The organism is Donghicola sp. XS_ASV15, from assembly GCF_041224595.1.
Lineage (GTDB): Bacteria > Pseudomonadota > Alphaproteobacteria > Rhodobacterales > Rhodobacteraceae > Donghicola.
On sequence record NZ_JBGFGN010000162.1, the window covers coordinates 223,248 to 280,103 of the forward strand.

Annotated in this window: 54 protein-coding genes and 1 pseudogene (2 of these 55 running past the window's edge); 23 read left to right on the plus strand and 32 right to left on the minus strand. The window is 59.1% G+C overall.

Annotated elements, in window-relative coordinates; all coding sequences use genetic code 11:
- On the plus strand, positions 1–479 hold the 3' end of the coding sequence (gene pgi, locus AB9K37_RS17495; RefSeq protein ID WP_369841118.1) for a glucose-6-phosphate isomerase. The gene continues 1,120 nt to the left of window position 1, outside the view; the window shows 479 of its 1,599 coding nt (coding positions 1,121–1,599); its start codon lies beyond the left edge, outside the window; its stop codon occupies positions 477–479.
- A gap of 121 nt (positions 480–600) precedes the next feature.
- Here the strand turns inward: pgi and AB9K37_RS17500 are convergent, their stop codons facing one another.
- On the minus strand, positions 601–1,071 hold the full coding sequence (locus AB9K37_RS17500) for an acyl-CoA thioesterase (RefSeq protein ID WP_369841121.1): 471 nt from the start codon (positions 1,069–1,071) through the stop codon (positions 601–603).
- Between the two features lie 217 nt (positions 1,072–1,288).
- Between AB9K37_RS17500 and cysS the strand changes: the two genes are divergently transcribed.
- The 3 genes from cysS to AB9K37_RS17515 all read left to right on the plus strand — a co-directional run bounded on the left by cysS (position 1,289) and on the right by AB9K37_RS17515 (position 5,115).
- Positions 1,289–2,665 carry a cysteine--tRNA ligase gene (gene cysS / locus AB9K37_RS17505; protein ID WP_369841124.1) on the plus strand — a complete coding sequence of 459 codons (1,377 nt, stop codon included), beginning with the start codon at positions 1,289–1,291 and terminating at the stop codon, positions 2,663–2,665.
- Positions 2,666–2,755: 90 nt separating this feature from the next.
- Positions 2,756–4,375 (plus strand): citramalate synthase, encoded by a 1,620-nt coding sequence (cimA, locus tag AB9K37_RS17510; protein WP_369841127.1) that lies wholly within the window; start codon positions 2,756–2,758, stop codon positions 4,373–4,375.
- The gene (locus AB9K37_RS17515) at positions 4,375–5,115 is read left to right on the plus strand and encodes a squalene/phytoene synthase family protein (RefSeq protein ID WP_369841130.1); all 741 of its coding nucleotides are present in this window, start codon (positions 4,375–4,377) and stop codon (positions 5,113–5,115) included. The genes cimA and AB9K37_RS17515 overlap by 1 nt, the downstream gene beginning before the upstream one ends.
- A gap of 17 nt (positions 5,116–5,132) precedes the next feature.
- On the opposite strand, the gene AB9K37_RS17520 is transcribed toward AB9K37_RS17515, so the two are convergent.
- Positions 5,133–6,350, minus strand: a complete 1,218-nt coding sequence (locus AB9K37_RS17520) for an MFS transporter (protein WP_369841133.1) — start codon at positions 6,348–6,350, stop codon at positions 5,133–5,135.
- Positions 6,351–6,413: 63 nt separating this feature from the next.
- On the opposite strand from AB9K37_RS17520, the gene AB9K37_RS17525 reads away from it, so the two are divergent.
- The 3 genes from AB9K37_RS17525 (at position 6,414) to AB9K37_RS17535 (ending at position 8,479) form a co-directional block, all read left to right on the plus strand.
- Positions 6,414–7,043 carry a DNA-3-methyladenine glycosylase gene (locus AB9K37_RS17525; protein ID WP_369841135.1) on the plus strand — a complete coding sequence of 210 codons (630 nt, stop codon included), beginning with the start codon at positions 6,414–6,416 and terminating at the stop codon, positions 7,041–7,043.
- On the plus strand, positions 7,040–7,705 hold the full coding sequence (locus AB9K37_RS17530) for an alpha/beta hydrolase (protein WP_072706436.1): 666 nt from the start codon (positions 7,040–7,042) through the stop codon (positions 7,703–7,705). The genes AB9K37_RS17525 and AB9K37_RS17530 overlap by 4 nt, the downstream gene beginning before the upstream one ends.
- Before the next feature lie 189 nt (positions 7,706–7,894).
- Positions 7,895–8,479 (plus strand): HNH endonuclease, encoded by a 585-nt coding sequence (locus AB9K37_RS17535; protein ID WP_369841139.1) that lies wholly within the window; start codon positions 7,895–7,897, stop codon positions 8,477–8,479.
- Here AB9K37_RS17535 and rocF read toward each other — a convergent pair.
- From rocF to hemB, 3 genes are all read right to left on the minus strand, one after another.
- Positions 8,476–9,393, minus strand: coding sequence for an arginase (gene rocF / locus AB9K37_RS17540; protein WP_369841142.1), 918 nt, complete (start codon positions 9,391–9,393; stop codon positions 8,476–8,478). The two genes, AB9K37_RS17535 and rocF, sit on opposite strands and share 4 nt — an antisense overlap.
- Positions 9,394–9,592: 199 nt before the next feature.
- Positions 9,593–10,153: a YSC84-related protein gene (locus tag AB9K37_RS17545; RefSeq protein WP_369841145.1), complete on the minus strand. Its 561-nt coding sequence runs from the start codon at positions 10,151–10,153 to the stop codon at positions 9,593–9,595.
- 108 nt (positions 10,154–10,261) lie between these two features.
- Positions 10,262–11,260 carry a porphobilinogen synthase gene (hemB, locus tag AB9K37_RS17550; RefSeq protein WP_369841148.1) on the minus strand — a complete coding sequence of 333 codons (999 nt, stop codon included), beginning with the start codon at positions 11,258–11,260 and terminating at the stop codon, positions 10,262–10,264.
- A 117-nt stretch (positions 11,261–11,377) separates the two neighbouring features.
- Between hemB and AB9K37_RS17555 the strand changes: the two genes are divergently transcribed.
- Positions 11,378–11,902 carry a component of SufBCD complex gene (locus AB9K37_RS17555; RefSeq protein WP_369841151.1) on the plus strand — a complete coding sequence of 175 codons (525 nt, stop codon included), beginning with the start codon at positions 11,378–11,380 and terminating at the stop codon, positions 11,900–11,902.
- A 3-nt stretch (positions 11,903–11,905) separates the two neighbouring features.
- Positions 11,906–15,388, plus strand: coding sequence for a transcription-repair coupling factor (mfd, locus tag AB9K37_RS17560; protein WP_369841153.1), 3,483 nt, complete (start codon positions 11,906–11,908; stop codon positions 15,386–15,388).
- Positions 15,389–15,421: 33 nt separating this feature from the next.
- Here the strand turns inward: mfd and AB9K37_RS17565 are convergent, their stop codons facing one another.
- Genes AB9K37_RS17565 through AB9K37_RS17575 form a run of 3 tightly spaced genes read right to left on the minus strand, consistent with a single transcriptional unit; the run spans position 15,422 to position 18,803 of the window.
- Positions 15,422–16,645, minus strand: a complete 1,224-nt coding sequence (locus tag AB9K37_RS17565; protein ID WP_369841155.1) for a multidrug effflux MFS transporter — start codon at positions 16,643–16,645, stop codon at positions 15,422–15,424.
- A gap of 4 nt (positions 16,646–16,649) precedes the next feature.
- Positions 16,650–17,279, minus strand: a complete 630-nt coding sequence (locus AB9K37_RS17570) for a DsbA family oxidoreductase (RefSeq protein ID WP_369841158.1) — start codon at positions 17,277–17,279, stop codon at positions 16,650–16,652.
- Positions 17,280–17,297: 18 nt separating this feature from the next.
- Positions 17,298–18,803 (minus strand): class I adenylate-forming enzyme family protein, encoded by a 1,506-nt coding sequence (locus tag AB9K37_RS17575; RefSeq protein ID WP_369841161.1) that lies wholly within the window; start codon positions 18,801–18,803, stop codon positions 17,298–17,300.
- Between the two features lie 64 nt (positions 18,804–18,867).
- Between AB9K37_RS17575 and AB9K37_RS17580 the strand changes: the two genes are divergently transcribed.
- Positions 18,868–19,491, plus strand: coding sequence for a helix-turn-helix domain-containing protein (locus AB9K37_RS17580; protein ID WP_369841163.1), 624 nt, complete (start codon positions 18,868–18,870; stop codon positions 19,489–19,491).
- A 3-nt stretch (positions 19,492–19,494) separates the two neighbouring features.
- Here AB9K37_RS17580 and AB9K37_RS17585 read toward each other — a convergent pair whose 3' ends face one another.
- The 3 genes from AB9K37_RS17585 to AB9K37_RS17595 form a co-directional block, all read right to left on the minus strand.
- Complete coding sequence (locus AB9K37_RS17585) at positions 19,495–19,950, minus strand: low molecular weight phosphatase family protein (RefSeq protein ID WP_369841166.1); 456 nt, start codon at positions 19,948–19,950, stop codon at positions 19,495–19,497.
- A 68-nt stretch (positions 19,951–20,018) separates the two neighbouring features.
- A complete protein-coding gene (locus tag AB9K37_RS17590; protein WP_369841169.1) occupies positions 20,019–20,132 on the minus strand; it encodes an entericidin, EcnA/B family in 114 nt (37 codons plus the stop codon).
- A gap of 11 nt (positions 20,133–20,143) precedes the next feature.
- Positions 20,144–21,925, minus strand: coding sequence for an extracellular solute-binding protein (locus AB9K37_RS17595; protein WP_369841472.1), 1,782 nt, complete (start codon positions 21,923–21,925; stop codon positions 20,144–20,146).
- A 385-nt stretch (positions 21,926–22,310) separates the two neighbouring features.
- Here AB9K37_RS17595 and AB9K37_RS17600 point away from each other — a divergent pair, with 385 nt between their 5' ends.
- Complete coding sequence (locus tag AB9K37_RS17600) at positions 22,311–23,084, plus strand: 3-hydroxybutyrate dehydrogenase (protein WP_072706450.1); 774 nt, start codon at positions 22,311–22,313, stop codon at positions 23,082–23,084.
- Between the two features lie 143 nt (positions 23,085–23,227).
- A complete protein-coding gene (locus AB9K37_RS17605; RefSeq protein ID WP_369841474.1) occupies positions 23,228–24,259 on the plus strand; it encodes a patatin-like phospholipase family protein in 1,032 nt (343 codons plus the stop codon).
- Here the strand turns inward: AB9K37_RS17605 and AB9K37_RS17610 are convergent.
- The 4 genes from AB9K37_RS17610 to AB9K37_RS17625 form a co-directional block, all read right to left on the minus strand.
- Positions 24,245–24,988 carry a DUF502 domain-containing protein gene (locus AB9K37_RS17610; protein WP_369841172.1) on the minus strand — a complete coding sequence of 248 codons (744 nt, stop codon included), beginning with the start codon at positions 24,986–24,988 and terminating at the stop codon, positions 24,245–24,247. The two genes, AB9K37_RS17605 and AB9K37_RS17610, sit on opposite strands and share 15 nt — an antisense overlap.
- 93 nt (positions 24,989–25,081) lie before the next feature.
- Positions 25,082–25,987: a pseudouridine-5'-phosphate glycosidase gene (locus tag AB9K37_RS17615; protein ID WP_369841175.1), complete on the minus strand. Its 906-nt coding sequence runs from the start codon at positions 25,985–25,987 to the stop codon at positions 25,082–25,084.
- On the minus strand, positions 25,980–26,876 hold the full coding sequence (locus AB9K37_RS17620) for a PfkB family carbohydrate kinase (RefSeq protein ID WP_369841178.1): 897 nt from the start codon (positions 26,874–26,876) through the stop codon (positions 25,980–25,982). Before AB9K37_RS17620 ends, AB9K37_RS17615 begins: the two co-directional genes overlap by 8 nt.
- 42 nt (positions 26,877–26,918) lie before the next feature.
- Positions 26,919–27,725, minus strand: coding sequence for a DUF4198 domain-containing protein (locus AB9K37_RS17625; RefSeq protein ID WP_369841180.1), 807 nt, complete (start codon positions 27,723–27,725; stop codon positions 26,919–26,921).
- Between AB9K37_RS17625 and AB9K37_RS17630 the strand changes: the two genes are divergently transcribed.
- The 3 genes from AB9K37_RS17630 (at position 27,715) to tsf (ending at position 30,781) form a co-directional block, all read left to right on the plus strand.
- Positions 27,715–28,866, plus strand: coding sequence for a HupE/UreJ family protein (locus AB9K37_RS17630; RefSeq protein ID WP_369841182.1), 1,152 nt, complete (start codon positions 27,715–27,717; stop codon positions 28,864–28,866). The genes AB9K37_RS17625 and AB9K37_RS17630 overlap by 11 nt on opposite strands.
- 190 nt (positions 28,867–29,056) lie before the next feature.
- A complete protein-coding gene (gene rpsB, locus AB9K37_RS17635) occupies positions 29,057–29,815 on the plus strand; it encodes a 30S ribosomal protein S2 (RefSeq protein WP_072706457.1) in 759 nt (252 codons plus the stop codon).
- Between the two features lie 90 nt (positions 29,816–29,905).
- Positions 29,906–30,781 carry a translation elongation factor Ts gene (tsf, locus tag AB9K37_RS17640; protein WP_293707837.1) on the plus strand — a complete coding sequence of 292 codons (876 nt, stop codon included), beginning with the start codon at positions 29,906–29,908 and terminating at the stop codon, positions 30,779–30,781.
- A 416-nt stretch (positions 30,782–31,197) separates the two neighbouring features.
- Here the strand turns inward: tsf and AB9K37_RS17645 are convergent, their stop codons facing one another.
- From AB9K37_RS17645 to AB9K37_RS17695, 11 genes are all read right to left on the minus strand, one after another.
- On the minus strand, positions 31,198–31,956 hold the full coding sequence (locus AB9K37_RS17645; RefSeq protein ID WP_369841185.1) for a LuxR family transcriptional regulator: 759 nt from the start codon (positions 31,954–31,956) through the stop codon (positions 31,198–31,200).
- Between the two features lie 559 nt (positions 31,957–32,515).
- Positions 32,516–33,205 (minus strand): phosphate regulon transcriptional regulator PhoB, encoded by a 690-nt coding sequence (gene phoB, locus AB9K37_RS17650; RefSeq protein ID WP_369841188.1) that lies wholly within the window; start codon positions 33,203–33,205, stop codon positions 32,516–32,518.
- A gap of 11 nt (positions 33,206–33,216) precedes the next feature.
- Positions 33,217–33,951 carry a phosphate signaling complex protein PhoU gene (gene phoU / locus AB9K37_RS17655; RefSeq protein WP_369841191.1) on the minus strand — a complete coding sequence of 245 codons (735 nt, stop codon included), beginning with the start codon at positions 33,949–33,951 and terminating at the stop codon, positions 33,217–33,219.
- A gap of 11 nt (positions 33,952–33,962) precedes the next feature.
- Complete coding sequence (gene pstB / locus AB9K37_RS17660; RefSeq protein ID WP_369841194.1) at positions 33,963–34,760, minus strand: phosphate ABC transporter ATP-binding protein PstB; 798 nt, start codon at positions 34,758–34,760, stop codon at positions 33,963–33,965.
- Between the two features lie 16 nt (positions 34,761–34,776).
- A complete protein-coding gene (gene pstA / locus AB9K37_RS17665) occupies positions 34,777–36,117 on the minus strand; it encodes a phosphate ABC transporter permease PstA (protein WP_369841197.1) in 1,341 nt (446 codons plus the stop codon).
- On the minus strand, positions 36,117–37,589 hold the full coding sequence (gene pstC, locus AB9K37_RS17670) for a phosphate ABC transporter permease subunit PstC (protein WP_369841200.1): 1,473 nt from the start codon (positions 37,587–37,589) through the stop codon (positions 36,117–36,119). Before pstC ends, pstA begins: the two co-directional genes overlap by 1 nt.
- Positions 37,590–37,686: 97 nt before the next feature.
- Positions 37,687–38,715 (minus strand): substrate-binding domain-containing protein, encoded by a 1,029-nt coding sequence (locus AB9K37_RS17675; protein ID WP_369841203.1) that lies wholly within the window; start codon positions 38,713–38,715, stop codon positions 37,687–37,689.
- 231 nt (positions 38,716–38,946) lie between these two features.
- The gene (locus AB9K37_RS17680; RefSeq protein WP_369841206.1) at positions 38,947–39,987 is read right to left on the minus strand and encodes a sensor histidine kinase; all 1,041 of its coding nucleotides are present in this window, start codon (positions 39,985–39,987) and stop codon (positions 38,947–38,949) included.
- A gap of 125 nt (positions 39,988–40,112) precedes the next feature.
- Positions 40,113–40,637: a gamma carbonic anhydrase family protein gene (locus AB9K37_RS17685; protein WP_369841209.1), complete on the minus strand. Its 525-nt coding sequence runs from the start codon at positions 40,635–40,637 to the stop codon at positions 40,113–40,115.
- Complete coding sequence (gene gmk / locus AB9K37_RS17690) at positions 40,634–41,284, minus strand: guanylate kinase (RefSeq protein ID WP_369841212.1); 651 nt, start codon at positions 41,282–41,284, stop codon at positions 40,634–40,636. The genes AB9K37_RS17685 and gmk overlap by 4 nt, the downstream gene beginning before the upstream one ends.
- Positions 41,284–42,171, minus strand: a complete 888-nt coding sequence (locus tag AB9K37_RS17695) for a YicC/YloC family endoribonuclease (protein ID WP_369841215.1) — start codon at positions 42,169–42,171, stop codon at positions 41,284–41,286. Before AB9K37_RS17695 ends, gmk begins: the two co-directional genes overlap by 1 nt.
- A 213-nt stretch (positions 42,172–42,384) precedes the next feature.
- Between AB9K37_RS17695 and AB9K37_RS17700 the strand changes: the two genes are divergently transcribed.
- Positions 42,385–42,975 carry a PAS domain-containing protein gene (locus tag AB9K37_RS17700; RefSeq protein WP_369841218.1) on the plus strand — a complete coding sequence of 197 codons (591 nt, stop codon included), beginning with the start codon at positions 42,385–42,387 and terminating at the stop codon, positions 42,973–42,975.
- A gap of 13 nt (positions 42,976–42,988) precedes the next feature.
- Here the strand turns inward: AB9K37_RS17700 and AB9K37_RS17705 are convergent, their stop codons facing one another.
- Entirely contained in the window at positions 42,989–44,362 is a 1,374-nt protein-coding gene (locus AB9K37_RS17705) for a class II 3-deoxy-7-phosphoheptulonate synthase (RefSeq protein ID WP_293707810.1), read from the minus strand.
- A gap of 172 nt (positions 44,363–44,534) precedes the next feature.
- On the opposite strand from AB9K37_RS17705, the gene AB9K37_RS17710 reads away from it, so the two are divergent.
- Positions 44,535–45,560, plus strand: a complete 1,026-nt coding sequence (locus AB9K37_RS17710; protein ID WP_369841221.1) for a GlxA family transcriptional regulator — start codon at positions 44,535–44,537, stop codon at positions 45,558–45,560.
- 3 nt (positions 45,561–45,563) lie between these two features.
- Here AB9K37_RS17710 and AB9K37_RS17715 read toward each other — a convergent pair whose 3' ends face one another.
- Positions 45,564–46,628 carry a PQQ-dependent sugar dehydrogenase gene (locus tag AB9K37_RS17715; protein WP_369841223.1) on the minus strand — a complete coding sequence of 355 codons (1,065 nt, stop codon included), beginning with the start codon at positions 46,626–46,628 and terminating at the stop codon, positions 45,564–45,566.
- 163 nt (positions 46,629–46,791) lie between these two features.
- Between AB9K37_RS17715 and AB9K37_RS17720 the strand changes: the two genes are divergently transcribed.
- The 5 genes and pseudogenes from AB9K37_RS17720 to AB9K37_RS17740 all read left to right on the plus strand — a co-directional run bounded on the left by AB9K37_RS17720 (position 46,792) and on the right by AB9K37_RS17740 (position 51,990).
- Entirely contained in the window at positions 46,792–47,988 is a 1,197-nt protein-coding gene (locus AB9K37_RS17720; protein WP_369841226.1) for an ABC transporter substrate-binding protein, read from the plus strand.
- A gap of 98 nt (positions 47,989–48,086) precedes the next feature.
- The gene (locus AB9K37_RS17725; protein WP_303962728.1) at positions 48,087–48,869 is read left to right on the plus strand and encodes an ABC transporter ATP-binding protein; all 783 of its coding nucleotides are present in this window, start codon (positions 48,087–48,089) and stop codon (positions 48,867–48,869) included.
- A gap of 124 nt (positions 48,870–48,993) precedes the next feature.
- The gene (locus AB9K37_RS17730) at positions 48,994–49,677 is read left to right on the plus strand and encodes an ABC transporter ATP-binding protein (protein ID WP_369841477.1); all 684 of its coding nucleotides are present in this window, start codon (positions 48,994–48,996) and stop codon (positions 49,675–49,677) included.
- Between the two features lie 2 nt (positions 49,678–49,679).
- The gene (locus AB9K37_RS17735) at positions 49,680–50,690 is read left to right on the plus strand and encodes a branched-chain amino acid ABC transporter permease (protein WP_369841229.1); all 1,011 of its coding nucleotides are present in this window, start codon (positions 49,680–49,682) and stop codon (positions 50,688–50,690) included.
- Positions 50,687–51,990, plus strand: a pseudogene (locus tag AB9K37_RS17740) (branched-chain amino acid ABC transporter permease). Before AB9K37_RS17735 ends, AB9K37_RS17740 begins: the two are co-directional and overlap by 4 nt.
- Positions 51,991–52,042: 52 nt before the next feature.
- Here AB9K37_RS17740 and AB9K37_RS17745 read toward each other — a convergent pair.
- Positions 52,043–53,581, minus strand: coding sequence for a helicase HerA-like domain-containing protein (locus tag AB9K37_RS17745; RefSeq protein ID WP_369841231.1), 1,539 nt, complete (start codon positions 53,579–53,581; stop codon positions 52,043–52,045).
- Positions 53,582–54,005: 424 nt separating this feature from the next.
- On the opposite strand from AB9K37_RS17745, the gene AB9K37_RS17750 reads away from it, so the two are divergent.
- A complete protein-coding gene (locus AB9K37_RS17750) occupies positions 54,006–54,584 on the plus strand; it encodes an invasion associated locus B family protein (protein ID WP_369841233.1) in 579 nt (192 codons plus the stop codon).
- Between the two features lie 74 nt (positions 54,585–54,658).
- On the opposite strand, the gene AB9K37_RS17755 is transcribed toward AB9K37_RS17750, so the two are convergent.
- The 3 genes in view from AB9K37_RS17755 to lpxD are tightly spaced (at most 33 nt apart) and all read right to left on the minus strand, a layout consistent with a single transcriptional unit that may run on beyond the window.
- Entirely contained in the window at positions 54,659–55,867 is a 1,209-nt protein-coding gene (locus AB9K37_RS17755) for a beta-ketoacyl synthase (RefSeq protein WP_369841235.1), read from the minus strand.
- Entirely contained in the window at positions 55,864–56,121 is a 258-nt protein-coding gene (locus AB9K37_RS17760; protein ID WP_369841237.1) for an acyl carrier protein, read from the minus strand. Before AB9K37_RS17760 ends, AB9K37_RS17755 begins: the two co-directional genes overlap by 4 nt.
- Positions 56,122–56,154: 33 nt before the next feature.
- Positions 56,155–56,856, minus strand: the 3' portion of a protein-coding gene (gene lpxD / locus AB9K37_RS17765; RefSeq protein ID WP_369841240.1) for a UDP-3-O-(3-hydroxymyristoyl)glucosamine N-acyltransferase. It continues 393 nt past the right edge of the window; the window shows 702 of its 1,095 coding nt (coding positions 394–1,095); its start codon lies off the right edge, out of view; its stop codon occupies positions 56,155–56,157.

Below are 56,856 nucleotides of genomic sequence, written 5' to 3' on the forward strand. Positions count from 1 at the left end.
AGCTGATCCATCAGGGCACCCAAGTGGTCCCCGTGGAATTCATGGTCGCCGCCAAAGGCCACGAAGAGGATCTGGCGCACCACCACAAACTTCTGGTCGCCAACTGCTTCGCTCAATCCGAAGCGCTGCTGCGCGGCCGCTCGTTGGATGAATGCCGCGAACGGATGGCTGCCAAAGGTCTGACCGGTGACGAGCTGGAGCGCCAAGCACGTCACCGCGTCTTCTCGGGCAACCGCCCGTCGACCACGTTGATCTACCCTAAAATGACGCCCTACGTCCTTGGTCAGATCATCGCGCTCTACGAGCACCGCGTGTTCGTCGAAGGCACGATCCTCGGCATCAACTCCTACGACCAGTGGGGCGTTGAACTGGGCAAAGAACTGGCGCTGGCCCTCGACCCGATCCTTTCGGGCGAACAAGACGGCGCGGGCAAAGACGGCTCGACCCTCGGTCTGGTCAAATACGTCCAGAACGCCTAATCGAAGACAAAAAGGCGCGTCCACAACCGGCGCGCCTTTCTTCTTTCATCTTTGCGAAAATACCCTCGGGGGTGAATTGGCGCCCGAGCGCCAAGAGGGGGCAGACAGCCCCCATCCGCCCTCAGCCAGCATCGGCTCGATCAATCTCTACAAACCGCTGCTTCACATCTTCGGGCAACGCCATCTTGCCTGACCCATCCGGCTGCATCATCACAATCACTGCCCGCGCAGACACTCGAAGATCGCCGCAGAACACCCCGTATTCATGAGTAAAACTCGTGTTTCGGAACGACACCGTTCGCGCGGTCAGCACATAGTCCTCGTTTAACGACATTTCCTTGTGGTACTCGATGCTCAGCGCCTTCAGAACCATGCGCGGATCGCCGTCCTGATAGTGGCAAATGCCCCAATCCTTGAAATAGTGGATGCGGATATTTTCGAGCCACTTCAGATAGGCCGCATTGTTTACATGCTGCAAAGCATCCAGATCGCCGAAATGCACACGATCCGCGATCCCGATGGGCCAGTCATCGGGAACATTTTGAGCCCGCAGAACCTCGCGCGGCAGAGGGGTGTGATAGATCAATGTCATGGTCAAAGTGGTAAAACCCAAAGCGCCCGCTCGCAATATGCTTGGCAGGGGATGTGACGCGTGGTAATTCCGCCCCATGAAACAGAGCGCATTCATTACTATTATTTGTTCGATCTGCTGAGACACTGTCCGGCGGGCCGTTTCGCGCTTTCTTCCGAAAACCCGTAATGCTATCCCCGCCGCGACCCGATACGACACCTTGGGGCGAGGACCAGGCATGACCCAGATTACACTTCACAATACGATGTCGCGGCAGCGGGAGATTTTCCAGCCGATCGACCCTCAGAACGTGCGGATGTATGTCTGTGGACCGACCGTCTACGACCGCGCCCATCTTGGGAACGCGCGGCCTGTGGTGGTCTTTGACCTGCTGTTCCGCCTGCTGCGTCACGTGTATGGCGCCGATCATGTGACCTACGTGCGGAACTTCACTGACGTCGATGACAAGATCAACGCCCGCGCCGCTGAAACCGGTCGCGATATCCGCGAGATCACCGACGAAACCATTCAGTGGTTCCTTGATGACATGGGCGCCTTGGGAGCGATGGAGCCGACGCAGGCCCCCCGCGCAACCGAGTATATTGGCGAAATGATCTCCATGATCGAAGGGCTGATTTCCCGCGGCCACGCTTATGCCGCCGAAGGGCACGTTCTGTTTGCAGTGGACAGCTGGAAAGAGGGCTATGGCAAGCTGTCGGGCCGTTCGGTCGATGACATGATCGCCGGTGCCCGCGTGGAAGTGGCGCCCTACAAACGCAACCCGATGGATTTTGTGCTGTGGAAGCCCTCTGGCGATGATCTGCCCGGCTGGGACAGCCCTTGGGGCCGCGGTCGTCCGGGCTGGCACATCGAATGTTCGGCCATGAGCGATGCGCTTCTTGGAGCGTCCTTTGACATCCACGGCGGCGGCAACGACCTGATGTTCCCGCACCACGAGAACGAAATCGCGCAAAGCTGCTGCGCGAACCCCGATGGCGGCTTTGCCAAGGTCTGGCTACACAACGAAATGCTTCAGGTCGAAGGCAAGAAGATGTCCAAATCCTTGGGCAACTTCTTTACCGTGCAGGACCTGTTCCAGCAGGGCTGGCCGGGCGAAGTGATCCGCTTGGTCTTCCTGCAGACCCACTATCGCAAGCCGATGGACTGGACCGAAGCCAAAGCGCAGGCCGCCCGCGACACGCTGAAGAAGTGGCGCAAGATGACCGATGGCGTTGTTGCTGGTGACGTTTCCCCTGCGGTTGTCGAGGCCGTGGCGAGCGACCTGAACAGCGCGGGGGCGGTTACCGAGTTGCACAAACTGGCGAGCGCTGGTGATGCGGGCGCTTTGCTCGCGTCGGCTCAGTTCTTGGGGCTGCTGACGCCCGAAATGGGCGCTTGGGCGGATGAACCCGAAGCAGGAGCGGACCTGCTTGCGCCTTTGGCCGAGAAGCTGGCGGCGGTGCGTGCAAAAGCGATGGAGACCAAGGATTTCAGCGAAGTGGATCGGTTGAAGACCGCGCTACTGGATGCCGGTGTCGAAGTGCGCATGTCGAAAGCTGGTGTTGAACTCTCGCCCAAGGACGGGTTCGATGCGGCCAAGTTGGAAGGCCTGTAACGCAATGCGCCTGTGGCAGCTGACGGACGGGGGGCTGTCTGCCCCCCGCGCCCCCCGAGGGTATTTTGACCAAGAAAGAGGAGTGGTGGTGTGATGAAAGAGAAATTGTACCTCTATGACACCACGTTGCGGGATGGGCAGCAGACGCAGGGTGTGCAGTTTTCGACGCCCGAGAAGCACCAGATCGCAGATGCTTTGGACCGCTTGGGGGTGGATTACATTGAGGGCGGATGGCCCGGTGCAAACCCGACGGACTCCGCCTTTTTCGAGGAGGCGCCAGAGACCAAGGCTGTGTTTACAGCGTTCGGAATGACCAAGCGGGCAGGGCGCTCTGCCGCGAATGACGAAGTTCTAGCGGCCGTTTTGAACGCGGGCACGCCTGCGGTCTGTCTGGTGGGCAAAACACATGATTTCCACGTGACCTGCGCTTTGGGCATCACGCTGGAAGAGAACCTCGAGAATATCCGCGAGTCTGTGGCCCATATTGTGGCGCAGGGACGCGAAGCGCTGTTTGACGCTGAACATTTCTTTGACGGGTATCGTGCGAATCCTGTGTACGCGTTGGAGGCTGTGACAGCGGCTTATGAGGCGGGCGCGCGCTGGGTAGTCCTGTGTGATACAAATGGCGGCGCGCAGCCGACTGTCATTGCGGATGTTGTTCGAGCGGTCATTGCTTCGGGCATTCCTGGCGACCATTTGGGCATCCACTGCCATAACGACACCGAACAGGCGGTCGCTGGATCTTTGGCAGCTGTGCTAGCGGGCGCACGGCAGATTCAAGGGACCTTGAACGGCTTGGGCGAAAGGTGCGGTAATGCGAACCTGACCACCCTGATCCCGACGCTGAAACTAAAAGAGCCTTTTGCCAGTCAGTTCGACACTGGTGTGAGTGATGAGGCCCTAGAAGGGATGCTGTCGATCAGCCGGATGCTCGACGACATCCTGAATCGCGTGCCGTTCCGTCAGGCGCCTTATGTTGGGGCCAGCGCCTTTGCTCACAAGGCCGGCTTGCACGCCAGCGCGATCCTGAAGGACCCGACCACCTACGAGCATATTGAGCCGTCCAAGGTCGGCAATGCGCGCATTATTCCCATGTCCAATCAGGCGGGCCAATCGAACCTGCGCAAGCGCTTGACTGAAGCGGGGCTGAAGATCGAGGCCGGTGATCCGGTGCTGGGACAGATCCTAGAGGATGTGAAGGCGCGGGAATCGGAGGGCTATTCCTATGACGGTGCGCAGGCGAGCTTTGAGCTGCTCGCGCGTCGGGCTATGGGGCAGTGTCCCGAATTCTTTGAAGTGAAGCGCTATCGCGTCACCATTGAACGCCGCAAGAACAAGCATAACCAAATGGTCAGCTTGTCCGAGGCGGTCGTGGTCGTGAAGGTTGACGGCGAGAAGAAGCTATCGGTCAGCGAGAGCATGGACGCATGCGGCACAGACCGCGGTCCCGTGAACGCGTTGGCGAAAGCTTTGGCCAAGGATTTGGGCCGCTATAGCGACCTGATCGAAGATATGAAGCTGGTCGATTTCAAGGTTCGGATCACGCAGGGCGGTACTGAAGCTGTGACCCGTGTCATCATTGACAGCGAAGATGGTAAAGGACGCCGTTGGTCCACTGTGGGGGTCAGCGCGAACATCGTGGATGCGAGTTTCGAGGCGCTGCTGGATGCGATCGTTTGGAAGTTGATCCGCGATGGGGCCGAAGCCTGATGAGCATCAACGCCTGCGCCAAGATCGTGCATGACGCAGACCCTGACCGCTTTCTGGCGATCATGGCCGCGCCTGTCTCGGCGCGGCGGGTGCTTTTTCCGCTCTTTGCATTCAATGTCGAGATCAGCCGCGCCCCTTGGGTCACCAAGGAGACGATGATCGCTGAAATGCGGGTTCAGTGGTGGCGCGATGCTCTGGCCGAGGTCGCCGAAGGGCGCGGGCGGCGGCACGAGGTTGTCGACGCGCTCGGAGAGGTGCTGGATACCGAAGGCGCGCGCCTGCTGGACGGATGCTGCGAGATGCGGCGTTGGGACATCTACACCGATCCGTTCGAAGATGAAGAGCACTTCGACAGCTATATTGAAGAGACCTCGGCGACCTTGATGTGGGTGGCTGCGCGGGCTCTGGGTTCGACCGAAGAGGCCGCCGTGCGAAAGCGCGGATATGCGGCAGGGGTTGCGAACTGGCTGGTGGCCGTGCCCGAACTGGCAGCGCGCAATCGTATCCCCTTGCTTGATGGTCGGCCCGAGGGTCTGCAAGGGCTGGCGCGCAAGGCGTTAACTGCTTTGGCAGAGGGGAAGATCGACAAAGCGGCGCGTCCGGCAACGCTCATTGGGTTTCAGACGAGGGACATCTTGCAACAGGCGCTGGACAATCCGCTGAGGGTTGGGGATGGCGTTTTGGGATTAAGTCCCATCCGCAAGCGGTTGTTATTGATGAAACAATCCGCTTTTGGATGAGCTTGTCGAACCCCGCCTTAGTTGGCGGGGTTTTCTTTTGGCTTCAGCACCAGCCAGATCAGCGCACCGCCGGCCAGCATGAGGAACGGAGCCATCGCCATGTTGACGGCGGTCCAGCCTTCGACAGCCGTCCCGCCGGAGCAGTTCATCAAACCGCCAGAGGCCAGCGAGGCCAGCGTCACACCGCCAAAGACCAGCATGTCGTTCATGCCTTGGACGACACCGCGCTCTTCGGGGCGGTGAGCGCTGGCCAACATGGCGGTCGCGCCAATAAAGCCGAAGTTCCAGCCGATCCCCAGGAGGATCAAGGCAATAAAGAAGTTCTCAATCTCGACACCCTGTAGGGCGACGACACCCGCGACAGCAAGGATCAAAAGGCCCAAGGACACGACCTTTTCAACGCCAAATCTTGCGATCAAATGGCCTGTAAAGAAGGACGGGATGAACATCGCCAGAACGTGGCCACTGACAATGTCGGCGGCGTCTGCTTTGTCGTAGCCGCAACCAACGACAGCCAATGGGGTCGACGTCATGACAAGGTTCATGAGCGCATAGCTGACCATGCCGCAGATGATTGCCACCACCACGCGGGGCTCGCGCAGGATCTCGCGGCGCGAGCGTGCGGCGGGGGCATCCTCGGCCGGAACGGGTGGGCGTGGGATGTCCAGCGCCAAAAACAGCAGCATCCCCAACACGTTGATGGCGATCACGGCCATATAGGTCCCGATGAACGGGATCACTGAATAATCAACGGTCCATTTCACCAGTTGCGGGCCGATGATGGCCGAGGCGAGGCCACCAGCCAGCACATAGGAAATTGCCTTGGGACGGAATTCTTCCGACGCGGTATCGGCGGCGGCAAAACGGTAAAAACCCTGCGCACACATATAGATACCGGTCAGGTAGCTGCCCAGGAGGAAGAGCCAGAAATTCGCGTAAATCAGCGCGGTCACGGCGGTGAAGCTCCCAAGGAGACCGCCAGCGGCACCCAGAATGAACCCCGCTTTGCGCCCATAGCGCTGCATTACGTTTGACAGCCATGGGGCAGTGGTCATAGACCCAAAAACGATCATTGAGATCGGCAGTGTGGCAAAGCAGGGGTTCGGCGCCAGTTGTTGACCGGCGAGACCGCCGATCACGAATATCATACTCATCTGGCTGCCAAGGATCGCCTGAGCGGCGGACAGGACAGCGACATTGCGCTTGGCGCGTTTGTGATCATATGCGGTCGTCATAGGCGCTAGGCGTAGAACTTTGTTGCGATTGCGTCCAGAGCACTTGTGACGCACTGTGCCACCATGGACGAACGGATCATCATCAGTGACGCCTGCGTAGCCGAGGGCGCGGCCTGGCTGGCAACGGCTGACCCAAGACTTGCAGCCGCTTTGGAGGCAACCGGTCCGTTGCCCCTGCGCCGGCGCAAGGACGGTTTTGAACAGTTGCTGAGCGCAATCGTCAGCCAGCAAGTCAGCGTCGCAGCCGCGAATGCGATCTGGAATCGGTTGCGCGCTGCGAAACTGACTGGCCCGCGAAAAGTCATGTGGGCGACCGAAGAAGAGTTGCGCGCTTGCGGTATGTCGCGGCAGAAGATCAAGTACGCCAAAGCCTTGGCCGAGGCGCGAATTGATTTCAAGGCGCTGCGCGACGCTCCGACAGATCAGGTTGTTGCGACCCTGACGCAAGTCAGCGGCATTGGCGTCTGGACCGCCGAGATTTACGCAATGTTCAGTCTGGGGCGCGCGGATGTCTTTGCCCCCGGTGATCTGGCCCTCCAAGAAGGCGCCCGCATTCTGTTTGATCTGCCCGAGCGGCCCAAAGAAAAAGCCTTGCGCTTAATGGCCGAAGACTGGAGCCCGTGGCGGGCTGTTGCGGCGCGGCTTCTGTGGGCTTACTACCATGTGGCAAAGGACAGGGAAGGGATCAGATGACTCGCGTTCTACAGTCGGACCGCCGCGAGGCGGCCTCGGGGCAAACCCGCTCGGTAATCGTATTTCTGCATGGCTATGGCGCGAATGGCGCGGACTTGATGGGTTTGGCCGACCCGCTGGCCGAACATCTGCCTGACACCACGTTCTATGCGCCCGACGCTCCTGAAAATTGCGCTGGCGCACCGATGGGCTATCAGTGGTTTCCGATCCCGTGGATCGACAATTCGTCCGAGGAAGAGGCAGAGCGCGGGATGCGCGCCGCTGTCGAGGATCTGAACGCCTATTTGATGGGCATTTTGGACGACGAAGACATTCTGCCCGAACAACTTGTGCTGATCGGTTTCTCTCAGGGCACGATGATGGCGCTCCACGTCGCGCCCCGTTTCGAAGAGGCCATTGGCGGCGTGATCGGATTCTCGGGCCGTTTGCTGGTCCCCGAACTGCTGAAAGACGAGGCGAAATCCTATCCGTCGATCCTGCTGCTGCACGGCGATCAGGACGACGTGGTGCCGCCGCAAAGCCTGCCCGAAGCCGTCGAGGCACTGCAAGCGGCTGATTTCAAAGAGGTTTACGCCCACGTCATGAAGGGCACCGCGCACGGCATTTCGCCAGAAGGGCTTGGTGTTGCCTTGGCGTTCATGCGCGACAAGCTGGGGATGTAAGCCTGCCCGATTTGGAGGCGGGGCTGCGCGCCCCGTCACCAATCTGTCACGAAATCTGACTAAAACCGTGAACAACACGCCATATCAAGAGGCTTGCCAGAGGTAAGCCGCGATATATAGTGTTAGGTATACGGGGCGGGTTGTCCCGCCTCGGGTCAGTTAGACAGACGGGGCAAAGAGGCTTTATCCATGGACGGTGACTTTAGGACTGAATTCGTAAGAGAACCTGGCGCATTGAAACATCATCCGGCGCTGGTGCTAAATGCGGACTATCGTCCATTGTCCTACTATCCCTTGTCGCTATGGCCTTGGCAGGAGGCGATCAAGGCGGTCTGGCTCGACAGGGTCGACATCGTTGCCGAATACGACACCACGGTCCGAAGCCAGAAGATGGAAGTCCGGATACCCTCGGTTGTTGTCCTCAAAGATTTTGTAAAACCTCAAAAGCGCGTGGCCTTCACGCGCTTTAATCTTTTTCTAAGGGACGAATTTTGCTGCCAATACTGCGGCGGACGGGGCGATCTGACCTTTGATCACGTGATCCCGCGCGCACGGGGCGGCATCACCAGTTGGGAAAACGTTGTAGCGGCGTGTTCGCGCTGCAATCTGCGCAAGGGGTCCAAATCCTTGCGCCAAGCCAACATGCACCTGCGCAAACCGCCAAAGCAGCCCTCAGCCGATGAATTGCAGACGGTTGGACGCAAGTTCCCGCCCAACCACCTGCACGTGAGCTGGATGGACTACCTGTACTGGGACGCTGAATTGCAGGCTTAACTGCTATAGGCGCGCGTCGGGCGGTCAAACACACGGCGCCCCAGCGCAGACGCCGCAAGGTCCACCATCAATTGCGCGGTGCGTCCGCGTTCATCTAGGAACGGGTTCAGTTCGACCAGATCGAGCGAGGTCATGAGCCCGCTGTCCGCGATCAGCTCCATGCACAGGTGCCCTTCGCGCACTGTCGCTCCGCCGGGAACGGTCGTACCGACTGCAGGCGCCGCAGAGGGGTCTAGGAAGTCCACATCCAGCGACACGTGTAGATTGCCGCCAGCGTCCGCCACATCCTTGAGAAAGCGGCGGAGCAAGACAGAAATGCCGTTTTCATCAATCTCGCGCATATCGTGGTAGCGAATGTCGCTGTCTTCGAGCATGCCACGCTCGGCCTCGTCCACAGAGCGCAGGCCGATGATGCAAATGTTCCGTTCGGGAACGGGATTGGAGACAGCGGGGAAGCCTTCGAACCCGTCGCGGCCTGTGATGTAGGCCAGCGGGGTGCCGTGTAGGTTCCCGCTCTCGGTGGTCATCAGCGTGTGGAAATCGGAATGGGCATCAAGCCAAAGAACGAACTGGGGCTTGTCCGTCGCCGCCGCAACGCCAGTGACCGAGCCCAGCGACAGACTGTGATCACCGCCCAAGAAGATCGGCAAGCGTCCCGCTTGCATGGCGTTGCGGCCCGCGCGATGCAAGGACTGGGTCCAGCCGATGGTTTCGGCCAACGAATGTACAGCGGGATTGGTGCAGTCTGGATCGGCCACCATATCGGGCGTCAGATTGCCCACATCGGTCACGCTATGGCCAAGCCGCCGCAGCGCGCGCGCCAGATTGGCTGTGCGATACGCATCGGGACCCATGAGGCAGCCTTTGCCTTTTTTGCCGCTGTCGACGGGGGCTCCGATCAGTTCGATATCCATGCGCTCAAATCCTTTTGGTCCAATTCCGGCCTGCGGGGCCGTTCTAACAGGAGGTGGGCCGCCGCGCCGGATTCGCAAGACCAACTGTACGAACGGCGCAGGTCCGCTGGCAACAACCCGCGCGAAGTCACCCTGATGCAAAAAATCCCGATGATGTTACCATCACCGGGATCTCTGAATTCTGCCGATGCAGCCGCAATCAGGGGATGATGCGGGTGTACTTGGACCCTTCGAGCGTGGCCCCAACGCGCAGACCGGTCTGACCAAAGACCACCGCGACGACGGGCGCCAGCGATGTTGTCGTCTCGGCGCGGATCTTCTCGCCTTTGTCGGCCAGAGCATATTCGACGTTCGCGCCCGCAGCCCAACCGCTGGAGCGACGGAAATCCGCCAGTGCATCGGGGGTCATGAAGAACAGAACGTGCGCATACTGCTGCGCGCCGATCTGGAAGCCGACGGTGCCCTTGGTCGAGGCATAGTAATCGACGGTCGCGTTGTTGATGCGCAGCGCGCCACGGCCATAGGCCCCGCCAAAGCCAAGCCCAGCTTCGGTCACCAGCGGCATGACCAGCATACCGACCGATTTATCGGCCAGCTCGCGAGTGCCGGGGTAATTGTTGAACATGTAGCTCAACGTGCTGTCGACGCGGGCATCGATGATCTGAGCGCCCTGCGAGTTCACACCGTTGCCACATGCGGCCACCAGCGGAAGAGCGCCCAAACCGGCGATGGTAAAGAAACGACGGCTAATGTCTGTCATGGGTTTGCCTGTCCTCTATCGGGGTATTCCCGGTTTATTTTGACGCAATTATAGGCATGTCCAAAGGTTATGTCACCCGACAAGCGCACCTTGGGCCAGATTTACAGGTCAAACACCGATGATCTTGGCAGCAGCGGGGGCAAAATAGGTCAGAACGCCATTACAGCCCGCACGTTTGAAGCACATTAGGCTCTCCATCATGGCGCGTTCGCCGTCGATCCAGCCGTTCTGCGCTGCGGCCTGCATCATCGCGTATTCGCCGCTGACCTGATAGGCGTAGACGGGCACGCCAAACTCGTCCTGCGCGCGGCGGCAGATGTCCAGATAGGGCATGCCGGGCTTGACCATGACCATATCCGCGCCTTCGTCCAGATCGCGGGCGATGCAGCGCATGGCCTCATCCGTGTTGGCTGGATCAAGCTGGTAGGTCTTCTTGTCACCTTTCAGAACGCCAGAGGCGCCAACCGCGTCGCGGAACGGCCCGTAAAAAGCGCTGGCGTATTTCGCACTGTAGCTCAGGATCGCGACGTTGATGTGGCCTGCATGTTCCAGCGCCTGACGCATGTCACCGATCCGCCCGTCCATCATGTCCGACGGTCCGATAATATCTGCACCCGCTTCGGCCTGCGACAGCGCCTGTTTGACCAAGGCTTCGACCGTTTCGTCATTCACCACATAGCCATCAACCAAGAAGCCATCCTGACCCGTGATGTTGTAGGGGTCAAGCGCCACGTCGGTCATGACGGCCATGTCCGGCAGGGCGGCTTTGATCGCGCGTGTCGCGCTGTTCGACAGATTATCGGGGTTCCATGCCTCGGCGCAGTCCAGCGTTTTCTTGGCCGGATCGGTGTAGGGGAACAGACAGATTGTGCTGACGCCCAGATCAAACGCCTCTTTGGCGGCCTCGACGATTTTGTCCACGCTGCGGCGGTACACACCGGGCATCGAAGGCACAGGCTCTTCGACCCCTTGGCCATCGCGGACAAAGACCGGCCAAATCAGGTCATCCACGCTCAGGTTGTTTTCGCGGACCAAGCCGCGCAGGGCAGGGGTACGGCGCACGCGGCGCGGACGGCCGGCAGGAAAAGCAGCAGGAGCATAGGGCATGATCGGACCTCCAAAGGTTTTTTGATGGGTGCCACGGATTTGCAGTCACCTCAAGTCTGGGCATTACGGATCAACCGCGCTATGTCCCGTTCCTGACATCATTTTCAGGAGAGTGCCTTGGACCTTGGCGGGCGTATCTTTGAACTGATCGACATGCGGTCATTCTCCAATCTGTGGTACTGGATTGTGCTGGCGGCGATGTGGTCGTCCCTGAGCCATTTTGTGCTGGGGGTGCCCTATGACATGGTCGGGCGCGCGCGCAAACACGCCGGTCAGGAAATGGACGATCTGAACGCGCTGGTCCACATCAAGGCGCGGCGCATGCTGATGGTCTACGACCGTGCAGGCACATGGATTGTGGCGGGTTTGTCCTTTACGCTCAGTATGCTGCTGTTTCTGGGATTCTGGTTTGGACTGGAGTTCGCGCAGGCGGTTTTCCTGCTGATGGCCCCCGCGATGATCGTCACGTTTCTGCGGATGCAATTCGCCGGTCGGATCATCGACAACACGATCCAAGGCACCGCCCTGTGCGATGCCATCACCCGCAACCGGTTCTACACCCAACTGATTGGGATGATCTCGGTATTCGTGACCTCGCTTTGGGGCATGTACCAGAACCTCAGCATCGGAGTACTGGGATAAGTTATGGCAACTTGGAACGCTCAACACCTGACCGTGGGCGGCGCGCCCGAAGGCTATGACGCCCGCCTCATTCTGTCCGAGATGGAGCGCAGCAAAGCGCCCGTTTTGCACGTGGCCCGCGATGACAAGCGGATGCAGGCGATGCGGGACGCGCTCAAGTTCTTTGCGCCGGACATGCCGGTCTTTACCTTTCCGGGGTGGGACTGTCTGCCGTTTGACCGCGTGTCACCAAACCCTGACATCACCGCTGCGCGCATGGCCTTGCTGGCCGCAATGGTTCACGGGATGCCGGAAAAGTATGTTCTGCTGACCACTTTGAATGCCGCAACCCAGCGCGTACCAGCGCGGGATACCCTGCGCGGCGCGTCCTTTATCGCGTCGGTCGGCAGCCGCGTGGACGAAAAGGAACTGCGAAATTTCCTTGTGCGGATGGGCTTCAGCCAAAGCCCGACAGTGATGGAGCCCGGTGACTACGCCATCCGCGGCGGCATCATCGACATCTTTCCGCCCGGCGATACGGGGCCTGTGCGTCTGGATTTCTTTGGCGACACGCTCGACGGCATCCGCCGCTTTGATCCGGTCAGCCAGCGCACCACGGACAAGCTCGACATCATCGAACTGGCGCCTGTCTCCGAAGTGATCCTAGAGGACAGTGCAATCACGCGCTTCCGTCAGAACTACCGTATCGAATTCGGTGCGGCGGGCAGTGACGACCCTCTGTACGAAGCGGTCAGTGCAGGGCGCAAGCAGCAGGGGATGGAGCATTGGCTCCCATTCTTCCACGAGCGGCTGGAAACCCTGTTCGACTTTGCCCCCGATGCGGTGATTACCTTGGACGAGGCGATGACCGCCGCGCGTCTGTCCCGCTGGGAGGGCATCGCAGACCAGTACGAAACCCGCCAGCACGCCCTGCAAACCAGCAAGAAGGGCGACACGCCCTACAAACCCGCGCCGCCTGAACTGCTGTACCTGACCGACGAGGCATGGAACGAGACGGTGAACAGCCGCCGCGTGATCCAGTTCAACCCCTTACCCCAAGCGACGGGTCCGAATGTGACCGACGCAGGCGGACGGATCGGGCGGAATTTCAGCCCCGAACGGCAGCAGGAAAGCGTCAGCCTGTTTGGTGCCTTGGCCGATCATATCAAGTCCAAGCTGGCCAAAGGCCCCGTGGTCATCGCCAGCTACTCCGAAGGCGCGCGCGAGCGTCTGACTGGCCTGATCGAGGATGAAGGTCTGGCCGAGGCGATCCCGATTATGGATGGCACCCGCATCGGCAAGACTGGTTTGCATCTGGCCGTCTGGTCGCTGGAGCACGGGTTCGAGGCCCCGATGGGCGACAAGGCTCTGACCGTGATCTCGGAACAGGACGTTCTGGGGGATCGCCTGATCCGCCAACCCAAGAAACGCCGCAAGGCCGAGAACTTCCTGACCGAGGCGACTTCGCTGACGCCGGGCGATCTGGTGGTGCACGTGGACCACGGCATCGGTCGCTATTTGGGCCTAGAGGTGGTGACAGCCGCCGGTGCGGCCCACGAATGCATCGTTCTGGAATACGCCGAGGCGGCGCGTCTGTACCTGCCGGTCGAGAACATCGAACTTCTGTCCCGCTACGGCCATGACGAAGGGCTTTTGGACCGTCTGGGTGGCGGCGCATGGCAGGCCAAGAAGGCCCGCCTAAAAGAGCGCATTCGCGAGATGGCCGACAAGCTGATCCGCGTGGCCGCCGAACGCGCCCTGCGCAAGGGCCAGATGCTGGAGCCGCCCGCCCACGCGTGGGAAGAGTTCTGCGCGCGTTTCCCCTATCAGGAAACCGACGACCAGCTGCGCGCCATCAACGACGTTGTCGAGGATCTGACCAGCGGCACCCCCATGGATCGCCTGATCTGCGGCGACGTGGGCTTTGGCAAGACCGAAGTCGCCATGCGTGCGGCCTTTATCGCGGCCATGTCCGGTGTTCAGGTGGCGGTCATCGCGCCCACCACGCTGCTGGCCCGCCAGCACGCCAAAGGGTTCCAAGAGCGTTTCCGCGGCTTCCCGTTGGAAGTGCGCCAACTGTCCCGTTTCGTCAGCTCCAAACAGGCGTCAGAAACTCGCAAGGGACTGGCGGACGGCACCGTCGATATCGTCGTCGGCACCCACGCCGTTCTGGCCAAGACCATCAAGTTCGACCGCCTGGGTCTGCTGATCATTGACGAAGAGCAGCACTTCGGGGTGAACCACAAAGAGCGTCTGAAAACTCTGCGCTCAAACATCCACGTGCTGACCCTGACTGCGACCCCGATCCCTCGGACGCTGCAGCTGTCGCTGACGGGTGTCCGTGATCTATCGATCATCGGCACGCCGCCCGTGGACCGTCTGTCGATCCGCACCTACGTGTCCGAATTCGACAAGGTCACCATCCGCGAGGCGCTGCTGCGCGAACACTATCGCGGCGGGCAGTCGTTCTTTGTTGTGCCGCGCATCACTGATCTGGCCGAGATCGAGGACTTCTTGAAAGAGCAGGTGCCAGAGGTCAGCTATATCGTGGCCCACGGCCAGATGGCGGCGGGGGAACTCGACGACCGCATGAATGCGTTCTACGACGGCAAATACGATGTGCTCTTGGCGACTACGATTGTGGAGTCTGGCCTAGATATTCCCACCGCGAACACCATGGTCGTGCACCGCGCGGATATGTTCGGTCTGGCGCAGCTCTATCAGATCAGGGGCCGCGTGGGCCGTTCGAAAACCCGCGCCTATGCTTACCTGACCACCAAACCTCGGGCGAAACTGACCGCGACCGCGGAGAAGCGTCTGCGCGTGTTGGGGTCGCTCGATACCTTGGGCGCGGGCTTTACGCTGGCCTCGCAGGATCTGGACATTCGCGGGGCGGGCAACCTGCTCGGTGAAGAGCAGTCCGGCCAGATGAAAGACGTGGGCTATGAACTCTATCAATCCATGCTGGAAGAGGCGATCGCGAAGATCAAATCGGGCCAGATGGAAGGGCTTCTGGACGACACCGACGATCAGTGGGCGCCGCAAATCAATCTGGGTGTTCCCGTCCTGATCCCCGAGGACTATGTGCCTGATCTGGACGTACGCCTTGGCCTCTATCGTCGCTTGTCCGAACTGACCAAGAAGGTCGAACTAGAGGGCTTTGCCGCCGAACTGATCGACCGTTTCGGCAAGCTGCCCAAAGAGGTGAATACCCTGCTGCTGATCGTGCGGATCAAAGCCATGTGCAAACGGGCAGGGATTGCGAAACTGGATGGCGGCCCCAAGGGCGCGACGATCCAGTTCCACAACGACAAATTCGCCTCGCCCCAAGGTCTCGTGGAATTCGTGCAGGCCGAAAAGGGCAAGGCCAAGATCAAAGACAACAAGATCGTTGTCCTGCGGGACTGGTCGACCGAGGCGGACAAGATCAAGGGCGCGTTCAACATCGCCAAAGCGCTGGCCGAGAAAGTTGTCGAAGCCCAGAAACAGAAAAAGGCCGCCAAATAAGGCGGCCTTTGGGCATTTCAGCGAGGGGCGCGATCAAACGGTCGCCACAGCCTCGTAGCGGCGGGAAATCCGCATGATCAGATAGGCCAAGCCGGAACACAGGGCGACACCAATCAAGAGCGGCATGGGCGTGCCGTCATAGGAATAGCCCACAGGCACTGCAATCAGTACGGCCAGCACGGTCGAGATCGCGCCGATGATCGCGGCGGCAAAGCCTGCGACGTGGCCCAAAGGCTCCATCGCCAGCGCGTTGATGTTGCCGAACACCAGCCCGATCATAAAGAACGACACCGCCATGTAGCCGACGAAGACGTAGAACTGGTATTCCGGCGCGATCATGCCGCTCTCTAGTAGGACAATCGCCAGGATCGAGGCGGCGCACTGCACCCCCAGAGCGGCCGTTGAGAGCAAGCGCATCCCCAGAGTCATTACCAGTCGCGCGTTGGTAAACGACGCAATTGCCGCAAAGGCAGCCACCCCCGCAAACCAAATCGGGAAGGTGTCGCCGCGCTCATACGTGTCGGTGAACAGCTGCGGCGCGCTCGAGATGAAAGAGAACATCTGGCCAAAGCCCAGCGACAGAGCAGCGATATACATCACGACGACGCGGTTGCCCAAAACCTCTCCCAGTGCGTAGCGGATTGCGCTGAGCCGCAGGGGACGGCGGTTCGCTTTGTCCAGCGTTTCGGGTTGGCGCAGCATCAGCCAGCCGCCCGAGAACAGCGCAAAAACCACGAACGCGACAAACACGCCGCGCCAGCTGGAATACGCGATGATGACGGCACCGATCGAGGGCGCCATCGCAGGCACCAAGATAAACACGGTCATGACAAAGGACATGATCCGCGCCATCTCGCGGCCTTTGTAGAGGTCACGCACCATGGCAAGGCTGACCACGCGTGGCGCCGATGCTCCAAGGCCCATCACGAAACGCGAGGCCAATAGGTGCTCCATATCATTGGTTCCAGCCGCATACAGCGAAGCGAGCATGTAAATCCCGAGGCCCACGGCCACGGTGATCTTGCGTCCGAACCAGTCAGACAGCGGTCCGGCAAAGAACGTCCCAATGCCCATTCCCAGAACAAAGCTGGTAATGATCAACTGGGCACGGTTCACATCGTCGGGGGTCATTTCCTGCGCGATCTGAGGGATCGCGGGCAGCATGGAGTCAATGGAGAAAGCAAGCGTAGCAAAAAGCATTGCCAGCATCCCCACGAATTCCGGAAAGTTGAGTGGCTTCGTGGGGGATTTGAACATGCGCTTACGCTCCTACTAATTCGTCAATCACCTGAACCCATAGGTCTGACGGCTGCGCTCCGGGCACGGCGTGTTTCCCGGCCACCACAAAGGTCGGCACCGCCTGAACCCCCATCTCGCGGGCCATGGCGTCTTTCTGCAAAATTTCGTCCTTGTCGGCGTCACTCGCTAAAAGGCGCAGGATCAATGCTGCGTCCATACCGGCACCGTCGGCAATGTCGGCCAGAACTTCATGTTCTGAGATATCCCGACCCTCATTGAAGTATGCCCGAAACAGAGCCGTGGCAACCGGGGTCTGGCGGCCTTCGACCCCAGACCAGTGAATTAGTCTGTGCGCGTCGAGCGTATTGGGTGTGCGGGAAATCGAAGACAAATCTAGTTCAAGACCGATTTCTTCAGCGCGTTCAGACACTTGCGCGTATGCCTCGACGGCGCCTTCCTTGTCGCCGAATTTCGCCTCTAGGTAAGCACGCCTATCGACCCCATCGGCTGGCATGTCGGGATTTAGTTGGAACGGCAACCATTCCAGATCGAACGGATGCTTTGGGCGCTCCGCCAATGCGCGGGTCAATTCGGTGTATCCGATATAGCACCATGGGCAGATCGGGTCGGAGAATAAATTCAGTTTAACCATCGGGTGCCTTTCGGGGCCTTAGGGTAGTTTCAATTCTTTGCGGCGCAGCTTGCCATTGGGATTGCGCGGCAGATCGGTCAAATGCACCCACAGACGGGGCTGCTTGTAACGGGCCAGATTGGCCTCGGCATAGGCGGTCAGCGCGGCCTCGTCGAGGTCGGCATCAGCGGTGTAAAACGCCGCAATCACACGCACGTCGGGCTTGATCTCGACATCGGTCACGGCGACCTCCTGGATGCCCTCGATATGAGAGAGGGTCGCCTCGACCTCGAGCGGGGATACGCGGAATCCGCCCGCATTCATCAGGTCATCATCGCGTCCCTGATAGGTGATAAAGCCGTTTTCGTCCATGATCCCTTGGTCGCCAGTCAGGAACCAATCGCCGCGACGTTTCTCAGTGGTCGCCTCGGGGGCGTCCAGATAGCCCAGCATTAAGCCCGGATCGCGGTGGTCGATAGCGATGGTCCCAGCGGTGCCACGGGGCACGGGCTGGCCATTTTCATCCACAATCGCCATCAGACGCCCGTCCTGCGGCGCACCGAGCGTTCCAGTGGCCGAGGGTCGTGCGGGACTGCCGGAAATGAAGGTCGAGATTTCGGTTTGGCCATACGCCTCGAAGAGGCCGGTGCCGGTCGCCTCGGCCCACGCGGTCCGCAGGGCTTCGGGCAGCTTTTCACCAGCGCAGAGGCCGTGGCGCAGTTTCGGCAGGCTGAGGCTCGGGTGGTCTTTCAGGAATTTGCGGTAGACGCCGGGGGCGGCGGCCAGCAGCGTCGCGTCATGTCGTTTTAGCAGCAAGGGCAGGGCCTTGGGGTCCGTCCCGTCCGCAGGGATCAGCGCGGTTGCCCCGCAGGCCCAAGGGTCCATCATGCCCGTACCCAACGTGAACGACCAGTTGAACGCGCCCGCATGTAATAGACGGTCCGTGGGCTGTAGGTCATACCATCCCGCCCACATCATACGCCGCGCCCACACCACGCGGTGCGCGTGGCACACGGCGCGGGGTGTCCCCGACGTACCAGAGGTAAAGATGATATAGGCCATCCGGTTCGGATCACCCATCTGCGGCGCGACGGGCGCTAAATCACGCATCTCTCGCAGAGCGGCCTGTGGGATCGTCCGCAATTCGCCTTCGGGCGCAGGGACATCAGGAGATTGCAGGATCGCCGCAGGCTGGATGATTTGTGCCAGCTTGCCCGCCTCGGGTGCCGTCAACTGGCTGCTGGTCGGAACAGGGATCAGACCTGCTGCAATCGCCCCCAGAAACGCCAGCGGAAAATCGACGGTATTTCCCAGCCGCAACATCACGCGGTCACCGGGCTTTAATCCGGCGTTCAGAAGCCCCGTGCCTGTCCCCAAAGCGGCCGCGCGCAGTTTGCCATAACTCCAACGTTCCGCGCCAGACAACGCCAATACAGCAAGGGCGATCTTGTCATCGGCAGCCCCACTGCCGTCCAGAACATAGGCGGCCATATTGAACGGATCGGGGCAGGGCGGTTGTGAGGTCGGCGTGGTGATTGATTTCATGGCACTTGGCTAAGGCGGCGCAGGCGCAGTTGCAAGAGTAAGGGCGCCGGATTACAGAACCTTCATGACAAACAAAGACCCCAAACAGCTGATCCGCGTTGCCCGTGACTCCGAAGAGGAGGTGCCCGTCGCGCCCCTCGACCTCGGGGTCCGCGTGCGCGAGCTGCGCAAAGAGCGCGACTGGACACTGGAGCAAGCCGCCCAGAAGGCCGGTTTGGCCCGTTCCACCCTGTCCAAGATCGAGAACGGCCAGATGTCCCCGACTTACGAGGCGCTGAAGAAGCTGGCCGTGGGTCTTGGGATCAGTGTGCCGCAGCTGTTCACGCCGCCACACAAGTCACAGGTCAATGGCCGGATGACGTCGACCAAATCGGGCGAGGGGGCGGCCTTTACCACCACGACCTACGAGCACGAGCTCTTGGCCGAGAGCCTAACCAAGAAGACGATGCTGCCCTACCGCGCCCGCATCCGCGCACGCTCTATGGATGAATTCGACGGCTGGGTGCGGCACGACGGCGAAGAGTTTCTGTATGTCCTGACCGGCACCATCAAGCTGTTCACAGAATTCTACGAGCCCATCGAAATGAAGCGCGGGGACAGCGCCTATTACGATGGGACCATGGGGCATAACGTTGTCTCGACCAGCGCAGAGGACGCCACGATTCTGTGGGTCACTTCGCTGGTCTGAACGTTACAGCTTGCCGATGCGCTTGAGGGCGGCGTTCGCTTCGCCCTCGTCCATGATTTCGAAGCTATGCTTGAGAAAGGCTTTGGCGCGGCGCAGAAGGCTTTCGTAGACCGATTCCAGCGTGGCCTCGCCTGCCATGGGGTCAGGGGTCAGCCAGATACCGCGCGGTGCACCTGCAGGCCATTTCGGCGCCTTGTAGGCGGACAGATCGCACAGGCCGATCACCACATCCACTGGCACTGCGCTCGGGCCAGTAAACGCCTCCCAGCTTTGGGGATCCAGATCCGCGATGCCATGATCGCGGGACTCCAGCAGGTCCAACACAGCAGTCGGCACCGACTCAGCTGGCGCTGGTCCGGCGGAATAAGCAGTCATGCGCTGGGGGGATAGATCGTTAAGGATCGATTCCAACAGGATCGAACGGGCATCATTGCCCGCACATAACACGAGAATGTTCATTTGTTTCCCGAAGTCAAAAACTGGCGGCACAGTACGCCTGCCCGCCAGCTCTGCCTAGAGGAATAATGTCAGAACAGACCCCGAACGGCGCGTGCGCTGTCCGCGATATCAAGGCCCACGCCTTCGACCGTGTTACATGCGGTCAAACCGGCAAGCAGCGTCAACAGAACAAGGGTCTTCATTTCGGTCTTCCTCAGTCTTCTTCGTACCACCAGACGTCTGGCATGAAATCCATCCAATCGCCATAGATCGGCAGGGTGTCCGGATACTTCAGGTGACGGTCATGGGCGATCCAGCTGACATTCCAATTGTAGAACGGGATGACATACCGGCCCGTGGTCAACACCCGGTCCAGCGCCTGCGTCGCGGCGACGAAATCATCGTTGCTTTCTGCGTTCAAGATGTCGCCGATCAGCCCATCCACTGCCGCGCTTTCGATGCCGATCATGTTGTAGCTGCCTTGAGTGCCGGCGGCGTCAGAGCCCCAGTAAAGGTACTGTTCGTTGCCCGGGCTCAGGGACACACCACGGCGGTAATAGGTCATGTCATAGTCAAATGCGTCGGTGCGTTCCTGATACTGGGCCGCATCGATCACACTTATAGTCGCCTGAATCCCAAGGCTCTCGAGGTGCTTGGCAAAGATATCGCTTATGCTCTCGACTTCGCTGCTGCCCTGACGAAGAAGAATTTCGAAGGTAAAGGGTTCGCCATCCGCATTCTTGAGCACACCGTCGCTGCCCACGGTCCAACCAGCCTCTTCGAGCAGGGCTGTGGCAGTGCGCAGGTTCTTGCGATTACGTTCAGAGCCGTCCGAAACGGGCAGGTCATAGCCTTCGATCGCGCCGGGCAGCAGGGCGTCCTGATACTGGGTCAGATACTCCAGCACGCGGCCCTCTGCGGGGCCATGCTGCATCGACAGCAGGGAGTTCGAGAAATACGAGGTGATCCGCTTCTGCTTGCCGCCATTCAAGGCTTGATTGATGAATTCGAAGTTGAACGCCTGCATCATCGCTTCGCGCACGCGCCAGTCGTCAAAAGGTGCCTCGCGGGTGTTCATGGCCAATCCGGTGATCCCGCTGGGGCGCTGGTGCGGGATTTCGGATTTTACGACATCGCCGCGCTGAACTGCCGGGAAATCATAGACGGTGTCCCACTTTTGTCCGTTCGTCTCGCGGAAGGCATTCAGTTCGCCCGCCTTGAACGCTTCGAACATCACGGCGCCGTCGCCATAGAATTCCATCCGCAACTCGTCGACATTGTTGGTGCCGCGGCGGAAGGGAATGTCCTGACCCCAGTAATCTTCGTTCCGCTTTAGGCTCACGTAGCGGCCCGTCTCGTAGCTGTCGATCACATAGGGCGCGGTAGTGATCGGGATCACATTCACACCGGCGTCCTCAAAGGGCACTTCGTCGAACTGCGCCTTTTTCAGGATCGGGCGCATCCCGATCAGCAGCGCCAGCTCGGGGTTGTCGTCGTTGAACGTGAACTTGATCTTGCGCTCGCCGGTCTGCTCCATGCTTTCGACCTTGGACCAGACGCCAAGGTAGCGCGGATGACCCACAGTGCCGAGCGTTTCGTAGGACCACATCACGTCCTCGACCGTTAGCGGCGTACCATCGCTAAACGTGACATTGTCGCGCAAGGTGAACTCGACCCAACTACGGTCTTCGGCGGTTTCAATCGTCTCGGCCAAGAGCCCGTAGAGCGCAAAAGGTTCGCCCCAGTTACGCCCCATCAAGCTCTCGTAAGCCACGAAACGTAACTGCCACGGCACGCTGCCTTTGGCCTGATGGGGGTTCAAACTGTCGAAGCTTCCGGTCTCTCCCATGACCACGCGGCCGCCCTTGGGGGCTTCGGGATTTACGTAAGGCAGAGATTCGAATCCCTCTGGCAGTGCAGGGGCGCCGTACATGGCAATCCCATGCATGGGGTCAGCCCACGCGCTTTGCGTCAATAGGGCCAGAGCGCCCACCATGGTCGTGAATGCCGGTTTCTTCCTTAAAAACAATGCCACGTAAGCCTCTCCTCGGGTGCTGTGCGGATCAATCAGGTAAAATCCTAGACACCGTTCTGTGTCTTTTCAAACTTTTAGCTTGGAGAGCGGCGCGCAATTGCTTATACAGAAATCACTGCTCGATAGGTTTCTTGCCTGTATGAAACCTGCCTCAATACTTGCGCCGGCCTTGTGCCGGCGTTTTTTTTCGCTGTCACATCATTGACATAACGCGGTTTTTTGCCGCCGGACGCGAAGTATCTGTGGAACTGAAGCCGCCCCAATGAACTTAATGCAGTGATAGGAATCGATTCTGCGCCTGCACGGACAATGCGCACAATCGTCGTCATTTCATAAGGGGGAATTTATGACTTTGAAGGGCAAAACCGCTGTCGTGACCGGCTCGAACTCGGGGATTGGTTTGGGCGTGGCGCGTGAGCTAGCCAAGGCTGGCGCAGATGTCGTCCTGAATTCGTTTACCGACAACGAAGAGGATCACAAGCTCGCCTCTGATATGTCCGAGGAATTCGGTGTATCTGTAACTTATATTAAGGCCGACATGTCCAAGGCCGACGAATGCCGCGCCCTGATCGACAAGGCCGGCAAGTGCGATATCCTCGTGAACAACGCTGGCATCCAGTTCGTCAAAGGCATTGATGAGTTCCCCGTCGAGAAGTGGGATGCGATCATCGCGATCAACCTCAGCTCGGCCTTCCATACCACTGCCGCGGCGCTACCGAAAATGCGCGAGGCCGGCTGGGGCCGCATCGTAAATATCGCGTCGGCGCACGGCCTGACCGCTAGCCCTTATAAATCGGCCTACGTTGCCGCCAAGCACGGCGTTGTGGGCCTGACCAAGGTGACCGCGCTCGAGACAGCGCAGGAGCCCATTACGGCAAATGCGATCTGCCCGGGCTACGTGCTGACCCCGCTGGTCGAGGCGCAGATCCCCGACACCATGGAAAAATACGACATGAGCCGCGAGGACGTGATCAAGAATGTCATGCTCGAGCGCCAGCCGTCCAAGGAATTCGCCACCGTCGAAGAGCTGGGAGGCACAGCCGTGTTCCTGTGTTCGGATGCGGCCAAGCAGATCACCGGCACCACCATCAGCGTGGACGGCGGCTGGACGGCACTCTAATTTCTGGCGCGGGCGTACCCTGTGTGCGCCCGCTCACGGCCAAGGGAGGGGACATTTTCATAGCAGCGAAAGGCTGAACGACTATGGCACCCGACCGCATCAACACTTTTCTAGGCCAAGGCTCCAAGACGAATACCCCGAACATGAAACGCATCAATCTTGCCCTTCAAGGCGGCGGCGCGCATGGCGCCTATACATGGGGCGTTCTGGACAAGATCCTCGAACATGACGACATCGAGATCGCGTCCATGTCCGGCACCTCTGCAGGTGCGATGAACGCAGCTGCGGTCAAGTCCGGAATGATCAAAAACGGCCGCCAGGGCGCGCGGGACATGCTGGCCTTTCTCTGGGGCCAGATCGCGGGGATCGAGGATTTCCGCATCCCCAGCTGGATGACCGGTTACGTGCTGACGCCCGGCCAGCTGTCGAAAACCATCGAAATGAGTGCGCCCTACGTGTGGGCCGACCTCGTGTCGCGGATGATGACGCCCTATGCGTGGGGCCCGTTCTATCAGAACCCGCTACAGAAAATCGTGGAGTCTTTTGACTTTGACTGCGTGTGCAGCAGCGCAGGACCAGAGGTGTTCATCTGCGCCACCAACGTCCGCTCTGGCAAAGTAAAGGTCTTCAGCGGCGAAGAACTGAGCAGCGACGTGATCCTAGCCTCGGCTTGCCTGCCCACGCTGTTCAAAGCGGTCGAGATCGAAGATCCAGCGACAGGGGAAACAGAGGCCTATTGGGACGGCGGCTATACGGGCAATCCAGCTCTGTTTCCGATGTTCGAACCGCACCTGCCGCAGGACATTGTGATCGTGAACATCAACCCGATTCACCGCGACGAAGTCCCGAAGTCACCGCAAGAAATTCAAAACCGAATCAATGAGATAAGCTTTAATGCTTCACTCTTGCGCGAACTCAGGGCGATCTCGTTCGTCCAGGAATTGATAGAAGACGGCGCCATTACGACCAACCAGATGAAGGACGTCTACGTGCACATGATTGCCGATGACCAGATGATGAACAATCTGTCAGTGGCAACAAAACTGGTGCCGACGCCTTATGTCATTCAAGAGTTGCGCGATGCAGGGCGCGATGCAGCCGAGCAGTTCTTGGTCGAGCACAAAGATAAGCTGAACATGAAGGGCAGCGTCGATCTGCCCTCAATGTTTGCCTAATTTGCGGTGCGCCCGCGCTTCTTCGATGGGCGTGGGCACCGCTTTATCCTCTGGCGGATAAACCAGACCGGCCGAGATCACGAGTTTGGCCGCGTCCTCGATCGACATATCCAGTTCGATCACCTCGGATTCCGGAAAGAACAGCAAGAAGCCCGATGTCGGGTTCGGCGTTGTGGGCACGAACACACTGATCAGCTTCTCCATCGTATCCGGGCGGCGCGAAATCTCGCCCTTGGCATCGGTCGAGATGAAACCGACCGCCCAAATCCCACGGCGCGGATACTCGATCAGGCAGGCCTTCTCAAAGCTGCGCTCTGACTGGGCAAAAACCGTCTCGGCCAGTTGCTTCAACCCCGAATAGATCGAGCGCACCACCGGCATACGGTCCACTTGGCGTTCGGTCCATCGGATGAAGGACCGACCGATCAGACCCTTGGCAATCCAGCCGGTCAGAATGGTGAACAACAAGAAGAAGATAACACCGACGCCGCGGATGTTGATCGAGGTGTCTTCGCCGAACCAATGCTGAAAGAACTCTTCGGGATGGTAGGCGCGGGGCACAAACGGCATGACAAAACTGTCAACCCAACCGATCACCGTCCAGATCAACCAGACGGTCAAGCCGACAGGCGCGATCACGACGATCCCAGTAAAAAAGTTCGATCTGAGACGGGCAAACAGGCCCGGCTTGCGAGGAGTCGGGTGGTCTTCGTCGAAAGGCGTCGTCATATCCTGAACAATCCGAGGGCGTGTTACCGCGAACTTATGTACTGGTCCGCGGCTTCACAACGGCTGAATGCGACTATCCTGCAAAAAGCCGCATCACGCTGTCAGAGAGCGTGCAATCGCGGCAGCCAAACGGGCATTATTGAGCACAAGCGCGATGTTCGCCTCGAGAGAGCGACCCTCGGTCAGTTCAAAAATCCGCTGCAACAAAAAGGGCGTAACGGCTTTGCCGATGATACCTTGCGCTTCGGCTTCAGAAAGCGCCGCGCTGATAATGGGAGCCAGTTCTTCGGCTGCGATTTCGTCAGAGACGGGGATCGGGTTCGCGACCAATTGGCCGCCAGGCAGGCCCATGGCGATCCGCGTTTTCTGCGCGTTGGCAATGTCTTCGGCGGTGTCCATGCGCAAGGGCGCAGTCATACCGCTGCTGCGCGACCAGAAGGCGGGGAAGTCGTCTTGGCCATAGGCGATCACCGGCACACCGTTGGTTTCCAGAACCTCGAGTGTTTTGGGCAGATCGAGGATGGCTTTGGCGCCCGCCGCGACAACGGTTACGGGGGTGTGCGCCAGTTCATTCAGGTCCGCCGAGATGTCAAAGCTGGTTTCAGCGCCGCGATGCACGCCGCCAATTCCGCCCGTCGCAAAGACACCGATCCCCGCAAGGTGCGCGCAAATCATGGTCGCAGCCACTGTGGTTGCGCCGGTTCCGCCTGTAGCAATACAGGCCGCGATGTCTGCGCGGGACAGCTTGGCGCAGTCTTTGGTCTGGCCCAGATCTTCGAGTTGCGCGTCCGTCAGACCCGCGTGGATGTGTCCGCCAATCACTGCGATGGTTGCAGGCACGGCCCCGGCCTCGCGGATGGTTTCCTCGACCTTGCGCGCGGTTTCCACATTCTGAGGATAGGGCATCCCGTGGGTGATGATCGTGCTTTCCAGCGCGACGATGGGGCGGTTTTCCGCTTTGGCCGCAGCGACTTCGGGCGAAAAGGTGATGTCAATCATAGGGGGTCTCTCCGGAAACGTGCGCGGCGGCGGCGGCCTGAGCGGCCATGAGCGCCGCCTCTCGGTCCGCGCCCCGTGCTTCGGCCACGATGTGCGCAGCCATGAAACTGTCGCCCGCGCCGGTGACGCGTGTCACCAAGACTTCGGGCGGTTGACGGGTGATGATGCCCTCGGCACTGCCGTCTGCGGATGCGCGCCCGCCGTCTGTGACCAGCGCGCGTTTCGCGCCGCGTTTCACCATGCCTTCTGCGGCGGCGGCGGCATCTGGAAATTCGGTCTGGCACAGCAAACCGGCCTCTTCGAGGTTCACATACAAGGTCGCATTGCCAGCCTCGACCAAGGGCAAAAGCCGTGTCGCCTTGCCCGGAGAGGCGGGCGCAACCCGCAGATCGGCCCGCTGAAATACATGATCGACCGCGATCTGGGCCAAAAGAGCCTCTGTCAGATTGCCATCAAGGGCGATGAACCCGCCATACGGCGCGCCAGCGCTGCCCAATGTGCCGTCCGTCATTGGGCGCAGGATCTTGTCACCAGCCTCTTCCAACGAATGGGCGTCCGCGATGGCGGCTATCAGGCCGTTTGCGCCTTCGACCGCCATATAAATATCTGTGGGTAGATCCTCGGACAGGTAGATGTGATCGGTAATCAGCCCGCGGCGGCGGCAATCGGCCAGCAGCTCTTGGCCCGCGGGGTCATTTCCGACAGCAGAGAGCAGGGCAGGGGTCATTCCCTGACGGCGCAAGGTCATCGCGATATTCAGCGCCACGCCCCCCGGCACGCGGATGATACGGCCCGGCACATCGCTGCCCTGCCGCATGTGGCTAGACGACCGGCCGATGATGTCCCACAGCACGGAGCCGATGCACAGGATTTCTGGTGTCGAAGTCATAACGGCCTCTTGCCGATACACGCCGCGCGGCGCAAGGATTTTTTACCGAACGGTAAAGGTGAGTGCGGCCCAGAGGCTCTCCCAGACGATTCCGTTGGCTTCGGCGGTCGCCGCATCTGGTTCACGCATGACAACCGAATCCAGCAAATAAACGTGCTCGGGTTTGACCGGAACTGCGCCAATTCCATTTTCGTCAGTGCGCGTCGTCGTGATTTTCACTGTGCCGTCCGGGGCGCGTTCAAAGATCTCGATCTGGGCATCCGGCCGGAGTGCGCCCTGATAGTAAAGCTCCACATCCATGACCCCGTCAAAATCCGGCTGATAGGGGTTGTCGCGTGCGACAAGCTCGATTTCCATCCCTAGGTTGCTGTCCGCCCCTTGCGCGTCCCCAACCGCGACCAGAGCCTTGGAAAACCGGGTATAGCCCTCGGAGAACCCCGTTTCAGGCAGACCGCGCGCTTCGTGCTGTTCCAAAACCTCGGGGAAGTCTTTGTGCGTGCAAAAGTTCCGGAACTTCTCGGCCTCAGTGTAATTTAGTTTGTTCTGCGTCGACACGTAGGCCAGCACGGCCAGCCCGTCTTCGGAAGGCATCATAGATACTGCGGGGATATCCCCAAGCCGCCCATCAACAGGCAACACATTGCGATCTATGACCAAATCCAGCCTCTGTTGCTTTGCGGGCATATAGGCCAGACGAAATCCGGAAAAGCCCTCGCCGTTACGGATGTCTGCCTCTAGGGTCTGCCCAGAAGTGATTTGATAGTTTCGTGGTTCGAGCCATGTCTCATGGGCATAGGCCCCTTGGGCGAATAGACTTAAACAGACTGAGGTAATTGGGATGAAGCGCATTTTCGGGTCCAACGTTTTGGGTACCATCAGGGTGTGGCTTGTCGCTGCGGTGTCAAGTGCCGTACTCGCCAGCGGTGCCCAAGCACATGAGGTGACGCCGGCGATTGCTGACCTGACTGTAACCGATGGGCAGGTGACTTTGGACATCCGCGCCAATCTGGAGGCGTTCATTGCAGGCATTGACCTCGCCGCGCTCGAAGACACCAACGAGTCCGATGGCTCTGACGAATATGACCGGCTGCGCGCCTTGCCCGCGACAGAGCTGTCGACCGAGATGCGCCGCATCTGGCCACGCTTTGCAGAGGATATGCGGATTATCACTGACGCTGGACCGATCCAGGAAACCCTTCTTGATATAACGGTAGAGCCGACGCCGGATCTGGAACTGCCTCGCGTCAGCACATTGCACATCACCGCGGAACTCCCCCCGAGTGCCACCAACGTGCAGGTGGACTGGCCCGCCAGTTACGGTGCGCTGGTGGTCCGTCAACAAGGGGTCGAGAACCCCTATACCGGCTATCTGACCGATGGCACGCCGAGCGAACCGATCGAAATCGCAGGCGGCCAAGCGCAAACCGGCCTGCAAGCGTTCCTGAGCTATATTCCGGTTGGCTTTGACCACATCCTGCCCAAAGGACTCGACCATATTCTTTTCGTCTTGGGGCTCTTCTTCTTGTCCACCCGCATGGGGCCGCTTCTGTGGCAAATCTCGGCCTTTACGTTGGCACACACGGTCACCTTGGCGCTTGGCGCACTGGGGCTGGTGTCTGTGCCCGGTAGCATCGTAGAGCCACTGATTGCCGCCTCCATTACCTTTGTCGCGGTCGAAAACATCTTGTCCAAGGGGTTCAGCCCGTGGCGTCCCGCGGTGGTGTTCGTTTTTGGCCTGCTGCACGGGCTTGGCTTTGCCTCGGTGCTTGGCGAGTTTGGCCTGCCGCAGGATCAGTTCATTCCCGCGCTTATCGGCTTTAACGTCGGGGTCGAGGTCGGACAGCTGACCGTGATCGCCATCGCCTTCCTAGCGGTGGGGCTGTGGTTTGGATCCAAGCCCTGGTATCGAGCGTATATTGCCATCCCAGCCAGCGCGGTTATCGGTCTAATCGGGGCCTATTGGTTCCTCGAGCGCACCATTCTGGCCTGATCAAAGGCGAACAGGCAATTAAATCGGGCAGGGGGCTTGTCAATCAGGCCCTTTGCCTTTAAACGCACGCGCACTGAAATCCGCTGGCTGGGTTTTTGGGCCTATGAGGGAGAAATCCTCATATGTCCGCCGGTTGGACCATATGGTCCCTCACCCCAGCCGAGGCATGAAACCGGAAAGGATATAGGACATGGCTCTTCCTGAGTTCTCCATGCGCCAACTGCTTGAAGCAGGCGTACACTTTGGCCACCAGACCCAGCGCTGGAACCCCCGTATGGGCGAGTTCATCTACGGTGCGCGTAACGGCATCCACATTCTCGACCTGACCCAGACTGTTCCCATGCTGGACCAAGCCCTGAAGGTCGTCCGTGATACTGTCGCCAAAGGCGGCCGCGTTCTGTTCGTTGGCACCAAGCGTCAGGCGGCTCAGCCCGTTGCAGACGCTGCTGAAAAGTGCGCACAGTACTACATGAACCACCGCTGGCTCGGCGGCACTCTGACCAACTGGAAAACTGTTTCGCAGTCGATCCAGCGTCTGAAGAACATCGACGAAGCCATGGAAGGCGGCGCCGAAGGTCTGACCAAGAAAGAGCGCCTGCAGATGGAGCGCGAGCAGACCAAACTGCAAGCGTCGCTCGGTGGTATCCGCGAGATGGGCGGCGTTCCTGACCTGCTGTTCGTCATCGACGTGAAAAAAGAGCAGCTGGCCATCCAGGAAGCCAACAAGCTGGGTATCCCTGTTGTTGCTGTCGTCGACACCAACTGCAACCCCGCAGGCATCGACTACATCATCCCCGGCAACGACGACGCGGCCCGTGCAATCGCACTGTACACCGATCTGGTGTCGCGCGCTGCTCTGGACGGCATGACCGCTCAGCTGGGTGCTGCTGGCGTTGACCTCGGCGAGCTGGAAGCTGGCCTCGAGGAAGAGCTCGGCGAAAACGCATAAGCGTTTACAAAACTGACATCGGGCGCGGTTAAGTCCGCGCCCAAGCCCTTTATTCAGGGCGTTGACCCCGACATTGAGAGGAGCCTTATCATGGCGATCACTGCAGCACAGGTAAAAGAACTGCGCGAGATGACCGGCGCAGGCATGATGGATGCCAAAAAAGCGCTGACCGAAACCGACGGCGACATGGACGCCGCTGTTGACTGGCTGCGCACCAAAGGTCTGGCGAAAGCTGCCAAGAAATCGGGCCGTACCGCTGCGGAAGGTCTGGTCGCTGTGAAGGTCGAAGGCGGCAAAGGTGTGGCTGTTGAAGTCAACGCCGAGACCGACTTTGTTGCGAAGAACGCAGAATTCCAGGCAATGGTTACCGACATCGCCGGCGCCGCCATCAACGTTTCCGACGTTGACGCGCTGAAAGCAGCCGACGTCGACGGCAAAACCGTTGAGACCTTGATCACCGACAAGATCGCAAAAATCGGCGAGAACATGACCCTGCGCCGCATGGCGTCGGTCGAAGCAGAAAACGTCGTGTCCTACGTGCACAACGCAGCTGCAGACGGCATGGGCAAAATCGGTGTTCTGGTTGCCATGAACGGCGGCGACGAAGCATTCGGCCGTCAGGTTGCCATGCACATCGCCGCAGCGAACCCCGCAGCTCTGAACGAAGATGCGCTGGACGCAGCTTTCGTTGAAAAAGAGCGTCAGGTTCAGATCGACATCGCGCGCGAGTCGGGCAAGCCCGAGCAGGTCATCGAAAAGATGATCGAAGGCCGCATGAAGAAGTTCCTCGCGGAAAACACCCTGCTGGGTCAGGCGTTCGTTGTGAACCCCGATCTGACCGTCGAAGCAGCGGCCAAAGAAGCTGGCGCAACCATCGTCGCATACGTGCGCATGGAAGTTGGCGAAGGCATCGAGAAAGTCGAAGAGGACTACGCTGCCGAAGTTGCGAAGCTGGCCAACGGCTAAGCCGCGACACATCGCGAATTATGGGGCAGGGGGTGCGTATGCGCCCCCTTTTCCTTTGCCTGATTGCCCCATTTTCTGACGCGGCAGGGTACGCCATCGCTCCTAACTTTGGGCAAAAAAAGGGGCACCGGAACAAGTCCGGTGCCCTAAGAAAAACGCCCCGAGGGATGGGGATATACGAGGCGCGAATGCCGGATCAGGGGCAGAAAATTTCCCCCAAACCGACGGGTCTATACGACCACCCAAGCAGGCTGGCTAGCAATCTCTAGCATCTCTACCCGGTGTTCCCTGGCCAAAGCCACCACTCACGGAACATACTTTTGATGCCAGATTTCCGTAACGTCAGTTAAGTCAGGTATTCCCTACCTTGCGCTAGAAAGTCGAAAAAACCTCTTATTTACTGACTGTTACAGGCGTCACTGTTCCAAGATGAACATCTGATTTTGAAAGGCTGCTTTTAGAACCGCTTGGGCCGTTGTTTCCACATTGAGAGATTCACGAGCAAGACGTAAGTGCTTCTCAACTGTAGCGGATGTGAGGCCCATCAAGATCGCAATGTCCTGCGTTGTCTTGCCATCTCCGACCCATTGCAGTGCTTCGCGCTGACGCTTTGTCAGGCTGCGCGTGGGCGGCGTGTAGGGCAGGCTGGTGATCTTCAGGTGGGCCACGTTATTGGCCAAAATAATGTCACGCCCGTGCTGCTCCCAGATCGCATCAACATCTCTTTGGCTCAGGCCATCGCGTGCCGTCAGCGCGGTCGCTCCTTTGGAGCGCTGCGACACCGACTTAAACGAGATCGTGTAGCCAGCATTGACGCCCATCTTTCGATTGAAGTCTACCACGCGCATCTCACTGTTTGTTAGCGTGCCGCTTTCAACCATATCGGCCATCAGGCTCCAGCTGCAGGCGCCTTCGTGTTCCAATGCCCATTTGACCATCGGCGCATGAAAATAGAACCCGTCATTGATAAATGGCTCGATGTATTCAGGCTGGTGCGTGGTCAGGATCAGGAAGTCATTCGGATCTCCCAGAGAGTACCCGCTGCGATAGTGAGTCAGGCCATAGATCAATCGGTCAAACCCGTAGTCTGCCATGCGCTCTGAATGCAGCAGCCAAAGCTCCTCTAGGGATTGAGCATCGGTGATGGCCTCGAGGTGGGATGACATGGAAATCATCGGGCAAACCTTACCTTGTTTTCGGGTCTCGTGACGTCTAGGCCTGTCCGAACGCAATTCATCTGATCAAAAAGCGTTTCGCAAATGACCGGAACCATCCCGGGAGTGAACAATTAGAACCAAGGAACACTCAGGCCTCGCGATCAAACTTACACGAGGATGTGCTCCGCACTGTATCGCCTAAATCCCTGCATGATCGCCATTTTACAAACTGGATAGCGACAAATTTGAGAAAGTCGGCGGCATTCAACGTGCCTTGTTGTACCGAGCTAACGGTTGTGTGATCAAGGCCGTTCACACGCAATCACCGCGCTAAATAGGAATAGTCCTTATTTAAATAGTGATTTGTTGCGACCAGATGGAACGATCTGAACTCCACGCAGCACTTATTTAACATAATCCTGATTATCGGTGCTATAGACGGATTAGATCTAAGGCCCCACAGCTATCCGGTTGCACAGTCGAATACAGATAAAAAAGTTATCCAGCTGATAGCGCGCTGGCAAAAAGAAAGGACGGCCCGAAAGCCGTCCTGCCTAATACCGTTTCCGAACTGTGATCAACCAAGCGCATAGCCCGCGCCGCGCACGGTCCGAACCGGATCTTCGCCGCCGTGTTGGCACAGCGCCTTGCGAAGCCGCCCGATGTGGACGTCAACGGTGCGCGTATCAACATAGATGTCGCGGCCCCAGACACGATCCAAGAGCTGCTCGCGGCTCCAGACACGCCCCGGCTTTTCCATGAACGTTGTCAGCAGACGGAACTCTGTCGGCCCCAACTTCAAGGTTTTCTCGTCGCGAAAGACTTTGTGCGTTTCGGCATCCAGAACGATGTCTTCGTATTCCAGCTTCACACCCACGGTCGAAGGACGCGTGCGGCGCAACTGGGTACGCACACGCGCCATGAGTTCGACCACAGAGTATGGCTTGATCACGTAATCATCAGCGCCAGTCTCAAGACCGCGTACGCGGTCCACCTCTTCAGAGCGCGCAGAGAGCATGATGACAGGAATGTCACGTGTGTCGGCACGGGATTTCAAACGCCGGCACACTTCGATGCCAGACACATTCGGCATCATCCAGTCCAACACGATCAAGTCCGGACGATCTTCGTCCACGACCATCAGACCCTCTTCGCCGTTCTCGGCACGGATCACGCGAAAGCCTTCGGCTTCTAGGTTGTAAGTCAAGACTTCGCGTTGCGCCGGTTCGTCTTCAACAACCAAGACAGTGGGTTGCTCAGCACTCATCTATCTAGCCCTTAGTCGTCGTTGTTCGCCATCGGATCGCCATGCACTTCGTATGGTGTGCTGTCGGCCTTGGGGCGATCTTCTTCGGGGTATTTGCCGGTGCTCACATAGATCACCTGTTCGGCCAAAGCGGTCACGTGGTCGCCCATACGCTCGATGTTCTTGGCGATGAAATGCAGGTGCATGCAAGCCGTGATGTTACGCGGGTCTTCCATCATAAAGGTCAGGAATTCGCGGAACAGCGCGTTGTACATCTGGTCGACTTCTTTGTCGCGATTGATGACGACCTGAGCGAGCTCGGGATCGCGCTGGATATAGGCATCCAGAGCGTCCTTGAGCATCAGTTCGACCTCACGTGCCATGCGGCGGACCGCGCCGGACGAGCCCTCGATCGGGGTCATCTGAAGCAAGACCCCTGCCCGCTTGGCGATGTTTTTTGCATAATCGCCAATACGTTCAAGGTTGTTGCTCATCTTCATCACAGAGAGAACAACGCGCAGGTCGCTGGCCGCGGGCGCGCGGCGCGCGATCACGGTTGCGGTCTCTTCGTTGATCTGTTCCATCATGGCGTCGATGGCTTTATCGCCCTGACGAACCTTTTCGGCCAGATCTTCGTCGCGCAACTCAAGCGCTTTGGCGCAGTCCAAAATCGCAGTTTCAACGAGGCCGCCCATCTTGACGATCAGGGCCTGAACGCCTTCGAGGTCGCGATCGTAGGACGATACGATGTGTTGAGAGTCAGTCATCATTGAGATCCTTATCCGATACGGCCGGTGATGTAGGACTCGGTGCGGCTGTCCTGCGGGTTGGTAAAGATTTGACCGGTGTCACCAAACTCGACCAAGTTACCAAGATGGAAGAACGCGGTTTTCTGGCTGACACGCGCCGCCTGCTGCATCGAGTGCGTGACGATCACAACCGAGTACTGGTCGCGCAGCTCGTCAATCAGCTCTTCGACTTGGCTGGTGGCGATGGGGTCCAGCGCCGAGCAAGGCTCGTCCATCAGCAGAACTTCAGGCTCAGTCGCCACAGCGCGCGCGATGCACAGACGCTGCTGCTGGCCGCCCGAGAGACCGGTGCCCGGTGCATGCAGACGGTCTTTGACTTCATTCCAGATGGCGCCGCGGCGCAGTGCCTTCTCGACGATCTCGTCCAGATCGGCCTTGTTTTTGGCCAAACCGTGAATACGGGGACCATAGGCGATGTTGTCATAGATCGACTTGGGGAACGGGTTCGGCTTCTGGAACACCATGCCAACCTTGGCGCGCAGCTGCACGGGATCGACGCGCTTGTCGTAGATGTTTTCACCGTCCAGTTCGATGTCACCCTCGACACGGCAGATGTCGATGGTGTCGTTCATGCGGTTCAGGCAGCGCAGGAAAGTGGACTTGCCGCAGCCCGACGGGCCGATGAATGCGGTGACCGTGCGCGCCGGAATTTCGATGTTCACGTCCTTGATAGCGTGGGTATCGCCGTAAAAGACTTGGACGTTGCGGGCCGAAATTTTGGTGTCTTGCTGAGCCACATTACGCTCCAGATTCGGGTTGTCGTACATAATCGTTATCCTATTCTTACCAGCGGCGCTCGAAACGTCGGCGAAGGATGATGGCAATGATGTTCATCGTGATAAGGAACACCAGCAGAATGATAATGCCGCCCCAAGCACGTTCGTAATATGCGGGGTCAGCACGCTTGGCCCATTCGTAGATCTGCGCGGGCATCGCGGAGTTCGGGTCCATGAAACCAGCAATCGGCCCCGTGGGATAGTTCGACGCGATGTAGCCCACCATACCGATCAGCAAGAGCGGTGCAGTTTCACCGAGTGCTTGGGCCAAACCGATGATGGTGCCGGTCAGAATGCCGGGCATCGCCAAGGGCAGCACGTGGTGGAACACCGACTGCATCTTGGACGCGCCAAGGCCCAAGGCCGCATCACGGATCGACGGCGGCACCGATTTCAGCGAGGCGCGGGTCGAGATGATGATGGTTGGCAGGGTCATCAGGGTCAGAACCAGACCACCGACCAGAGGGGCAGACTGCGGCAGACCGGCGAACTGGATAAATACGGCCAGACCCAGAATACCGAACACGATGGATGGGACGGCGGCAAGGTTCGAGATATTCACCTCGATCAAGTCCGTCCATTTGTTCTGGGGCGCGAATTCCTCGAGGTAGATCGAGGCTGCAACGCCGATGGGCAGCGACAGGATCAGCACCACCAGCATCATGAACAGCGAGCCCAGCATGGACACGCCCATGCCTGCCTGCTCGGGGCGGCTTTCGGAGGCATCTGCACCAGTAATGAAGGACCAGTTAAACTCGCGCTTCACCACGCCTGCTGCGCGCAACTCATCGACGATATCAAGGTGAACAGCGTCGATATTCTTGTCTCGCGAAATGCTCTCGCGGGTCACGCGGCCCTTCAGGTAGCCATCCACGCGGCTTGCCGCCAGAATGCGGAAGTCCACGGTCTGACCAATCAAGTCGGGGTTCGAAATCACCATATCGCGGACCTGCGCGGCCGCGCTGGCCGAGATCAGCGCCTTGGTCGCGCTTGCTTTCTCAAGCGGATTATCCCCCATCTCTGCAGAGATGCTCTCATAGATCGCCTGCTGGATCAGAGGGTTGTAGCCAAAGGTCGAGACCTTCTTGATTTCTTCAGGGTCGCGGTTGCCGTTCTTGTCCAGCTTGGCTTCGTCCAGATAGACAGGCACTTCGATAAAGGTCTGTTGGAAGGCGCCGATACCGTTGAACAGAATGGTCGACAGCAGAATGATCAGGAACACCAGACCAGTCAGAATTGCGCCCATGCCGTACATCTTGAAACGGGCTTCAGAGGCGTTGCGCTTTTTGACGCGCGGGCTGACGGTCAGGATCGAGGATTTCGGGGGGTTATTGGTCGCGTCGGTCATTACTCGTACTGCTCCCGATATTTGCGCACGATATACAGCGCGAGGACATTGAGGCCGAGCGTCATGACGAACAGGGTCATGCCGAGGGCAAAAGCAACAAGCGCTTCGGGGCTTGCAAAGTCCGCGTCGCCGGTCAACTGGCTGACGATCTTGGCGGTGACGGTGGTCATCGCCTCGAGGGGGTTCATGGACAGGCGGGCCGCGGCTCCTGCCCCAAGCACCACGATCATGGTTTCACCAATCGCGCGGCTGGCAGCCAGGAGGATCGCACCAACGATGCCGGGCAAAGCTGCGGGCAGAACCACTTGCTTGACGGTTTCGGATTTCGTCGCGCCAAGACCCAGTGAGCCGTCGCGCATGGATTGAGGAACGGCGTTGATGATGTCGTCGGACAGCGAGCTGACAAAGGGGATCAGCATGATGCCCATCACCAGACCTGCGGTGGTCACCGAAGATGCACCGGACATCCAGTCGACCCCCAACGCGCCACCTTTGCCGAAGGTGTTCACCAAGAGCGGACCAACGGTCAGCAGCGCGAAAAGACCGTAAACGATCGTCGGAATACCAGCCAAAAGCTCGATCAGCGGCTTGGCAAAACCACGTGCTTTGGGACCTGCATACTCAGAGAGGTAGATCGCAGCGAACAGCCCGATCGGCACAGCAACAGCCAGCGCGATGACCGAGATGTAAAGCGTGCCCCAGAGCAGCGGCAAAACACCCAATTCAGAACCGCCGCCAAAGCTAGGCGCCCAAGTGGTCCCAAAGAAGAAGTCCGCGGCTGGATACAGCTTGAAGAACTCGATGGTGTTGAAGACAAGCGACAGAACGATGCCGACCGTGGTCAAAATCGCAATCGACGCCGCGACAACCAGAATGGCCCGAATGAATTGCTCCACCACATTGCGCGCACGAAAATCTTTTTGGGTGCGGCCGTAAGCGTACACAAACCCAGCAATCGCGAGCGCCAGTACAACGACGGTCATCGCCAAGTTGCCTGTGCCGCTCAGCGAGCGGTACTTCTGCGCTGCAGCCAATGTGCTTGCATCTACGTCAGACCCCAGAGCCACACCAACATCAGCGAGCCGGTCGCGGACATCGGTAAAACCGGCGCGAAGGTCGTTTGCATATTCACGAGTCATCGCGCCTTGCGCGACGGCTTCGTCCAGGCCATCCGCCACGCGGCGAACATCACTCATGAACAACCCAAGCGTGTTGCTGTCCGTAACGGCAGATTGGGGAAGATCTGCCGCGACTGAGCTGTTGATGTAGATTGGCTGGACAATCAGCCAAGCGGCCATCACCAGAAGCGCTGGGACGACAACGAAAAGGCTTACGTTTGTTCCATAATATGAGGGAAGAGAATGCAGGTGGCGCGAGTCGCCATCGGCACTTGTCATGGCCTTTTGTCGGCCAAGAACGTAGCCGACGACACCAAGCGCCAGTACGATCAACACTAACCAAAGAAGGGGCATATCGGCTCCGTGGGATCCAAAAATCGGAAAGGAGCGCCGACCCGTCGGCGGCGCTCCTCGTTCGTATCAGGCGTCCAGTTGGGCGCCTGAAAACCAATTACATGGTTTCTTCGTTTGCAACTTTGGACTGGGTGTCTGCCAGTGCGGGGTCAGCAACCAGGCCGTAGTTCGACAGCGGGCCGTCGGAACCAGCGATCTCGTCAGAAACGAAGAACTCTGCGTATTCTTTCAGACCGGGGATGACGCCGATGTGTGCTTTCTTGACGTAGAAGAACAGCGGGCGCGACACGGGGTATTCGCCGGTCGAGATGGTTTCGGTCGAAGGTGCAACACCCGACATGGTCGCTACTTTCAGCTTATCGGTGTTGTTTTCGTAGAAGGCCAGGCCGAAGACGCCAACACCGTTGGTGTTGCTGTCGATACGTGCCAGGGTCTCGGTGTAGTCACCGTCGATGTCAACCGAGCGACCGTCGGTGCGAACTGCGATACACGCGTCTTCTGCATCATCTTCCGACATGCCCGAAGCGATCATTGCTTCCATTGCGCCGGTTTCTTCACAGCCAACCGCCAGAACCTTCTCTTCGAAGACTTCGCGGGTGCCGTGCTTGGTGCCGGGGATGAACGCTGCGATCTCAGCTGCGGGCAGCTCAGCGTTGAACTCGTTCCACATGGTGTAGGGGTTGTCGACCAGTTCGCCGTCAACCAGAACCTTGGGGGACAGAGCGTTGAACCAATCGGTGGGTTCGAAAGCAGTGAACTCAGGGCCGTTGATCTGCGAAGCGAAAACGATGCCGTCGTAGCCGATGCGAACTTCGATGATGTCGGTGACACCGTTCTCTGCGCAGGCTTTGACTTCTTTTTCGCGGATGGCGCGCGATGCGTTTGCAACGTCGATGGTGTTCTCGCCAACGCCTTCACAGAAGCGCTTCAGGCCTGCCGACGAACCGCCCGATTCAACAACGGGGGTCGGGAAGTCGAAGTTTTCGCCAAATGCCTCGGCAACGATCGAAGCGTAGGGCAGAACGGTCGACGAACCAGCAACCTGAACGTTGTCACGTGCAGCAGCGGCGGTGGCGGAAACAGCGGCGATCGCCAGGGTCGAGGCGGTCAGTTTCACGAAGGACATAGGGTAGCTCCTGATTAAACTTAGACGGTCCCACTAAGTGTGAACCTTGAAGCGCTTGCTAAAGATTGCTGACAACGCTTTTGCGACAGTTATGTAACAGGTTTATGACAGACCAAGGTTTTGCGTTATTTTTGGGCAAAAATATATTTATGATATTGTTTTCAATGGATATTTTGATGCACCTGAAACATTTTTCATACGGAAACGTGGCTCAAAACCAGCTCAAGGACGTTAAAGTCTAGGTAATGTAACAGTAAATGTAGAGCCTTCTCCCAACGCGCTGGCGATCTGCATCCGCCCGCGATGTCGGTTGATAATGTGTTTTACAATCGCCAACCCAAGGCCCGTGCCCCCCATTGCCCGCGAACGGTGCGAGTCGACACGGTAGAATCGCTCTGTCAGGCGGGGAATGTGAATGGGATCGATTCCCTGCCCCTGATCTTTGACCTCGATGCGCACTGCCGGACCGCGCACGGCTGGATCACGGTCCACAACGCTCAGGGTTACGGTGACGTCGCCGCCACTCCCCCCATACTTGATCGCGTTCTCGATGAGATTCGTGAACACTTGGTAGAGTTGATCTGCATCACCGTTCACCATGACCTCTTCTTCCGAAGCGATCAGGTTCACTCTGATCCCATTATCCTCGGCGATAGGACCTAACGCCTTCACTACGGTTTGCAGCTTGCCGTAGACGTCCAGCTGATCTCCGGGACGAATGCGCTCTTCGCTCTCGACGCGGCTCAAAGACAGCAAGTCATGCACCAGCCGGTTCATCCGGCTGGCTTCGGTTTCCATGATCCCTAGGAACCGGTCGCGCGCCCGCTCATCGTCTTTCGCAGGTCCACGAAGGGTTTCGATGAAGCCCAAAAGCGCGGTCAGGGGCGTCCGGAGTTCGTGACTGACGTTCGCCACAAAATCACGGCGCATCTGGCCGACGTCTTCCATCGGGCTGACGTCCACGAAAGTCGCCAGAACCCCGCTGAAAGACTCGCCCTGAATCAGCGCCACTTTCAAAGAAAAGGTCGTCTCGCGCGTACCGATTGTGGTGCTGATCCGCGTCTGAAATGTCTTCTGGTCGCGGAAACATTCGGCGATGGCGCCAGTCAGAACCGGATTGCGTAGGGCCACCTCGTAATGCCGTCCCGACAGACCTGTCCCCCAAATCTCTTCGGCCAAGGCATTCAAGCAGATCAGGCGACGGCTTTGATCCACAACCATCGCAGCCAAAGGCAGACCATCAACCATGGTCTTGATGGGCATAAGGTCCATTGGGACGCTCCTTGCATTGGGGGTGATCGACGCTGCTTGGCATGAAATTGTAACGGTTTTGCTACAACTTGCGGGACTTTGGCGCCAAAAGGATCGGGCAACGCGCGCCGCCCGGTCCGGTTGGATCAGTCGATCTTGGTCATTCCTTGGCGGAACCGGCGCATGTTGTTCTGATAGCCAATGGCGGATTTTTTCAGGCCTTCGATCCCCTCGGGGGTCATCTCGCGGACAACCTTCCCCGGCGCGCCCATGACCAGCGAACCATCGGGGATCACCTTGTTCTCGGTGACCAAAGCCCCTGCCCCGATCAGGCAGTTGTTCCCGATCTTGGCGCCATTCAGGATCGTCGCACCCATGCCAATCAGAGTGTTGTCCCCAATGGTGCAGCCGTGCAGCATCGCCTTGTGGCCAATGGTACAGCCCTCGCCAATCATCAGCGGGTACCCCATGTCGGTGTGCAGCACGCAGTTTTCCTGCACGTTGCTGCCTGCGCCCACACGGATTTCCTCGTTATCGCCGCGCAAGGTGCAACCGAACCAAACCGAGCCGCCCTCCTCGACCACGATCTTGCCAATCAGGTTGGCATCAGGGGCGATCCACGTGTCTTCGGCAATCTCGGGTGAAATTCCGTCCAATGCATATAGTGTCAAATGTCGAGCTCCTCGAATTGGTCCTGAAGGGCGCGGACGTGTTTGACCAGACCGGGCTGTTGCAAGCGGCGCAGGCGGGTGGCGGTCAGGATCGACTTCAGCATTTCTTCGGTCTTATCCAGATCGTCGTTCACCAGCACATAGTCGTAACTGCCCCAGTGGCTGATCTCGTCCCAGCTTTTCTTCATGCGCTTGGTAATGGTGTCGGCGTCGTCCTGATTGCGGCTGATCAGGCGGCGGTGCAATTCAGGGATCGACGGCGGCAGGATAAAGATCGACAGCGTGTGCTGCCCCAGCGCCGAGTTTCGAATTTGCTGCGCGCCCTGCCAATCGATGTCGAACAGCACGTCATTGCCGTCGTCAATCGCAGACTGCACAGGGCCCTTGGGAGAGCCGTAGAAGTTCCCGAACACGTGAGCGTGCTCTAGCATCTCATCGTCGGTGACCATGTGTTTGAAGTCGGTCTCGGTCACGAACTGATAGTCCTTGCCATCCACTTCACCCGGGCGCGGTTTGCGCGTGGTCGCAGAGACCGAAAATGACAGCGTCGGATCCCACGCCATCAGGCGCTTGGCCAAGGTCGATTTGCCCGCACCCGAAGGCGAGGACAGGATAACAAGGAGGCCGCGGCGGGTATCGTGGGGCATTATTCTACGTTCTGAATTTGTTCGCGCATCTGGTCGATGGTGACTTTCATCTCAAGCCCCAGTTCGGTCAGACCGCTGTGTTGCGATTTCGAGCAAAGCGTGTTGGCTTCGCGGTTGAACTCCTGACAAAGGAAGTCGAACTTCCGGCCAATCGGTACATCAGTGGCAACCAACTGGCGCGCGGCAGCTACGTGCGCATCCAGACGGTCCAGTTCCTCGGTCACATCGGATTTGACGGCCAGCATGGCAGCCTCTTGGTGCAGGCGGCCTGCATCAAGTTGCTCTGTCTCCAGCAGGCGCGCCATGCCAGCGCGCAAGACTTCCGCCTGCGCGTCGGCCCGTGCCGGCAGAATGGCACGGATCGAGGTCAGCTGCTCTGCAATGGCATCCAGATGGCGGGTAATCACCGCAGACAGCGCGGCGCCTTCGGCGGCACGGCTGTCGACAAATGCCTGTAGTGCAACGTCAAAATCACCGAGCAAGAGCACACTCAGGGCATCTGTCATCCCGTCATTGCGTGCATCTTCGGACAGGACACCGCGCATCCCAAGCACATCCGCAGCTGAGGTTGCCCCAAGGGCCAATCCGCGATGCGCGGCACGCTCTTGGACCAGCGCCAACAGATCAAGAGTACGGTCCAGATGCTCTGTATCGATTGACGTGCCAGGCGCGTTGCCATCGGCATAAATGCGCAGGCCGATCGTGACATTGCCCCGCGCGATCTCCGCGCCAACACGTTTGCGCATCTCAGCTTCCATTGCGGAACACCAGTCGGGTATCCGGATGCGCAGGTCCAGACCCTTGCCGTTGACGCTGCGCAACTCCCATTGCCAGCGCAGCCCTTCGCCTTGGTTCTCGAGGCTGGCGTATCCGGTAAGTGATTTCATGCTCGTTCCTTTATTCTGGCGCCCAATATGCCTGCCGTAGCCCTGCGTGCAAGGGGTTGGCCCCTTTGCGCGTTAACCGCTTCTTCAGCTTTGGGGGGATTTTGAAAAGAAAATCTGTCAAATTCCCCTCGTAAGCGACGGAAATACCCCGAAACTTCCGTAAGAGTTTTCGGTTCCTTTGCATTAACGATTAGAAGAACAGGAGGCTGCACTATGGGAGTGGTGCTGAGCTTGGCAGATTTCATCAAAGGCGCGCCGCCAAGTGCGCTCAAGGAGATCGGGGATCATTGGCAAAGTCTTCGGGTCGATGGCGCCTTGCCAAAACGCAGCGACCTGTCACCCAAAGACATGAGCGCGCACTTGGACAAAGTGTTTTTGCTAGAGCGCATCGGAACCGGCCATGTTAAATTTCGACTTTGTGGCAGTATGTTATGCGACATTCTTAGCATGGACCTGCGTGGGATGCCATTATCAGCGCTGTTCGAACCGCCCTACCGGGACCAGCTGAGTGGACTCATCGAAGAGTGTTTTCAGCGCCCTGCAATCCTGCACATGTCCCTGTCTGCGGGCTGGTCGGCCAGCGGCAACTATCGCATGGCGCTCTGGCCGATGCTCTCTGACCTTGGCGACGCAAGCCGCGCTCTGGGCTGTCTGGTGGCCGATGATGGCAGCGGCCCGACCAAGCGGTTCCGGCTGGATCATGCCTCGACCGACGCGCTGTGCGGCGGTGATTTGCCCCCTAGAACGAAAAAACCGGCCCCGCTGGGGACCGGTTTCGAATTGATTGACGGAGGGGCGGACTGACCGCCTCTTAACCTTAACTCGCCAACGCGGCGGCTGCCTGCTCTGCATTGCGCTTCGACAGCTCTTCGGCCACGAGGAACGCGAGTTCCAGCGATTGCGATGCGTTCAGGCGCGGGTCGCAAGCGGTGTGGTAGCGATCCGACAGATCCTCGTCGGTGACAGCGCGAACACCGCCGGTGCACTCTGTCACGTCTGCGCCGGTCATCTCGAAATGCACGCCTCCGGGGATGGTGCCCTCGGCCTTGTGGATCGCGAAGAACTCTTTGACCTCGTTCAACACGCTGTTGAAGGCACGGGTCTTGTAGCCGGTCGATGATTTGGTGGTGTTTCCGTGCATCGGGTCACAGGACCAAACGACGTTTGCCCCCTCTTCCTGAACGGCCTTGATCAGGCGCGGCAGGTGATCGCCAACGGCGCCAGCGCCAAAACGCGCGATCAGGGTCAGACGGCCCGCTTCGTTCTGGGGGTTCAGCTTGTTCAGCAGCACCTTCAGATCTTCGGCAGTCGTGGTCGGGCCGCACTTCAGGCCGATCGGGTTCTGAACGCCGCGAAGGAATTCCACATGCGCCCCATCAGGCTGACGGGTACGGTCGCCGATCCACAGCATGTGGCCGGAACCAGCCAGCCATTTGCCGCTGGTCGAATCCACGCGGGTCAGCGCTTCTTCGTACTCAAGCAGCAGGCTCTCGTGGCTGGTGTAGAAATCCACACTCTGCAGGGTGTGCTGCTGGCTGCTGTCCACGCCTGCGGCCTTCATGAAGTCCAGCGCGTCGCTGATGCGGGTCGCCATGGCGCGGTATTTCTCGGCCTTCTCGCCTTCGGTAAAGCCAAGGGTCCAGCTGTGCACTTCGTTAACGTCGGCGTACCCGCCGCTCGAGAACGCGCGCAACAGGTTCAGCGTCGCCGCCGCCTGAGTGTAGGCCTCCAGCATCTTGTTCGGGTTCGGGATGCGCGATTCCGGCGTGAAATCCAGATCGTTGATGATATCGCCACGGTAGCTCGGCAGTTCCACGCCATCCTTGACCTCGGTCGGGGCCGAGCGCGGCTTCGCAAACTGGCCCGCCATGCGGCCGACTTTGACCACGGGCACCTTAGCACCGTAAGTCAGAACCATCGCCATCTGCAGCATTACCTTGAAGGTGTCGCGGATCAGGTCCGCGCTGAACTGCTGGAAGCTCTCTGCGCAATCGCCACCCTGCAGCAGGAACGCTTCGCCGCGGCCCGCTTTGGCCAGCTCGGCCTTCAGCTTGCGGGCCTCTCCGGCAAACACCAAGGGTGGATACGAAGAGAGTTTGGCCTCTGCAGCCGCCAGGGCGGCAGAATCGGTATACTCAGGCATCTGCACTCGGGGCAGGTTGCGCCAGGTCGATTTGCTCCACTCGGTCATCTCTCTCTCCGCTTTTGAGATGTGAAAAGTCGACCCGTCATACATAACCAACAGACTGATGACCATAACCAAATGCCGTAACCTCTTGACGTCAGGTTTCACACCGGTCGAAATGGCTCATCAAAATTCGGCGGCTGTCCAGTCCGCCCCACGCCTATGACGGAGCGCTGGCATGGCCCAGACGGAAAGACTCGTTATCCCGATCGAAAATGCGGGCAACAAACCCAGACATTTTGTCTTTGCCCTTTTGGATCGCTTTACGCTGATGGCCTTCACTTCGGTGGTCGAAGGTCTGCGGATTGCCAACCGTATGGCGGATAAGCAAATCTATACGTGGACGCTCGTTGGCGAAGGCGGCGGTACCGTTACCAGCTCTTCTGGAGTTGAATTCAAGCTGGATGGCGACCTAGAGGACCTGCCCCGCGATTCCACCATTCTGGTGTGCGGCGGCGTGGAGGTTCAGAAGTCGACGACGAAGCGTTTGCTGAACTGGCTGCGCAAAGAAGCGCGCCGCGGCGCGCCCATCGGCGGCCTTTGCACGGCCTCTTATGTTCTGGCCAAGGCGGGCCTGCTGGATGGTAAGCGCGCCACCATCCACTGGGAGAATCAGGACAGCTTCACCGAAGAGTTTGACGAGGTTGATCTGACCAAATCGGTCTTTGTAGTGGACGGAAACCGGATCACAGCGGCTGGCGGAACTGCCTCGATCGACTTGATGCTGAAAATTATTGCAGACGATCACGGCGAAGATTTGTCGAACGCAGTGGCCGACCAGCTGATCTACAGCTCGATCCGGACCGACCGCGACACCCAGCGCCTTTCGATCCCCACCCGCATCGGCGTGCGCCACCCGAAGCTGTCGCAAGTCATCCAGATGATGGAACAAAATATCGAGGAGCCCATCAGCCCCGCGATTCTCGCCAAGGATGTGGGCATGTCCACGCGTCAGCTCGAACGACTGTTCCGCCGCTATCTGAACCGCAGCCCCAAGCGCTATTACATGGAACTGCGACTGTCCAAGGCCCGCAACCTGCTGATGCAAACCGACATGAGCGTGATTAACGTGGCGCTGGCCTGCGGCTTTGCCAGCCCCTCGCATTTCTCCAAGTGCTATCGCGCGCACTACGAAACCACGCCCTATCGCGAACGCGGCAGCCAAGGCACGCGCCGCAACGAAGAGCCCGCAGATCTGGAATAATCATTAGGGATCAAGCCGATAGAGCGCTCCGTTAATTTCTGAAAGAAAATAGATCGCACCATCCGGCCCCTCGACCACGTCGCGCACGCGCATGGTTTCGGGGGTCTGGATGCGCTCGACCTCTTGCATCGTGTCTGCATCAACGCGGGCGATCATGTCGAACTTCAGCGACCCGACGAGGAAGTCGCCCTTCCATTCGTCATTCAGTGCACCGCTGTAAATTGCCATCCCGCTGGGGGCGATAGAGGGGTCCCAGTAGAACTCGGGCTGCTCCATGCCGTCTTTGGCAGTGCCCTCGCCGATTCTGGCCCCGCTATAGTGGCGGCCATAGGAAATGACCGGCCAACCGTAGTTTGCACCGCGCTTGATCCGGTTAATCTCGTCGCCACCCCGCGCGCCGTGTTCATCCACCCACAGATTGCCTAGCGCATCCAGCGCCGCGCCCTGCGGATTACGATGTCCGTAACTGTAGATTTCCGGCTGTGCCCCCGATTGCCCGACAAAGGGATTGTCCTCTGGAACCGAGCCGTCCCTATTGATCCGAATGACGCTTCCATTGTGACGGTTCAAATCTTGCGCCAGATCCGCATCGCCACGTTCGCCAATCGTCATGAAAAGCCTCCCATCGGTGGCTTCGACAATCCGGCTGCCAAAGTGGTTCCCGCCGCTGCTTCCTGCGGTCATCACAAACAGGTCGCGCACATCCGTGAGCTCGGTCGCGCCGTCTGCCAGAATACCCCGCGCCAGCGCCGTTCCTTGACCGCTTGATAAATTCTTGGCGTAGCTTAGAAAAATCTCACGGCTCTGGGCAAAGTCCCTCGGGACCATGACATCCAATAGCCCGCCCTGCCCGATCTCGCGGATTTGAGGCAACCCGCCGATGCGCGTTGCGCTGCCACCCGACAGCAGGATCAGCTCTCCCGCCTTTTCGGTGACCAGAATGCCGCCATCGGGCAGAAAACCCACAGCCCATGGCGCATCAAAACCGCGCGCTACTGGTTTAATCTCGGGTGCGGCATGGGCGGCCCCCGCAAGGCAAATCGTCAAAGCTAAAATGGATCGGCGCATAGTGTCCTCCTTTACGTAAGACCTAGCATGGCTGAACGGTCTCTGGGCTGACGATTGCGTGTATCAGCGGGTCAGGTGTTGCCATCGCTTCACCTCTTTCTTTTTCCACAAAGCCGTCCTAGGCTTCGCACCGGACAACGCGTTCCAACTGGGAGAAAAATCAATGAAAAAGCTTCTGCTGGCCACTGCGGCCACCGCTCTGACCGCAGGTGCGGCGATGGCCGAAGGCCACGGCGAAACTGTCAAAATGGGCGTTATTCTGGGCTTTACCGGGCCTATCGAATCCCTGACCCCCGCGATGGCAGACTCGGCCGAACTCGCGATGAAAGAAATCAACGATGCCGGCGGTCTGCTGGGTGGCAAGATGCTCGAGGCTGTGCGCGCAGATTCGACCTGTGTTGATGCAGCGGGCGCAACCGCAGCCGCTGAACGCCTGATCACCTCGGATGGTGTGGCCGCGATCATGGGCGCTGACTGCTCTGGCGTAACCGGCGCGATCCTGACCAACGTGGCCGTGCCCAATGGCATCGTCATGGTCTCGCCCTCGGCGACCAGCCCCGGTCTGTCGACCGTCGAAGACAACGACCTGTTCTTCCGCACCGCACCGTCGGACGCGCGTCAGGGCGTCGTTCTGTCCGACATCCTGATGGACAAAGACATTCAGGAAGTCGCCGTCACCTACACCAACAACGACTACGGCAAGGGCCTGAGCGATAGCTTTATCGCAGCCTACGAAGAAGCCGGCGGCAGCGTCACCATCAACGCACCCCACGAAGATGGCAAGGCTGACTACTCGGCCGAAGTTGGCGCTTTGGCCTCGGCGGGTGGCGACGTTCTGGTCGTGCTGGGCTACACTGACCAAGGCGGCCGCGGCGTGATCCAAGGCGCGCTCGACACCGGTGCATTCGACACCTTCATGCTGGGTGACGGCATGTACGGCGACCAGCTGGTTGCTGATCTGGGTGACGACATGGAAGGCTCGTTCGGTGCGGTTCCGTGGTCCGAAGGCGAAGGCACAAACGCGTTCGCTGCAATGGCTGAGGGCGCAGGCATCAACCCCGAAGGCGCCTACACCCGCGAAAGCTATGACGCAGCAGCCCTGATCGCTCTGGCGATGGCAGCAGGCGGCGAGGCCACCTCGGCGGCGGCAGCGTCCAAGATGCTGGACGTTGCAAACGCCCCCGGTGAGCCCATCCTGCCCGGCGAACTTGGCAAAGCGCTCGAGATCCTCGCCAGTGGCGGTGACGTCGACTACGTCGGCGCAACCAACGTCGAACTGATCGGCCCCGGCGAAGCGGCTGGCACCTACCGCGAGTATGTGATCACCGGCAGCGCGTACGAGACCGAGAACATCCGCTAAACGTGACCTGACGTTACACTGCACAGCCCGGCTTGTCCGGGCTGTGCTTTTATGACAAAGCGCCAACGCTTGAATAAAAAGCACGGAGAAAACACACCGTGATACGGGTTGAAAACCTGCACAGACATTTCGGCGGCTTTCGCGCGGTGGATGGGGCCACGCTAGAGATTGCCAAAGGGTCGATTACCGGATTGGTCGGGCCAAACGGCGCGGGCAAGTCCACCTTGTTTAACGTCATCGCTGGCGCACTGCCCCCGACGTCGGGCAAAGTCTACTTGGATGGCGAGGACATCACCGGTCTGCCGCCCCACGAATTATTCGCCAAGGGGCTGCTTCGGACGTTCCAGATTGCCCACGAGTTCAGTTCAATGACCGTGCGTGAGAACCTGATGATGGTCCCGCCTGCGCAAACGGGCGAAAACCTGTGGAACAGCTGGTTCCAGCGCGGCAAGATTGCCCGCGAGGAAGAAGCCCTGCGCCGCAAGGCCGACGAGGTTCTGGAGTTCCTGACCATCACCCACGTTGCCGATGAAAAGGCGGGCAACCTGTCGGGCGGTCAGAAGAAGCTGCTGGAACTCGGCCGCACCATGATGGTCGACGCCAAGATCGTATTTCTGGACGAGGTCGGCGCGGGCGTGAACCGCACTCTGCTGAACACCATCGGCGACGCGATCATCCGGCTGAATCAGGAAAAGGGCTATACCTTCTGCGTGATTGAACATGACATGGATTTCATCGGGCGCCTTTGTGACCCCGTGATCGTCATGGCCGAGGGCAAGAAGCTGGCTGAAGGCACGATCGACGAGATCAAGTCCAATGAACAGGTGATCGAGGCCTATCTGGGCACGGGCCTGAAGAACAAAGATCAGGTGGGCGCATGAGCGGCTGGCGTAGCTGGGGGGCCGTCCGCCCCCCGTCGATGCGCGGCATCGACTCCCCCCGAGAGTATTTTAGCAAAGATGAAAGGGGCGCGTTGTGACTTCGTCCTTTTTGAGTGCGACCGACATGGTTGGTGGCTACGGGCGCGGGCCGGACATTTTGCAAGGAGTGACGATCGAGGTGGATCGCGGCGAGATTGCTGTGATCGTCGGCCCGAACGGCGCAGGCAAATCGACCGCGATGAAGGCTGTGTTCGGCATGCTGAACGTGCATTCCGGATCAGTTATGTTCGACGGTGAGGATATTCGCACCCTGACGCCGCAGGCCCGCGTGGCCAAGGGCATGGGTTTTGTCCCGCAGACGCACAACATCTTTACGTCTATGAGTGTGGAAGAGAACCTCGAGATGGGGGCTTTTCTGCGCAAGGATGATTTCGCGGACACCATGGAGCAGGTGTATGATCTGTTCCCCATCCTGAAAGAGAAGCGCAACCAGCATGCGGGTGAGCTGTCCGGCGGTCAGCGTCAGCAGGTGGCCGTGGGCCGCGCGCTGATGACCCAGCCCAAGCTCTTGATGCTGGACGAGCCGACCGCAGGTGTGAGCCCGATCGTGATGGACGAGCTTTTTGACCGGATCATCGAAGTCGCGCGCACGGGTATTTCCATTCTGATGGTGGAACAGAACGCCCGACAAGCGCTTGAAATCGCGGACAAAGGCTATGTTCTGGTGCAGGGCGCGAATGCCCATACCGGTACGGGCAAGGAATTGTTGGCCGATCCGCAAGTCCGTAAATCTTTCTTGGGGGGCTGAGGATGGAACTCCTGAATACACTCGTCCTGCTCGCGAATTTCGTGTTCGTGCCCGCCATTGCCTATGGCAGCCAGTTGGCGCTCGGGGCGTTGGGGGTCACGCTGATCTACGGCATTCTGCGGTTCTCGAACTTTGCCCACGGGGACACCATGGCGTTTGGCACGATGGTGACGGTACTGGTGACGTGGCTGCTGCAAAGCTTGGGTGTCTCGCTTGGGCCGCTGCCCACGGCGCTGTTGGCCCTGCCCTTTGGCATCGCGGTGACCGCTGCGCTGGTTCTGTGGACGGACCGCGTGGTCTACAAATTCTACCGCAAACAGAAGGCCAAGCCGGTCATTCTGGTGATCGTGTCCATGGGCGTGATGTTCGTGATGAATGGTCTGGTGCGTTTTATCATCGGGCCCGATGACCAGCGGTTTGCGGATGGTGAACGCTTCATCATCGGCGCGCGGGATTTCAAGAAGATGACCGGCCTGGACGAAGGCTTAGCGATCAAGACCTCTCAGGGTTTGACCGTTGTGACAGCCGTGCTGGTGGTCGCCGCGCTGTTCTGGTTCCTGAACCACACGCGAACAGGCAAATCCATGCGCGCCTATTCCGACAACGAAGATCTGGCATTACTGTCCGGTATTAACCCTGAACGGGTGGTTGCCGTGACGTGGATCCTCGTGGCGGCTTTGGCCACGGTCGCAGGTGTGCTCTATGGCCTCGACAAGAGCTTCAAACCCTTCACGTATTTCCAGCTTCTGCTGCCGATCTTTGCTTCTGCCATTGTGGGCGGCTTGGGCAGTCCTTTGGGCGCGATCGCGGGTGGTTTTGTCATCGCGTTTTCCGAAGTGACCATTACCTATGCTTGGAAAAAGGCCGCGGGTTACATCCTGCCTGAATCGCTGGCGCCCGATGGGCTGCTGCAGCTGTTGGCGGTCGATTACAAATTCGCTGTCAGCTTTGTAATTCTGGTTGTGGTGCTGCTTTTCAAGCCCACCGGCCTGTTCAAGGGGAAATCGGTATGAACGACACCGTGAAAACAACCGCGCTGTTCGGTCTGGTGGCGGTGCTGATCCTTGGCACCGGCTTTTTCCAAAGCTGGAACTCGGCGCTTGGCATTCTGAACATGGGTCTGATCAGCGCGATCATGGCGATGGGCGTGAACCTGCAATGGGGCTTTGCGGGCCTGTTTAACGTCGGGATCATGGGATTTGTCGGGCTTGGCGGTCTGGCGACTGTGCTTGTGTCGATGCCGCCCGTGCCAGCCGCTTGGGCTGCTGGGGGCGTCAGCATCTGGGTCGCACTTCTGGTTGGGGCGCTGTCTTTGGCGGCTGTGATCTTGGTGCGCTCGCGCATGCCCCAAGGCAACCTGCGCGCCGTCGTGACTTGGGTTCTGCTGATCGCAGGGTTTGCCATCTACCGCAGCCTGTTTGATCCTGCGCGCGACGCCATTGAAAAGGTGAACCCCGCCCTAGAGGGATACCTCGGCGGCCTTGGCCTGCCCGTTCTGCTGGCGTGGCCTGTGGGCGGTTTGCTGGCTGCGGGCGCGGCGTGGATTATCGGCAAAACCGCTTTGGGTCTGCGCAGCGACTATCTGGCCATCGCGACGCTTGGCATTGCCGAGATCATCATCGCGATCATGAAGAACGAAGACTGGCTGGCGCGCGGCGTGAAAAACGTAAACGGTCTGCCGCGTCCGCTGCCCTACGAGATTGATTTGCAAGCCGATCCGTCCTTTGTGGAAAAGGCAGCGTCGTTCGGGCTGGACCAGTGACCGCGTCGACCCTTTACGTCAAGCTGGGGTATAGCGTTCTATTCACCATCGTTCTGCTGATCATCCTGTTCCTGATGCAGCGCTCTTTGCACAGCCCTTGGGGACGGATGATGCGCGCGATCCGCGATAACGAAGACGCCGCCCGCGCGATGGGCAAGAACGTGACCCGTCGCCATTTGCAAATCTTCATCCTCGGCTCTGCGATCTGCGGCTTGGCGGGTGCGATGATGACCACGCTGGACGGACAGTTGACACCGGGCACCTATCAGCCCCTGCGCTACACTTTCCTGATTTGGGTGATGGTGATCGTAGGCGGGTCGGGCAACAACCTGGGCGCGGTGCTCGGGGGCTTCCTGATTTGGTTCCTCTGGGTTCAGGTCGAACCCTTTGGCCGCTGGCTGATGGAACTCGTGACAGCAGGCATGGAGCCTGGCAATGCTCTGCGCGAACACCTGCTGGCATCCGCTGCGCATATGCGTTTGCTGACCATGGGGCTTGTGATGCTGGTGATGCTCAGGTTTAGCCCGCGCGGCTTGCTGCCTGAGAAATAAGGTACAAGGGCGCTCTGATCAGAGCGCCCTTTCTCTTTTCAGTACCTGCGGTCTAGCGGGCTTTGAACAGCCCGCCAAGGATACCGCGGACAATCCGCCGCCCCGTGGTGCCCTTCAGTTCTTTGACCAGAGCCTCTGTCAGCGCGCCGCTAAAGCTGTCATCACGGCTCATGCGCTTGGACGTTGAACGGCTGACCCGCGATCCCGTATAGCGCCGCGCAGTGCGGTATTCCCGCTCTTGAGCTTCGACCTGCTCTTCTTGGGCCTCGGCCTGTGCTGCAGCCGCCGCCGCGGCGTCCGCCCGCTTGGTCAGGATTTCATGGGCGCTCTCGCGGTCCACGGCTTGATCGTATTTGGCCGACATGGGGGACGCGGCAATCAGCGCGCCACGCTCCGCCACGGTCAAGGGTCCGATGCGCGAAGACGGCGGACGGATCAATGTGCGCTCCGACATCCCCGGCACACCCTTTTTCTCCAGAAACGAAGTCACCGCCTCGCCGACTCCGACCTCGCGGATCGCTTCTTCGACGCAAAAGGCTGGGTTCTCGCGATAGGTCTCGGCGGCCAACTTCAGGTTCTTTTTGTCCCGCGCCGTAAAGGCGCGCAGCGCGTGCTGGATGCGGTTGCCAAGCTGGCCCAGAATATCCTCGGGGATGTCCGCCGGATGCTGGGTGATAAAGTACACCCCGACCCCTTTGGAGCGGATCAGACGCGCCACCTGCTCGACCTTGTCCACCAGCGCCTTGGGCGTGCCGTCGAACAGAAGATGCGCCTCGTCGAAAAAGAACACCAGCTTTGGCTTGTCCGGATCGCCGACCTCTGGCAGCTCTTCGAAGAGTTCTGACAACAGCCAGAACAAGAACGTCGCATAGAGGCGCGGCGCCTGCATCAAGCGGTCAGAGGCCAGAATGTTGACCGCGCCGCGCCCCGTGTCATCCACGCGCATCAGATCAGCTAGTTCCAGCGCAGGCTCGCCAAAGAAGCCAGACGCGCCCTCATTCTCGAGCATTAGAATAGACCGCTGGATCGCGCCGACACTCGCCGGAGAGATGTTGCCGTACCGCATGGAAATCTCTGACCGGTTGTCCCCAAGCCAAACCAGCATCGTCCGCAGATCGTCCAAGTCCAGCAGCGGCAACCCTTGCTCGTCTGCAATGCGAAACGCGATGTTCAGCACGCCCTCTTGCACCTCGGTCAAGTCAAGCATCCGCGACAGCAGCAATGGGCCCATCTCGGCCACGGTGGCGCGCACGGGGTGACCTTGCTGCCCCCACAGGTCCCAGAATGTGACGGGTGCCGCGCTGTAGGTCAGGTCGAGCCCGATTTTCTGCGCGCGTTCCATGAACGGTGCATGCAATTTGTGCGTTTCCGCCCCCGCCGCGCCAAGGCCGGACAAGTCGCCTTTGACGTCCGACACAAAGACCGGAACACCGGCATCAGAAAAGGCCTGCGCCAGAATCTGCACGGTCACAGTCTTGCCCGTGCCTGTCGCGCCAGCAATCAATCCGTGTCTGTTTGCGTATTTGAGAACCAGGTGTTGCGCATCACCATGTTCTAAACCTCCACCACCAACAAAAATGCCGTCCGTCATCGCGAAACCCCCTTGAGTACGCCATGACAATACCGCGTTAACGCCTCACTGCCACCATCAGGTTTGTGTCGTGTTAAAGGACACTTTTCCTCCCTGTTGAACTGGCCGCGCCCTTGAAAAGGCGCGGTTTTTTTTGTTCCGACCCATCTCGATTCAGATTGTTGCAGATAACTGAAGTTTATCGGTTGACGATCTCCGGCGGAGTTCGTAGCGTTCGGTCAATTACTAAGTCGGCCAGTCCGACAGGGAGCAAAAAATGGAAAGGAGGCCTTGTGCCTCCTTTTCGATTCATTGCTTAGGAAGCGTCGCCTGATCTACAGGCAGATCCCCGCCTTCACGAAGAATTTGATGAAATCCGGACTGCCATCAGTGGTAGAGCCATGATAGGCCCTTTCCCGAACAAGCCTAATGAATGGGGAAGACAATGCCCAAAACCTATCTGAGCCTGACCCTCGCTGCCGTTCTGACCCTTGGGACGCACGCCCTCGCACAAGAAGCCGAGGCGCCCTCGAGCGATGTCGATCTCGGGACCGAGGTTGCTCAGGACGGAAACGCGCTGGGGACGACCTATGAAGCCGAAAAGAGCGGCGACTGGACCATCCGCTGCCTGCGCACTGACGCAGACCAAGACCCCTGCGAGATGAACCAGATGCTGAACGATCAGGACGGGAACGCTGTGGCTGAAGTCAGCCTGTTCAAGCTCCCCGATGGTCAGGCCGCCGTTGCGGGTGCAACCATCGCGACCCCTCTGGAGACCCTGCTGACAGAACAGCTGATGATTTCGGTCGATGGTGGCGCGGCCAAGAAATACCCCTTCCGCTTCTGTACCGCGCAAGGGTGTTTTGCCCAGATCGGTTTCACCGCAGCGGAATTGGACGGATTCAAAAAGGGCAGCGCCGCGAATATCGTGATCGTGCCGCGAGTTGCTCCTGATCAGAAGGTCACTCTGAGCATGTCGCTGTCCGGCTTCACCAAAGCATTTGATACGATCCCGGCACGTTAAAGTCCCGTGATCACGGCAAGACCGCCAAAGGCCGCCCTATGCAGGCGGCCTTTTTCATGAGCAATGCTGCGATGTCAGTGTTTGCGCAGCGCGAGCACAGCGTTCAGTCCACCGAACGCAAACGCATTCGACAAAACGACTTCAACCTCAGCGTCTCGCGCCTCATTCGGCACCACATCAAGCGCGCATTCAGGATCGGGCTCTTCGTACCCGATTGTCGGCGCGATCACCCCGTCGCGCAAAGCCATAATGCAGGCCAAAAGTTCCACAGCACCGGTGCCGCCGATCAAGTGGCCATGCATGGATTTGGTCGAAGAAATCATCAACTCGTCCGCGTGATGGCCAAAGACATCCGCCACCGCAGCGCATTCGGTTTTGTCATTCGCTGCCGTGCCGGTGCCGTGAGCATTGATGTAGCCGACCTGCGATTTGTCGATTTTTCCATCCACCAAGGCGCCCGAAATCGCTCGCGCAGCCCCCTGCTTGGACGGCATGACGATGTCGCCTGCATCAGAAGTCATCGCGAACCCACTGACTTCACACAGAATTTCCGCGCCGCGCTTTTTGGCGTGCTCGTATTCCTCGAACACGAAAATCGCTGCACCTTCGCCTTGGACCATGCCGTTGCGGTTGGCCGAGAAAGGACGGCAGGCGTCTTTGGACATAACACGCAGGCCTTCCCACGCTTTTAGTCCACCAAAGCACAACATCGATTCCGAGCCGCCTGTGATCATCACATCCGACATCCCTGCGCGCACCATGTGAAAGGCTTGGCCCATCGCGTGGTTCGAACTCGCACAGGCAGTCGCGACGGTGTAGGACGGCCCTTTCAGGTTATGGGCCATCGAGACATGGCTGGCCGCAGCGTTGTTCATCAACTTGGGCACGACAAAGGGGTGAACGCGGTTCTTGCCCTCTTCGTACACCGTCCGGTAATTTTCGTCCGAAGTTTGCAGCCCGCCCCCAGCAGTCCCGAGTACGACGCCTGACCGTGCCGCCAAGTCGCCAGTAAAGGTCAAGCCGGATTGTTTCAGCGCCTCTTCGGCAGCAATCATAGCAAATTGCGTGTAGCGATCGTACAGAGCGATTTGCTGGCGGTTCCAACGGTCCTCGGGATGGTAGTCCAGAATTTGGCCACCGATGCGGATGGCCAGACGATCCAGATCACGGATGTCCAGCTCGGCGATCCCGCAACGCCCTTCGCGCATGGATTCTAAGGTTTTGGGCACATCGGCCCCCAGCGGATTGATCGTACCCGCGCCGGTGATGACGACGCGTCTCACGACTGCTCCGCGACCAGTTTTTCAACAGCGTCCACGATCGCGCGGACCGAGCTGATGTCGAAGTCGCTTTCCGAGGGATCGTTGGCGTTGAATGGAACCGAGATATCAAAGGCTTCTTCGATGGCAAAAATGCTCTCGACCAGACCCATGCTGTCGATTCCAAGGTCCTCTAGGGTGCTATCCATGGTCACATCCGACGGCTCCAGAACGGCCTGTTCGGCGATGATTGCGATAACTTTATCCTTCACGGTCATGGGTTTACCCTTCTCGTTGGCTTTTTTGGCGATTTAGCCACTTAACCCGTCTTTTGAAACAGTTTTCTTAAGCTCCGCGAATTCCCGCAGGAGACGCGGCAATCTGCGCAGGGCTTTGTATGTCTCGACGTGGGTGTCCATCTTGACCGCCGGATAGCCGAGCATAGCACGACCCGCAGGAACGTTCGACAAAACTGCCGAGGCCGCGCCGATCACCACGTTGTCGCCAATCTTGATGTTGTCCGCGACGCCTGATTTGCCGCCAAGCACACAGTTGTTTCCGATCACGGTCGACCCCGCCACTGCAGCCTGCGCACACAGCAAACAGTCCGTGCCGATGACGACGTTGTGGCCCACCTGAACAAGGTTATCGATCTTGGTGCCACTGCCCACGCGGGTTGCGCGCACGGACCCTTGGTCAATGGTCGAGTTCGCGCCAACCTCAACGTCGTCGCCGATTTCGACCCCGCCTAGGGAATGGATGCGCGCCCACGCCTGCGCACGGGTCCCGCTGCTGTCACCAAGGGTATCGCGAACCTGTTCGACCGCCGACTTTTCGGGCGTGACAAAGGAGAAGCCGTCCCCCCCGATCACCACGTTTCCGTGCAGGATCAGACGATCGCCAATCCGCGTATCGGCCATGATGCGGACACCAGGATGGATCAGAGCGTCAGCGCCGATCGACACGCGCGGCGCAATGGTGACGTGGCTGGCGATGACGGCGTTGTCTCCGAT

Coding starts and splice junctions, on each gene's coding strand:
- AB9K37_RS17500 (WP_369841121.1), bottom strand. CDS start 1,071: ATGACATTGATCTATCACACCCCTCTGCCGCGCGAGGTTCTGCGGGCT.
- cysS (WP_369841124.1), top strand. CDS start 1,289: ATGACCCAGATTACACTTCACAATACGATGTCGCGGCAGCGGGAGATT.
- AB9K37_RS17515 (WP_369841130.1), top strand. CDS start 4,375: ATGAGCATCAACGCCTGCGCCAAGATCGTGCATGACGCAGACCCTGAC.
- AB9K37_RS17520 (WP_369841133.1), bottom strand. CDS start 6,350: ATGACGACCGCATATGATCACAAACGCGCCAAGCGCAATGTCGCTGTC.
- AB9K37_RS17525 (WP_369841135.1), top strand. CDS start 6,414: ATGGACGAACGGATCATCATCAGTGACGCCTGCGTAGCCGAGGGCGCG.
- AB9K37_RS17530 (WP_072706436.1), top strand. CDS start 7,040: ATGACTCGCGTTCTACAGTCGGACCGCCGCGAGGCGGCCTCGGGGCAA.
- AB9K37_RS17535 (WP_369841139.1), top strand. CDS start 7,895: ATGGACGGTGACTTTAGGACTGAATTCGTAAGAGAACCTGGCGCATTG.
- rocF (WP_369841142.1), bottom strand. CDS start 9,393: ATGGATATCGAACTGATCGGAGCCCCCGTCGACAGCGGCAAAAAAGGC.
- AB9K37_RS17545 (WP_369841145.1), bottom strand. CDS start 10,153: ATGACAGACATTAGCCGTCGTTTCTTTACCATCGCCGGTTTGGGCGCT.
- hemB (WP_369841148.1), bottom strand. CDS start 11,260: ATGCCCTATGCTCCTGCTGCTTTTCCTGCCGGCCGTCCGCGCCGCGTG.
- mfd (WP_369841153.1), top strand. CDS start 11,906: ATGGCAACTTGGAACGCTCAACACCTGACCGTGGGCGGCGCGCCCGAA.
- AB9K37_RS17565 (WP_369841155.1), bottom strand. CDS start 16,645: ATGTTCAAATCCCCCACGAAGCCACTCAACTTTCCGGAATTCGTGGGG.
- AB9K37_RS17570 (WP_369841158.1), bottom strand. CDS start 17,279: ATGGTTAAACTGAATTTATTCTCCGACCCGATCTGCCCATGGTGCTAT.
- AB9K37_RS17575 (WP_369841161.1), bottom strand. CDS start 18,803: ATGAAATCAATCACCACGCCGACCTCACAACCGCCCTGCCCCGATCCG.
- AB9K37_RS17580 (WP_369841163.1), top strand. CDS start 18,868: ATGACAAACAAAGACCCCAAACAGCTGATCCGCGTTGCCCGTGACTCC.
- AB9K37_RS17585 (WP_369841166.1), bottom strand. CDS start 19,950: ATGAACATTCTCGTGTTATGTGCGGGCAATGATGCCCGTTCGATCCTG.
- AB9K37_RS17590 (WP_369841169.1), bottom strand. CDS start 20,132: ATGAAGACCCTTGTTCTGTTGACGCTGCTTGCCGGTTTGACCGCATGT.
- AB9K37_RS17595 (WP_369841472.1), bottom strand. CDS start 21,925: ATGGTGGGCGCTCTGGCCCTATTGACGCAAAGCGCGTGGGCTGACCCC.
- AB9K37_RS17600 (WP_072706450.1), top strand. CDS start 22,311: ATGACTTTGAAGGGCAAAACCGCTGTCGTGACCGGCTCGAACTCGGGG.
- AB9K37_RS17605 (WP_369841474.1), top strand. CDS start 23,228: ATGAAACGCATCAATCTTGCCCTTCAAGGCGGCGGCGCGCATGGCGCC.
- AB9K37_RS17610 (WP_369841172.1), bottom strand. CDS start 24,988: ATGACGACGCCTTTCGACGAAGACCACCCGACTCCTCGCAAGCCGGGC.
- AB9K37_RS17615 (WP_369841175.1), bottom strand. CDS start 25,987: ATGATTGACATCACCTTTTCGCCCGAAGTCGCTGCGGCCAAAGCGGAA.
- AB9K37_RS17620 (WP_369841178.1), bottom strand. CDS start 26,876: ATGACTTCGACACCAGAAATCCTGTGCATCGGCTCCGTGCTGTGGGAC.
- AB9K37_RS17630 (WP_369841182.1), top strand. CDS start 27,715: ATGAAGCGCATTTTCGGGTCCAACGTTTTGGGTACCATCAGGGTGTGG.
- AB9K37_RS17625 (WP_369841180.1), bottom strand. CDS start 27,725: ATGCGCTTCATCCCAATTACCTCAGTCTGTTTAAGTCTATTCGCCCAA.
- rpsB (WP_072706457.1), top strand. CDS start 29,057: ATGGCTCTTCCTGAGTTCTCCATGCGCCAACTGCTTGAAGCAGGCGTA.
- tsf (WP_293707837.1), top strand. CDS start 29,906: ATGGCGATCACTGCAGCACAGGTAAAAGAACTGCGCGAGATGACCGGC.
- AB9K37_RS17645 (WP_369841185.1), bottom strand. CDS start 31,956: ATGATTTCCATGTCATCCCACCTCGAGGCCATCACCGATGCTCAATCC.
- phoB (WP_369841188.1), bottom strand. CDS start 33,205: ATGAGTGCTGAGCAACCCACTGTCTTGGTTGTTGAAGACGAACCGGCG.
- phoU (WP_369841191.1), bottom strand. CDS start 33,951: ATGACTGACTCTCAACACATCGTATCGTCCTACGATCGCGACCTCGAA.
- pstB (WP_369841194.1), bottom strand. CDS start 34,760: ATGTACGACAACCCGAATCTGGAGCGTAATGTGGCTCAGCAAGACACC.
- pstA (WP_369841197.1), bottom strand. CDS start 36,117: ATGACCGACGCGACCAATAACCCCCCGAAATCCTCGATCCTGACCGTC.
- pstC (WP_369841200.1), bottom strand. CDS start 37,589: ATGCCCCTTCTTTGGTTAGTGTTGATCGTACTGGCGCTTGGTGTCGTC.
- AB9K37_RS17675 (WP_369841203.1), bottom strand. CDS start 38,715: ATGTCCTTCGTGAAACTGACCGCCTCGACCCTGGCGATCGCCGCTGTT.
- AB9K37_RS17680 (WP_369841206.1), bottom strand. CDS start 39,987: ATGGACCTTATGCCCATCAAGACCATGGTTGATGGTCTGCCTTTGGCT.
- gmk (WP_369841212.1), bottom strand. CDS start 41,284: ATGCCCCACGATACCCGCCGCGGCCTCCTTGTTATCCTGTCCTCGCCT.
- AB9K37_RS17695 (WP_369841215.1), bottom strand. CDS start 42,171: ATGAAATCACTTACCGGATACGCCAGCCTCGAGAACCAAGGCGAAGGG.
- AB9K37_RS17700 (WP_369841218.1), top strand. CDS start 42,385: ATGGGAGTGGTGCTGAGCTTGGCAGATTTCATCAAAGGCGCGCCGCCA.
- AB9K37_RS17705 (WP_293707810.1), bottom strand. CDS start 44,362: ATGACCGAGTGGAGCAAATCGACCTGGCGCAACCTGCCCCGAGTGCAG.
- AB9K37_RS17710 (WP_369841221.1), top strand. CDS start 44,535: ATGGCCCAGACGGAAAGACTCGTTATCCCGATCGAAAATGCGGGCAAC.
- AB9K37_RS17715 (WP_369841223.1), bottom strand. CDS start 46,628: ATGCGCCGATCCATTTTAGCTTTGACGATTTGCCTTGCGGGGGCCGCC.
- AB9K37_RS17720 (WP_369841226.1), top strand. CDS start 46,792: ATGAAAAAGCTTCTGCTGGCCACTGCGGCCACCGCTCTGACCGCAGGT.
- AB9K37_RS17730 (WP_369841477.1), top strand. CDS start 48,994: ATGGTTGGTGGCTACGGGCGCGGGCCGGACATTTTGCAAGGAGTGACG.
- AB9K37_RS17735 (WP_369841229.1), top strand. CDS start 49,680: ATGGAACTCCTGAATACACTCGTCCTGCTCGCGAATTTCGTGTTCGTG.
- AB9K37_RS17745 (WP_369841231.1), bottom strand. CDS start 53,581: ATGACGGACGGCATTTTTGTTGGTGGTGGAGGTTTAGAACATGGTGAT.
- AB9K37_RS17750 (WP_369841233.1), top strand. CDS start 54,006: ATGCCCAAAACCTATCTGAGCCTGACCCTCGCTGCCGTTCTGACCCTT.
- AB9K37_RS17760 (WP_369841237.1), bottom strand. CDS start 56,121: ATGACCGTGAAGGATAAAGTTATCGCAATCATCGCCGAACAGGCCGTT.